This is a genomic window from Anaerofustis stercorihominis DSM 17244 (assembly GCF_000154825.1).
Lineage (GTDB): Bacteria > Bacillota > Clostridia > Eubacteriales > Anaerofustaceae > Anaerofustis > Anaerofustis stercorihominis.
The window spans coordinates 691460-749130 of record NZ_DS560019.1 but is presented as its reverse complement, the minus strand read 5'-3'; the positions used below and the strand labels follow the sequence as shown (position 1 = coordinate 749130).

The following is a 57671-nucleotide window of genomic DNA, read 5'->3' as shown; positions in this document are numbered from 1 at the left end:
AGAAATCGATAGAGCAAGGGGTGTCATAACTACATAAAAACCAAGGCTCCACATATGTCTGAACTTTTTACCTTTGATATCAGATAAATCTTTAATACTCTCTACTCTATCGTTATTTATATAAGACTTATAAATATTGGCAAATTCTTCGTAATACCTATAATTACATATACTGATAGGTACACTGACAAATAAACAAAAATATGAAAATATCAATGCGATAATGCAAAACCAATTAGGGATTAAAAAATACAATGGTAAAAATAGTATAAGAGCTAAAGCTACGAATATATAGAATTTTATATTCATTTTTCCATCTGTAAAAAACTGATAATAAAACTTCGATGATATTCTATAAAATATTAAAACAAATAATAAAGAAATGGTTAATATTATAGGTAATGTCATTAAATAAAAATGATTTTTAATAAATAACATACATAAGATATTGCTTATCCCTAAAAATATACTCGATACAAGCATACTTGCCATGATCTTAGATCTAAATCCAAATAAACTATTTGTCATATCTTTTTTATATTTATAAAAAGTAACAGCATACACGATATATAAAAGTAAGGATATAAAAAACAGTATCCAAGGGAAAACACCAAAATATAATTTACATATAAAAGTTAATATTATCTGCATTAAAAAAAATAATAAAAAAAGCAATCATATTACCGATAAAAGAAATCTCTTCCAATGATTTGAAGTTTTTTCCGTCACAGTCATTTATAAAATCTTTTATATTTGACGAATTGTATCTGCATAACTCGTCTATATTAAAAACAGGAAACAAAAACTCTTTCAATTAATTCTCCTTATACTTATTTAATTTATTATATAATCTTTATAAGTTTTTATCAAATAAATAAGATTGCCATAAATTAAAAATCTATGATATAATTCATTTATATAAAACAGAAAAGGTGGTGTCTGTTTGTTACCGATACTGTAAGGTTTTAATAGCTTATTAAGATAACCGTAGTTATTTTTGTTTTAATATCTTGCAAAAGTATCAAACGAATACCGAAATATTATTGATATGGACATGGTATTATCATGTCTTTTTTTGTAAGGTAATATGATTTAAGGTTAAATAAAGAAATGAAGAATAACATGAAAAAGAATTATATTATTAGAAAAGAAACCAAAGAAGATTATAAGGAAACAGAGTATATAACAAGAGAAGCATTTTTTAATGTATATCAGGAAGGGTGTTTTGAACATTATATATTAAACAAACTTCATTCAAGCAAGGATTATATAAAAGAACTTGCATTCGTAGTAGAAAAAAATAATAAACTCATAGGTCACATAGGATATACTCATTCCAAACTTATTTCATCAAATAATGATGAAAAAAACATAATAAGCTTTGGTCCGGTAAGTATAATCCCTGAATATAAAATGCAGGGTATCGGAAGCAAGCTAATAATTCACTCAATAGCTGAAGCTAAAAAACTTGCTCATAAAGCAATCGTAATATATGGAAATCCTAAACTGTACCAGCACTTTGGTTTTACTTTAGGTATAAAATATGGCATAAAAACCGCAGAAGGCAAAAATGCGGTTCCCCTTCTCGCTATGGAATTAGAAAAGGGGTATCTAAATGATGCGGATGGATATAGATTTATGGAAAGTCAAGATTTTGAAATAAATGAACAAGAATTCAATGAATACGATAAAAGCTTTCCATATAAGGAGAAAAAGAAAACCGAGTCCCAAACTGAATTTGAAATAATATCAAACCTAATGTGGTAGTAAAAATAAATAAGGGAGTAGATTATGAACATAAGCAATATAATTATGCAGATGATAGAATTGTTTTTAATAATGGGAGCAGGATATATATGTTATAAAGTAAAATATATAGATATAAGATCTGCAAAGAGAATGAATATATTGCTTTTAAACGTAACTACTCCTTGTCTTATTTTAGGCTCGGTATCATCCGGCGAAGTTCCATACAAAAACAGTACGATATTTACGATTTTATTGATAGCATTCCTTATGTATTTAATACTTCCCTTTATTGCTTTCATCCTCAATAAGGTACTAAAGGTAGAAAAAGAAAATTTTGGACTGTATTTATTTATGACAGTGTTTTCAAACATAGGATTTATGGGATATCCCGTTGTAAAAACCATATTCGGTGATAATGCAGTATTCTTATGCAGTCTGTTTAATATGGTATTCGGGTTATTTGCATATAGTCTCGGTATCTATTTATTCAATATGGATAAAGGAAAAAATCTGAAATTTGATATCAAAGAAATAATAAATCCTGCTATGATTGCAAGTATATTGGCTCTTTTAATATTTTTACTTAATGTTAAACTTCCGACGATCATAAGCAATACTTTTATATCTATAGGCAGTATCACTTCACCGCTGGCAATGATGTTAATAGGTTCGTCTCTTGCTACCATGCCTATAAAAGAAATATTTAAAGAATATAAATTATATCCGTATACACTTATAAAACAAATAATAATTCCTTTATTAGCACTTATCATATTAAAACCTATTTTGACAGATCCACTGATTTTGGGAATAACGATCGTAGTCCTTGCCATGCCTATAGGAAACATATCAAATATATTTGCCAATAGATTTGACGGGAATTATAAACTTGCTTCAAAGGGGATATTTATAACAACTATATGCTCATTCATTACCATACCTATATTATGTTATATATTATAAAAGACAGATAATCATCTGTCTTTTTTTAAATACCACTTTTTAAAATCATTTACCAGAGGCTCTTCCAAATAATTAAACTTTAGCTTAAATACTTTATCTTTATTATCTGTGACTTTAACTGTAAAAGTCTTATGATTTCCCAGCGTACCTTCTTTTTTTATTGCCGATATTTTACTTATATAATTCCTGTTAAAAGCTATAAACCCTGTACTACCTATACCTATAAACCAGTCGTCGGTTTTATAAATCAAATCTTTACCTAAATATTTATCCTTAAAATAATCATTGAAATTTATATTAAATTCTTTCTCCTGATTAATAATGTATATGATAGATTTAATTGAACGCAGAGAACAAAATAACATCAGACATAAAAACATAATAATTAAAATCAACCACATATATATAAAATCCATTAAGCCAAGTCCGGTTTTATTTAAGTTTATTACTCCAACGATAGTCATAAATATTAATATTGTTATAATAATAACTAAAAGAGCTAAAAATAAATCTTTAACAGAGTTTATAAAAAGCGAAGCTTTAGAAATAAATATAGGTTTACGATTATCATATTTTTTCTTATATTTTTTGTTTTTATCCTTTAATTTATCATTCCCGACAATAAATTCAGTATATGGGATATAACCTACAGCAGGTTCATCATCTATTGAAACAACTTCGATTTTTTCTTTAATATCAAGTAAATACTCCCCGTCGATAATACCATACTTTTTCAACTCTTCAAGTGAATTAAATTTTTTATCATCCAAATAAAAATCACATATTTCCCTTGTACTCCCGTTATCATCTCCGACCAAGGATAAAGTATGTTTATTATTATTATAAATAAATACTACCTCACATCCTATGAGTAACTTTAAACTTTCATATATAGGAATAAATAAATCCTCTATATTACATATAACTTTTCCCTTCATATTTTCTCTCCGTTTCTCAATATCACATTTTATATATAATAACATAACTTATAAGTATTATTTTTTAATAACTAAAAATATAACAATAAAATATTTAAGTAATATGACTTTCAACATAAAAATAAATATATGTTATAATATAATAAAAAACAGCAGGTGATATAAAATGAATATATGTATTTACGGTTCATACAGCAAAAATCAAGATGAGAAGTTATTAAACTTATCAACAAATATAGCAAAAGAACTTTGCATAAGAAATCATACGCTGGTTTACGGCGGAGGGAAAAACGGACTTCTAGGTCAATTAGCAAAAGAAGTTCATAACAATAATAAAAAAATCATTGGCGTTATTTTAGATGACTCCGATATGGAAAGTTATGTTTATAAAGAATGTACGGACTTGATTTCAAAGAAGAATATGAGTGAGAGAAAACACTATATGGAAGAAATATCCGATGGATTTATAATCCTTCCGGGAGGAATAGGTACATTGGATGAATTCTTTGAAATACTTGTTTTAGCAAGTAAAAATGTGTTAAATAAACCTATAGTACTTTTTAATACAGACGGATTTTTTAACGAAATTATATCATTCATGAAAATGCTTTTAAATAAGGGAATGATGGGAGAAAAAATATTTGATTTATTTTGTATAACGGATAATATCAAAGAAACATTCGATTACATAGAAAATAATAAATAGGAGAATTATAATGATAGATTATGCTGAAGGAAGCGGAAAACAATATCATATAGGAGTGGGAAAAGGAGAAGTCGGTAAGTATGTCCTTCTTCCCGGAGATCCAAAGAGATGTAAAGAAATAGCAAAATATTTTGACGATCCTAAGCTGATAGCCGATTCGAGAGAATTCGTCACTTACACAGGTTTTATTAACGGAGAAAAGGTATCCGTCACTTCTACGGGAATCGGCGGACCGTCTGCGGCAATAGCAATGGAAGAATTAGTTGCATGCGGAGCCGATACGTTCATAAGAGTAGGTACGTGCGGAGGTATGGATTTAAATGTAATAGGGGGAGATATGGTCATTGCAAGTTCTGCAATTAGATTTGAAGGAACGAGCAAAGAATATGCACCTATAGAATATCCTGCGGTTGCCGATTTTGAAATAATGACTGCCTTAAAGAATGCAGCAGATAAACTGGGTATGAGAAACCATATAGGTGTGGTTCAAAGTAAGGACGCATTTTACGGACAGCACAGACCGGAGACTCTCCCAAATAAAGATGAATTATTATCCAAATGGGAAGCTTGGTGCAAACTGGGATGTAAAGCAAGTGAAATGGAAGGAGCTGCATTATTTATAGTAGCAAGCTATCTTAAAGTAAGATGCGGCGCATGCTTTCTTGCAATAGCAAATCAGGAAAGAGAAAAAGCAGGACTGGAAAATATCCAAGTTCACGATACCGACGAAGTAATCAAAGTTGCTATAGAAGCGATAAAAGAACTCATTAAAAATGATAAGAAATAAAATGATGAATGATTTGTTTATAAGAGGAGTAAAAATAAAGTTTGATGACATAAAAGAAAGCTCATATGTAAAAGAAATACAATCTATAAAAAATACCAAAGAACTTACATTTAATAAAAATGTTACTTTTTTCTCGGGAGAAAACGGAAGCGGGAAATCAACTTTACTTGAAGCAATTGCAATCAATTACGGATTTAATCCTGAGGGAGGAAGCAAAAACTTTGCGTTTTCCATCAAAGAAACACACTCAGATTTAAATGAAAATATAACTCTTATAAAAGGTACACGACCGTCCAAAGACGGTTTTTTCCTAAGAGCGGAAAGTTTTTATAATGTAGCCAGTAAACTTGATGAATATGGAGCGATAAATAGCTACGGAGGAACTTCTCTTCATCAAAAGTCACACGGGGAAAGTTTTTTATCTTTGGTTGAGTATAGATTTTGGGGAAAAGGACTATATATACTAGATGAACCCGAAGCCGCATTATCCGTTGAAAGACAATTTACACTTTTGATTCACATCAACAGACTGGCAAAAGAAGGAGCTCAGTTTATAATCGGAACTCAATCCCCTATTTTGCTTGCTCTTCCAAGTTCAGAAATACTGTCTTTTGATAATGATGATATCAGCAAAATAACTTACGAAGAAACAAGCAGCTATCAGCTTATGAAGACATTCATAGAAAATAAAGATTATATGCTTAAGCTATTATTGGAATGATAATAGCTTATTTTTTTGCTTTTATTACACAGCTTGTATGATTTACTTTCTTATAATCTATATCTTTAAATCCAACTTCATTAAGCATTTTTATAAACTCTTTTTTTGAGTATATTTTTACATCTCCGTCTCTGCCGAACTTCATAAATACATTCATTATTTCCCTGGAAATAATCGGTTGATAACATTCTCCTATAAGCAAATATCCGCTGTCTTTTAACACCCTATGCATTTCACCGAGAACTTTTAAAGGGTTTGGGTAATGATGAAAGGAGTCATTACATAATATTAAATCAAATTTATTATTCTCATAAGGCAAATTTTCACTGTCCGATACGATAAGATCGACTTCATTACCGAGCTTATTTCCAGCTGCTTTTATCATATTCTCCGATAAATCTAAACCATAATATTCGGCTTTGTCATTTTTATTCTTTATAATATTTATAATTTCCCCTGTACCGCAGCCAACATCTAACATAGAATTAAAACTTATATTCTCAACTTCTTTTATGATATCTTTATATAATTTCTTTGCGTGATTACAGCAATTGGTATCATCATATCTTTCTGCATAATCATTAAACGCGTGTCTTGACTTTTCTTTGTAGATATTCATTATAAACCTCCATTGACTTTTGTTCATTCATATTTTAAAATGTAACCCCGATATATATCGGGGGTTAAGCTTTCAGTAAAATATCTATATAATTACGTATTTCTTTTACAACTTCTTCTATATTGTCATCTGTTTTGGAAAGAAGCCCCACCTGACCATACATGATAAAATCGACCAATATTTTAGGATTATTTACATTCAATTCTCCCAGCTCACATAATCTGTTTATTTCTTCTTCAAAATAAGGAGAAAGATATCGACACATCTTTATGGTAAGTCTTTCATGGAATTCTTCATTTCCTTTTTTATGAAAAAAGCTTTTATATTCAGAATTTTCTTCGGTTTCGATCATTAATGAACCAAGCAAATCCAGCCTTTTGTTTAAAGGTTTTGAGCGGTCTTTTATCAGGTTTATAAAAACTTCACTGCACTGTTTGACATACTCGTCCATAGCAGATTCAAATAATTTTTGTTTTGAATCAAAATATCTGTAACAAAGACCTTTTACCACATTCATTTCCTTTGCTATATCAGCCATGGTCGTTTCATTATATCCTTTTGTGGAAAACAATCTCATAGCAGTATCCAATATTTCCTGCTTTCTTTCTTCCGGTGCTTTAGAAATACGCATTTTTACTTCCTTTCAGCCTTATAATATCACATGAATGAACTTTAGTCAATGAACTATATTCACTTGATTTATTTATGCTCAAAATATCCTTTATACTGAACTTTATATTTACTGTTCGGGAAAAGATATTCATGCAAATCTATAAAATAATCATCCGTCATACTGGCTATATAATCGACAACTATATCATTGGGTTTCGTTTCTTCATATTTAAAATCTTTTGCGGTATAAAAATTATTGCTGTTTACATAATTGATATGATGTCTGTAGATGATTGAAGAAGAATCTTTTTTTTCTAAATCATAAAGTAGTTTTTCATATATCTCTTTCATCATAGGTTCGATTTTTTCGCTGTAGTCCGACCTTACTTTATCCGTACCATATATGATTTCATTATTTTCTACTTTACCCAGTTTCAAAGCATTATAAGCAACTTCATCCATTTGAAGATACTCTTTTCCATAGCTATGTTCCATTATGCTTACGCTTAAATTATTTATGATTTCAGCGTTGCTGCTGCCTATACCCTCATCACTGAAAACTTCAGTTCCTTTTAACATTTTTATTCTTTCGGCATCCTGCCTGTCTTTACCAAGATAAGCTATTATATCACTTACTCTGACTACACAGCCTTCCAAAGTTGAAGGAACCAAATGACCTATATTCGTTTTATCGATATAACATGCTTCGGCTTTTTTATCAAAATCATCAAAGTTATCGAGGGACATAGGTCTATATTCTTTCTGCTCAAGTTCCCCGTTATGACAAAGTATACCATCCAAAACCTGAAGGCTCATATTTCTCTTAATTATTTTATCAAGTACTCTTACGCTGTGAACATTATGATTAAAATACCTTCCTGTATGTTCAAAATATAACTTACTTAAGAAATCCTCTCCCGCATGCCCGAAAGGAGTATGACCGAGGTCATGTCCGAGAGCAATGGCTTCAATCAAATCTAAATTTAAATTTAAAACTCTTCCAATATTCCTTGCAATTCTCGATACGAGCTGAATATGAAGACCTCTTCGTGATATATCGTCATTTTTATACAGTGAAAACACCTGCGTCTTATCAAAATATCTGTTGTAGTAAGGAATATGTAAGATCTTTTCTACATCTCTTACAAAGGCAGGTCTCCACAAATTTGCCTTATCATGTTCCATGTCTCTTCTTATTATATTTTCATCTCTAAACGCATATGGATTTTCTTTATGTTTTTTTCTGTCTTCCAATATACGTTGTTGTAAATCTTTAGAAAGTGAATTATATTTAGGCATATTATTATCTCCTTTTTTTCATTGTAACACATTAATATTCTTTATTAATAAAAAAACTTTACCCATTTTGAGCAAAGTTTTATTTTATATATATGTACTTTCCACTTTGACTACCGCAAAGTGGTTTTTAAAATTTCTGCTGACCAGTTCTTTTATTTTATCCTCAACTTCTTTCTCACTCATTTTATATTTAGGCGGTATCACCGCATCGAAAATCACATTCGTATGGCTTGGTCCTTTTACCATTCTAAAATCATGAATCGAGATTATTTCATCTAATTCTTCTTTTATTTTTTTACTTACCAAATCTTTCATTCTCATAGTCTCTTCATCATCTGTATCTATCGGATCCAAATGTATAACAGCTTCACAGTGAAGTTTTTTGCTAAGTTCCATTTCCGCTCTGTCTATAGCATCATGAAGAACAAATATATCCCCGCTTCCCGGGACTTCCGCATGAAGAGAAATCATCAGTCTTCCCGGACCGTAATCATGAACTACTAAATCATGAATACCTACTATTTCATCATAATTCATTACAATCTGTTCAATGTTTTGAACGAGAGAATTATCGGGAAGCTGCCCCAAAAGCGGGCTTAAAGTTTCTTTTGCCGCATCATAACCTGCATAAAGAATGAAACAAGCAACAAGAACCCCGCTGTATCCGTCAATATTAAGTCCGGTAAGTTTAAGTATAAGCATAGAAATAAGTACAACGGTCGTAGCTATACAGTCGCTCTTACTATCAGTAGCAGTCGCCTTCATCGCAGATGAATTTATCTTTTTACCTATATTTGAGTTATATAAAGACATATATAATTTAACAAGGATTGATATAATTAAGATAACAATGGAAATCAAACTAGTATCGATTGCTTCAGGGTTGAAAATCTTGATTACAGACGATTTAAACAATTCCACACCCATTAATATAATAAGAACGGATACGATAAATCCCGCAATATACTCTATCCTGCCGTGTCCGAAAGGATGTTCATTATCCGGTTCCATTCCCGCAAACTTAAAACCGATCAACGTAATAAGAGATGAGCCTGCATCGGATAAATTATTAAAAGCATCTGCCATAATAGCAATTGAACCGCTTAATATCCCCGCAAAATATTTTATACCAAATAAAAACACATTAAATAAAATGCCTAATAAACTGCAAAGTATACCATATGCACTCCTGACATTTTCATTATCAACTTCATTATAATTTTTTATAAACTTTTTAGCCAATAAATTAACCATATAAATACCTACCTTTTACTTACAATATAATACAATAATTAACATAATTTTACAAAGTTTTTTTATTTTTTATACTTATCAAATCATAATATGTTTATTATTTCCAAATAAAAATATATACATTCAAATAATATTATGCTATAATTTGAGTAAATATACAAATTAAAGGAGAAATATATGAATAAAAAATCAAAAGGATATAACTATTTGACAATCTCGGCAATAATTGATGTAATTTTAGCACTAGCCAGCTTGATACTTGTAGTAATATTACAAAAAGAATCATCATCTGAATTATATCAATCCATAGGAATAAGTGCAAAAGAAGGATTGCTTGGATTAGTTGGTTTCTATATCCTATTAATACTTCATGCAATAAATGCGGCTGTAGCTTTTATGACAAGAAATAAACCGGAAGCATGGAAGACACCTTATATACTGGGAACAATAATGGTAGTATTGGTATTCTTAACAACAAATTGGTCTGTAATGAATATTATAAATGTCGTAATACCTCTTATACCACCTTGTTTGATGATATCAGGTGCAATTATGAATAAAAAACAAATGCAAGAACAATAATAATTAATAAAAAAAGGACTATATATAGTCCTTTTTTTATTAATGTTAACTTTGGTTGACAAATTTCAAAGTAAGGTTGATAGCTATTTTAATGACTTTAGTGTATATTTATATCAACGATATAAAGTAAGAGGTTAAATATGGATTTAGGAAATAAATTATATACACTAAGAAAGCAAAAAGGTATATCACAGGAAACGGCTGCGAATGAAATCGGTGTTTCCAGACAGACAATATCTAAATGGGAAACAAATTCCAGCTATCCGGAATTTGATAAACTTGTATTAATAAGTAAACTTTATGATATAAGTCTTGATGAGCTTGCAGGAATTACAAACATAAATAATAAAGAGATTAATTATATACCCATTAAAACTCACTACGAATATATAAGTAAAAGAAAAATAGGAAATATACCACTGATACACATAAATATAGGAAGAGGTTTCTACAAAGCCAAAGGAATTATAGCTATTGGAAATATAGCAAAAGGACTGCTATCCATAGGATTATTATCAATAGGTCTGATTTCTCTGGGACCGATAGCAATCGGATTATTATCGGCATTGGGCGGTCTTTGTATAGCAGGAGTGAGTATCGGCGGGTTATCCGTAGGTATAGTGGCAATAGGCGGATTTGCACTTGGGATATTCGCTATAGGAGGTTTTGCTATGGGCATATATTCTATTGGAGGAGCGGCTTTGGCAAGTAAGATAGCCGCAGGAGGATATGCAAATGCTCCGGTAGCAATAATGCAGGACACAGAAAATATTAAAACTTTAATACTAAATAAATTACCTAACACACCGAATTTTTAATAAATTTATTCAGCAGTATAAACATAAAATAATTTAATAATTTAAATGATAAAAAAGAAAGAGCATAGTACTCTTCTTTTTTATTTAATCCATATATATTCAAATTTTACGTTAATATATATTTTAGTATTTTAACCTAATTTAATAAGCCAGCTTGTTTATTTTTAAAATTATTATTAATAAAAATACCATTAAGATATAAAACTGCTTTACAAAATATTTACAAAAACTTAAGAGTAATTTGATAGAGAAAACTTTCCTTTTTATGTAAACTTTGATTTACCAAGAAAATAAAAAGGAGAATAACAATGCTTAAATTGCAAAATATAAAAAAATCATACGATGATAATGTAATTTTAGATAACATTAATCTCGAAATAAACGATGGAGAAATCGTATCAATTTTAGGACCTTCCGGCAGCGGAAAAACTACACTGTTAAATCTGATATTGGGTCTTACCGATGCAGACAGCGGCAAAATAGAATTTAACAATAAAGATTTAACAAATGTTCCAATGGAAAAAAGAGGATTTAATATAGTTTTTCAAGACTATGCCTTATTCCCGAATTTAAATGCATACGATAATATTACTTACGGACTAAAAAATAACCCGGACATATCCACAAAAGAAGAAGTAGATGAATTGATACATCTTTTAGGTTTGGAGCCTCATTTGGATAAAAAAATAGAAATGCTTTCCGGAGGACAAAAACAAAGAGTTGCATTAGCCAGAACTTTGGTTATGAAGCCTGATATTTTATTATTGGATGAACCTCTAAGTGCCTTGGACGGAGTTATAAAAGAATCCATTAAGGAAAAAATCAAAACCATAGCAAAAGAACTTCATCTTACGACAATAATCGTAACACATGACCCGGAAGAAGCTCTGACATTATCGGACAGGGTTCTGATTATAAACGAAGGAGAAATCTCTCAGTATGGTAAACCAGAAGAAATCATTCATAGACCAAATAATAATTTTGTAAAAGATTTTATATTAAACCAACTTGAAATAAAAAGAAATAATATTTTCAGTCTGTTTCAAGTCAATAATAATCTAAGCGGTGAACTTGCATGAAACAAAAAAAGGGCTTAGAAATTAAAATAATATATACATGTATTTTAATTATCTTTGCTTTTTTTCTGCTGGTGCCGCTACTGCATATACTTGGTAATGCATTTTTAAATGGCAGCAGTTTTACCACGGATTATATAAAAGAAGTACTCAGTGAGAGAAACTTTTCTACGGTACTTATAAACAGTTTTAAAGTATCTATAGTAAGTGCCGTAATAGCTACATTGATTGCTTTTTTTATGTCTTATACGATCCAATACACAAATGTAAATAAAAAAGTAAAGAAATTAATAAAGCTTAGCTGTACATTACCGATGCTTCTACCTACCATAACATATGGATTTGCGATTATATATTCATTCGGTAAACAGGGTCTACTTACAAAACTCTTCGGTAAGCAGCTTTTTGATATATATGGATTTAACGGAATGGTTCTGGGATTTGTTATATACACCCTCCCTATAGCATTTATGCTCATAAGCAATACAATGCTTTACATAGACAGGAAATTTATGATAGTTTCTAAAATAATGGGGGATAACGGATTTAAAACATTTAAAAACACCCTGTTAAAACCACTCCTCGGAACACTGGCAGCGTCGTTCATACAAGCATTTTTCTTGAGTTTTACGGATTTTGGTATACCTGCTTCAGTAGGGGGACAGTATTCAGTAGTTGCCTCAAGTTTATATAGTGAAATGCTGGGTTCTCTTCCAAACTTTAATACAGGTGCAGTAATAGCTATCATAATGTTAATTCCTTCCATCGTTAGTATCCTGCTGCTTACGTATTTGGAGAAATATAACATCAGATATCAAAAAATTTCTACGGTTGAAATTAAGAAAAGTACATCGAGAGACGTATTCTTCGGTGGTATATCATCTGTATTTTCACTTGGTGTACTGTCTCTATTCTTGGTAATATTTCTTATACCTTTTATCAAAGGCTGGCCTTATGACTTGACTTTTACTTTTGACAATATAAAAAATGCAATAACGGGACAAAATTTAGGTCAGGTATACTTAAATTCTATCTTTGTAGCAATTTTGACCGCAGTAATAGGTATGCTAGTCACTTACGGCGCAGCACTGGTAACAGCAAGAAGTAAACTTAATAAAAAACTTAAAAAAGTAATAGAAAATATATCCATTATTACAAATACAATACCGGGTATGGTATTAGGTATTGCATACTTGCTTATGTTTACGGGAACAAGTCTTCAAAATACTTTTCCATTGATCATTATATGTAATGTCATTCATTACTTTTCGACACCATACCTAATGTTTAAAAATTCTTTGGAAAAAATGAACAGTTCTTGGGAAACCACAGCTATGCTGATGGGAGACAACTGGGTAAAAACCATTATAAGAGTTGTTACTCCAAATGCAAAATCAACGATATTCGAAGTATTATCTTATTACTTCGTAAACGCAATGGTTACGATAAGTGCAATAGTATTCTTGGTCGGAACAAAAACAATGGTAATAACGACTAAAATAAAAGAATTACAGCACTTTGCAAAATTTAACGAAATATTTATATTATCTTTGATGATAATGCTGACAAATGTACTTATAAAAATAATTTTTGAAAAACTAGCAAATAAGAAGGGGAATAAAAAAGAAAATGAAAAAGTTAATTAGTTTATTATTATGTTTAATTTTAGGATTAGGAGTTTTCGCGGGATGCGGAAACAGTGATACGGGAAGCAGCTCAAGCTCGGATAAAGTGATAATATATTCAAATGCTGACGATGAAGCTATTGCAGCTATGTCTACGGCTTTAGATGTAAACGGATATAAAGATAAATATATGTTTCAAACATTCGGAACAAGTGAACTTGGCGGTAAGCTTATTGCAGAAGGTAAAAATATAGAAGCAGACATGGTAACAATGTCTTCATTCTACCTTGACAGTGCACAGGCTAAAAATACCATGTTTAAAGATTTAACATTTGACGCTAAAACAAAAGATGAATTTCCATCAATTTATGCACCTATAACATCTCAGGAAGGTGCGATAATAGTTAACACAGACGTACTTAAAGCAAATAATCTTCCTATGCCGAAATCAATAAAAGATTTAACAAAAGATATATACAAAGACAATATTTCCGTTACGGATATCAAATCATCTTCAACTGCTTGGTTACTTATTCAAGCGATCATCAGCGAATACGGAGAAGATGAAGGAGCAGAAGTACTTAAAAAACTTTATCAAAATGCAGGACCACATATTGAAGAATCAGGTTCGGGCCCTATCAAAAAAGTACGTTCGGGAGAAGTTGCAATAGGTTTTGGACTCAGACAACAAGCTGTTGCAGATAAAAAAGAAGGTCTTCCGATAGATTACGTTGACCCAACCGAAGGTAATTTCTCTTTAACGGAATCAGTTGCGGTAGTTGACAAAGGCGACAAAACCAATGCACTTTGCATGAAAATAGCACAATGTATAATTGAAAAAGGTAGAAGCGAATTAATCAAATATTATCCTAATGCAATATATGAAGGAGAAACCACAAATAAAGAAAATGCTTCAAAATACCCTAAAGTATTTAAAGAAAAATTAACTGCAGACCTACTAAAACAACATCAAGATTTCTCAGAAAACTGCAAATAGGAGGATTTATATAAAAAAAATGAAATATAAATTATTAACTCCCGGACCTCTTACAACCACTGACTCCGTCAAAGAACAAATGTTATTTGATCACTGTACATGGGATGAAGACTATAAAAAGATTACAAGAGATATAACAGACAAATTACTTGATTTAGCACATGTAAACAAAGAAAAATATGTATGCACTTTAATGCAGGGAAGCGGGACTTTCGGAGTTGAATCTGTGTTATCAAGTTCAATAGGCAAAGATGAGAAACTTCTCATCCTTGCAAACGGAGCTTACGGTGAAAGAATGACTGATATAGCTAAGCATAATAAAATAAATTATGTTATGTATACACAAGATTATAATAAAAGACATGATTTAAATAAAATAAAGGATATACTTGAAAATGATAAAGATATCACTCATGTGTCTATTGTGCATAGTGAAACTACTTCAGGCATATTAAATGATATAGAAGAAGTCGGTAAAATAATTAAAAACTATAATAAAATATTTATCGTTGATGCAATGAGCAGTTTCGGTGGTATAGATATCCCGGTAGAAAAATATGATATAGATTTCATCATAAGCAGTGCAAATAAATGTATACAAGGTGTACCGGGATTTTCATTTATTATAGCTAAAAAAGAAGAAATATTAAAATGTAAAAATAAAGCAAGAAGTCTTTCTCTCGATTTATATGCACAGTGGGAAACGATGAATAAAGACGGAAAATGGAGATTTACCTCACCTACTCATACAGTACTGGCATTTAATAAAGCATTGGATGAATTAATTGAAGAAGGCGGGATTGAAAAAAGATATGAAAGATATTTTAACAACAATCGTCTTTTAATAAATAAAATGGAAAAACTGGGATTTAAAACATATGTAGATTTAAAATATCAGTCACCTATTATAACATCTTTTATATATCCTGAAAATGTCGGATATACATTTAAAGAAATGTATAGTTATATAAAACAAAGAGGATATGCTATATATCCCGGTAAAATTGAAAATATTAATTCTTTCAGAATAGGAAACATAGGCGAAATATACGAAGAAGATATTATAAAGTTATGTGATATTATTGATGAATTTTTAAAAGGAGTTAATTAATGAGTAAAATTAAAGCAGTAATTTTTGATTGGGCGGGAACAACCGTTGATTACGGATGTTTCGCTCCGGTTCAAACTTTTATAGAAGTTTTTAACGCATACGGACTGAGTCCTACAATGGAAGAAACAAGAAAGCCAATGGGTATGCTTAAAATAGACCATATAAGAACTATGCTTAATATGGATAGATTAAGTGAAGAATTTATTAAAAAGCATAATAGAAAATTCAATGAAGATGATGTTAAGACAATGCATGACAGATTTTCTGATATGATATTAAAGGTTTTGAATAAACATTCCGATGTAAAACCTTATGTCTTGGAAACAGTGGAAGAACTTAAAAAAATGAATATTAAAATAGGCTCTACCACGGGTTATACAGATAAAATGATGAAAATAGTTACAGATACGGCAAAATCCCAAGGTTACGAACCTGACGCTTGGTTTAGTCCCGATTCTACCAACAAAATGGGAAGACCATATCCTTACATGATATTTAAGAATATGGAAGAATTAAACATAAAGTCTGTTGATGAAGTAATTAAAGTCGGAGATACTGTTTCTGATATTTTGGAAGGAAAAAATGCCGGTGTTATATCCGTAGGAATTATTGAAGGTAGTTCGGAAATGGGACTTACAATGGAAGAATACAATAATTTAAGTAAAGAAAATAAAGAAAAAGAAATTGAAAGAGTTAAGAAAACTTATAAAAATGCAGGAGCAGATTATATAATCAATGATATTAGAGGCATAATAGATATTATAAACGACCTTTAATATAAATAAATTACCCCGTACAAAAAAATAGATGACAATAATAATTGTCATCTATTTTAATTTATAGATATAATATAAAAACATAAAATAAATATAGTAAATAACCATAAATATTAATATAATAATAAAGATTTTATATATTTTGAAAGGACATTAAATGCAAAGTACTAAACTGGTTTCAAATATATTGGATATAGGTGAAATGCTTCTTGTATCGGGAGCTGAAGTAAGCAGAGTAGAAGATACTATGATACGTCTAGGAACTTCTTACGGCTTTAAAAAAGTAGATGTATTTACCATTACATCTACGATAATACTGACTATACACCTTCCAAATGACGAAATAATAACACAAACAAGAAGGATCAAAAAATATAACACAAATTTTGAAAAGGTTGAATACCTAAATCAATTATCAAGAGATATATGTTCAAAAAAAGTTAATATTTCAAAAGTTGAAAAGGAAATTAGAAATATAGATAAAACTAAAAATTATCCTAAAGTTTTACATTTATTCTCTTATATAGCCATTTCATTTGCTTTTTCAGTCTTTTTCGGAGGGATTTTTTCAGATGCTGTGGCTTCGGGAATAACAGGATCAATTTTATTTATTTTACTTGAGCTATTAAATAAAGTAAACATGAACAATATAGTCATAAGCCTTTTATCCTCTACATTAACTGCTTTAAGTGCCGTTACGCTATCTAATATAGGTATAGGAAGTAATATAGATAAAATCATAATAGGAAATATAATGCTTTTAATTCCCGGTATACCTCTTACAAATTCTTTAAGAGATTTAATCAACGGAGATATAATATCCGGTTTATTGGGACTGCTTGAATCTCTGCTTAAAGCTGCCGCAGTTGCTCTGGGGTTCTCTCTGATACTAATACCAATGGGAGGTTAACATGATAGAAAGTCTAATTCAAATACTGATGGCGTTAATAGGTTCTGTAGGATTTGCAATACTATTCAATATAAAAAAAGACAAAATTTCTATTATTGCTTTCGGAGGAGCAATGTCCTGGATTTGTTATTTGTTTTTTTACAGTTATAATGCAAATAAAGTAATAAGTTTATTTATATCAACTTTCATATTATCTATATTTGCAGAAATCATATCCAGAAAAATAAAAACTCCGGTAATAATTATTCTAATACCGATACTGGTTCCTTTGATACCCGGAGGAGATTTATACTATACAATGTATAATTTGGTCACCGACAATATGGATAATTTTATTTACTTTTTTAATTTGGTTATAAAAGAAGCAGCGGCGATTTCTTTTGGTATCATACTTGTTACTTCAATAATGCAGATAATTACAAAACTAAAAAAATATTATATAAGAAAAAGACCCTACTGATAGTTAAGGTCTTTTTTAGCGGGCACTACACCTGCTTCGCAGATTCCGCGCCCTAATAAATTCATTTATGATTTACTGTTTCTTTTCTATAAACTCCAAATTTTCCACACTCGGATCATTGATTATATTACCCATATAATCAAACCTCGAACCATGGCAAGGACAGTCCCATGATTTTTCATCGGGATTCCAAGATAGTTCACATCCTAAATGAGGACACTTTGTAGAAACTATATAGCACTTTCCGTCTTCATCTTTATACACTCCGACTTTCTTTCCATTATACTTAACGACTCCTCCGTGTCCCAAAAGCAGTTTATCAAGTTCGGTATTTGGTATATTGAGAAATTCCTTAGATAGTCCCTTTATGGAATAAGGACCTTCTTTAATAGCTGACTTTGCAACACCTTTGGTATCAAATCTGCTTGGACAAAAAATACTGTTTTTATTATCAAGACCATTCGATATCATATCGGCAATTATATCACTTCCGAACATCGAAGACGTCATTCCCCACTTATTAAATCCCGTAAGTACATAAATGTCTTTCAGTGAATCTGAAAATAAGCCGATATAAGGAACTTTATCTATACTCATACAGTCCTGAGTCGAATAATGACCGACTTCATTATAGTTTTTGTCAAAGGTTTTTAGTTTTTCTCTGAGTAAATTATATTTATAGCCCTCTTTATTTCCTCCCGTCCTATGCTTTTCTCCGCCGAATAGTAAATATTTGTCATAACTTCTGAAAGAATATCCTTTTTCATCTACATTTAAGTATATATTTTTAAGTTTCTTTTTATTTTCACATATTAAAAAATATGATCTTTCTTGGTGCATTCTTAAAAAATAATATCCGGGACTGTTTACAAAAGGGTAATGACAGGCAAATACTATTTTATCCGCTTTGACTTTATATCCTTTATCGGTAGTCAATAATTTATTTTGTTCATCAAATTCTTTGATAAAAGTATGATCATATATCTTTAAATCCTTTATTATATGTTTCACAAACTTTAAAGGATTAAATTTTCCTTGATTTTTATATTTTATTGCTCCCTTAATACCTTTTGGAAGCTCACTTTCTTCTAAATACTCACATTCCAAATTACATTTTTTAGCCGCTTTAAATTCTTCCTTTAAATTATAATCATATAAAGCGGAGTAAAGATAAGAAGAGCATTTTTCAAATTCACAATCAATATTTTCTTTATTTATCAATTCTTCATATTCGTTTATCGCTTTTTTATTACAGTCAGCATATTCTACTGCTTGTTCTAAAGAAAAGTTATCTATTAAATAATTATAAATAAGTCCATGTGCCAAAGATATTTTACCTGTCGTATACCCTGTTGTACCCGAACATATTTTATCTGCTTCAAAAATTACAGCATTAAGTCCCTTTTCCTTTAATTTATAAGCCGTTAGTATACCCGCAAGCCCTCCTCCGATTATAGCTATATCAACATTTATATTACTTTTCAAGCTTTCATAATCAGGTAAATCCGTAGTGTTTTTCCAAAGTGCATCCATAATAAATACCTCATAATATTTTTTTATAATTATTGACGCATATATTAAATTTATAACATTATAAATTAAAAAAGCAGTTATAATCACTGCTTTTAAAAATTATATTATTCTATAAAAAAATCATTATTCTTTCTGTTTTCACATACTTTCTTAAGCTTTTTTTTCGATGCAGCAAGCATGACCTTATTAACACTTCTTGCATTGTTCGGACATATTTCTATACATCGCATACAGGAAATACACTTTTCTTTATCCGTAAGTTTTGGATTATCTAAGGGTATTGCTCCAACAGGACATCTTTTGGCACAAAGCCCGCATTCACTGCATTTATCCGAAGCTTTTGGTTTGATGGGTACTCCGTTATATTCTTTATAAGGATAATTTCCGGGAATATTAACTTCTCCTTTGATTTCATCATTATCAGCTAAATAATCTTTAACTTTTTTAGAATATGTAATCAATTCTTTTTTATCATCTTCATCCGGACGTCCCTTACCATAAATATGCATAATTGAATGTTCTGCTACAGCCGCAATAGCGGAAAAGCATAAAAACCCATTATCGTTAAGAGTTTCTTTAAGTTCCAGTAAAGTATCATCATATGCTCGGTTACCGTAAGAAACTACGAGTAAAGCAGGAGTATGATCACCTTTTATCTTTGAGATATTATTCATTGCAGCATTTGGTACTCTCCCTCCAAAAGATGGAACAGTTATTATACATAGTTCGTTACTTCCAAATTCGTATTTTCCATAATCTTCATTATAAATGGAAATATCTATATTTTTAACCTTATCGTTTTCCCAAACTCCGGCAATTATCTTTGCAATTTTTTCACTCCCTCCGGTAGGACTGAAAAATAAATTATTTACCTTTGATATATTCATATTATTATCCTCTCTTATTTATTATAGTTTCGATATCTTAAAAATGATATAAATGTTTTATTGAAATGCTGTAGAAATTTAAATAATAATTTATATATTCTTTACTCATTTTATTATATTAATATCTTAAAGTACTTTTAAATCATAAAAAAACGCAGTCATTGATATATTTGTTTTTTGATAAATCCCCTACCCTAAAACAGAATTTACCTCAGTTGAATATCATATTAAATAAAATAATCTGAATTATTTTATCTTGAAATCTGATAAGACTATATCTGTTCTTATTAAAAGTTTTTAATATAGTTTCTTTTTATCAAATATCAAACATATAAAATCCTTTAATTAATATATTGACTATTATAGATTAAATAAATATCCTATTCAATATGTTAAAAAAACAGGATTTAATAAAAAAAGACAATTATATATTGCCTTTTTTATTTCTTTATTTTTTAACTCTATCAAAGAAAGGACTTTTTCCACTGACACTTATAGGAATTCCTTCCCATATAATATCTTCACCTTCAGCATAATTCATTTCTTCGGCGACTTTACCTATGGAAAACATAACTCTGCTGTCTACCCTGTTATCAGCGGCAATGGAAACAGCAGAACCAATGGCAATACCGAGATCGATAGTATTAAAAGCACATCTTCCACCCATTTTTTTATTTTCACCGCAGTTTTTAAATCCGCAGAAAGAACAATGAGGAAGTCCTGTATAAGCTCTTTTCACACCTATCAATACAACAGCTCCCGCTGTTCTTAAATTTCTGCCGTCTCTCACATAATGTCCTTCGGTTTCACCAAATTCTCTTAAATAAACTTCTTCCATTTTATCGGCAAGTTCATCTTTTTCTTTTCCTGTGAGCACAACAGTTACAATGTTATCCACACCTTTTGTCTTTGGTGAGGTCCTTGCAGCGGCACACATCTTAGCTGCAGTTTCCAAAACAGCTTTTTCTTCCATTTGTTTTTCATTGTAAATCATTTTTTATCTCCTTTTTATTTATATAAAATATATTTATATAATTTTTACAAGTATCATTGAGAGTCCAAGAACAGCAAGTACTATCCCTGTTATTCTGTTTAATTTTTCCGGAGTTGATTTATTAGCAAATAATGCTGCTACTCTGGCACCAACAAATGTAGCAATTATACATGTTATAAGTGCAGGGATATCCGGAGCTGAACTTATAGCGGTATGAGACAAGAAACCGGTAAATGCAGTAAAAGTCATAATAAACACGCTCGTACCCACAGCAGTTTTAAGTTCATATCCAAGAACACTGGTTAAAATAAGAAGCATCATCATACCTCCCCCGGCACCTATAAAACCGCATATAAAACCAATCAGTATTCCACAAATAACAGAACTTACAGCCATTGACTTTTTATCTTTTTTCTCCAAGTTTTCTTTGGTAGTCATAACGGGTTTTACTATAAATTTAATACCCAATAAAAATGTCATGAATACAGAAAAACTTCCCATTGTGGAATTTGGGACTATTGAAGCTATATAGCTTCCAACTACGGTAAATATCAAAACAGCAATAAGCATTATAACTCCGTTTTTGATATCTATATTTTTATTTTTATAATATATGTAAGCAGAAACTGCAGAAGCTAAAACATCTGAAGCCAACGCGATTGATACCGCTTCATACGCATTAAATCCCAAGAATGTAATGAGCATCGGAGAAATTACCGCTGCCGCAGAAAGACCTGCCAGCCCGGTTCCTATCCCTGCACCCAGACCTGATATAATATAAATCAAATAACTAAAAATCATAAAAACCTCACAATATAAATTTACTTAAATAAAATGCTGCGTAATATACTAATTATCAATATCTAATTTATTTAAACTATCGAAAGTTTTTAGTAAATTAGTAAAATTTTCTTTACCTATTTTATTTTCGATATCTTTCTGAGCTTCTTCCCATAATGGTATTGCTGAATTTAGAGTTTTTTTTCCTTTTTCGGTAAGTCTGACTTTTTTATTTCTCTCAAATTTTTCCGATATATCTTCTATTAATCGCTCTTTAAATAAAGACTTTAAATTTCTAACTACAGTAGTTCTTTCCAAACCTACTTTTACGGCAATCTCACTTACCGAAGCAGGTTCTATCTTGAGTATATTTTTAAGTAAAGAAAACTGATTTATGGTAAGACCCGCTTTTTTTAAATAATTATCATAATACTTTGTAATTGAATTTGCCGCTCTTCTAAAATTAATACAATAACAGCTATGTTTCTTCAAATTATCCATTTTTTAACCTTTCGTGTATATACACTATAACATCTGATGAAAATTTTGTCAATATCTTTAATCTATACTATATCTTCAAGTTTAAATTCTATAACTTTCTTCAAGTCATCTAAATTAACTTCGACTTGATATCCGACTTTACCGGCTGAAAATATAAAAGTATCAAAATCTTCTGCGGTTTTATTTATAACCGTAGTAAAAAACTTTTTCATACCTATAGGGGAACATCCTCCATGAACATAACCGGTAAGCGGTAAAAGCTCTTTTTCTTTTATCATACTAATAGACTTTTCTCCAACACATTTTGCTGCCTTCTTTAGATCAAGTTCCTTATTTACAGGAATGACAAATACATAATTTTCTTTTGATTTACCTATGGTAACAAGAGTCTTAAAAACCTGATTTTCATTTTGATTTAAATACTTAGCTACTTCTGTCCCGCTTATAGCACCTTTCTTTTTATATGAATAACTTTTATATTTAATTTTCTTTTTATCCAATATCCTCATCACATTAGTTTTTTCGCTCATAATTGACCTCTTTATCAGTAATTTAATATAAAGTTTAGCATATGAGTATTATTCTTTCAATTTTATTAAATAAAAAAACACCTTATTAAAATAAGGTGTTAAGTTTTATAAATCTACTTTTTTAAATTCTTTTACGGATTTTCTATATGTAAAGATATTAGATACACAAAATATCATTATACTAATAAATAATAATATTAATTTCCCAAATAAGAATATACTATCGGGAGTATCTATATAATTCATTACAAAGGGAACGATATGTGTAGATGATTCAATTATTATCATAAGTATAGTAGAAAATATCGAAGCTATAAAAAATGAATAACCTACTTTATTTACATTTTTATAATAATTTGTAAAAAATACATAATTGTATATACTATATATTAAAAATCCCATTGCCAATAAAGAAATATTTGCATCAAGTCCTGCCAAATTAGGTGAGTATATAAATATATTTTTTATTATTATAAAAGGAACAAGTAATAATATCTGAGCTGTTTCTATTAAAGAAACAAATAATATCCTTGATTTTACAAGTTCACTTCTATCTATAGGAAGAAGCATTGAATAATATATATCTTTAGTTTCTCTTCCGTTTAAAGATATAAAGAATACTCCAAGAATACTATAAAAAAATATGACCATATATGGATAATTTGGTATCAGTACCATTGATGACAGTAATAAAAATATATATGTACTGGGATGAATTGCAAGTTTAAATTCTTTATATAATATATTTTTCATCATTTTCGTCCCTTTCTAAGTGTATCATTATACTTTCTAAATCAGTATTCATTACCTCATAATAATCTTTTACATCATCGCTGCATCTTATTATTCCTTCATATCCGTATTTCGTTCTCTTTATACCAATAAGATTTTTATTATCCTCCTTGGTATAATAATCCTTTTTTATCCTTATACATTTAAATTCATTTATCAAATCATCATAGGTTTTGTTTAATATGATATTTCCGTTTTTTATATATATGATATTATCCGCACATCTTTCCAAATCCGATGTTATATGAGTTGAAAAAAATATAGTCACTTTTTCTTTTTCTGCCAAATCTAAAAATATATCCAAAAGTTCTTCTCTGGATACAGGATCCAAACCGCTTGTAGGTTCATCAAGTATCAATAATTTTGCATTGTGAGAAAGAGCAAGTATAAGAGAATATTTAACTTTCATTCCTTCGGATAATTCACTTGGTTTCTTATTTTCATCAATACCAAACTTTTTTATATAATACATATATGATTTATCGTCCCAGTTACTATAAAATCGTTTCGTAACGGAAGTTATAACTTTGATAGGTTCTAAAGAATAATAATCTATTCCTCCGCTTACAAAACCTATATATTTTTTTATTTTATTTATATTGTCTCTATTATACTTTTCAAAAAAAGTTACATTTCCGTTATCTATTTTAATAAAATTCATTATGGATTTTATTGTAGTCGTTTTTCCGGCTCCGTTCCTTCCTATAAATCCTATTATTTTTCCTTCATCAAGAGAAAATGATATATTTTTAAGCTCAAACTTTTCATACTTTTTATTTAAATTTTCTATATTCAATACTTTCATTTTTTATGTCCTTTTCTTATTAATCTTTTAATATTTCATCTGTTATAGGTTTAAATATTTCTGTCTTGGCAAGAGCCAATCCTTTATTTATATCACCTAAAAATATAAGATAATCACCGGGGTTGATATTAAAAATATTTCTTGCTTCTTTAGGTATAACTATTTGTCCTCTGTCTCCTACTTTTACAGTACCAAATAAATATTTTCCTTCATCATCATCGGATTTATCATCAACATCATCAAGTAAATACCTTACCAATGTATCGATTGTTATAGAGTAAACATTAGAAAGCTCCAGTATACTATATAAATCGGGTATACTTTCTCCTTTCTCCCACTTGCCTATAGCTTGTCTGCTGACACCGATTTTCTCCGATAACTGTTCTTGAGTTAAACCGTTATTTTTTCTTAAGTCTTTTAAATTTTTGTAAATCATAACTCTTCTCCTTAATTCAAAAGTATAAATTTAATATAGAAAATTTAAAACCAACTAATATTTACATTTATGTTATATTTAGTTGCAAAATATAATTTAAATATATCATTATTTATTGAATAATAATATTATTATTTCTATCTTAATGATTCTTATAAAATAAAAAAGACAGGTATTAACCTGTCTAAAAAATACTATATATTATTAATCCGATAATTTTTTTTGATTGTAAACAAATACGAATACAGTTGCCAGAACTACCAAATTGACCATCATAATGGAAATCCTTAGGAATGTAAAGTTATTTGCTATATCAAATATAATGGTCATCAACTGACCGCTGTATAATCCCATTGCTATTGTAGATAAAAATCCACTTCCAGTACCTGAAGCAATAAGAGGAACAAGTGCAAATAAAATAGTTATAGGTGTACTTGCAGCAGCTACATTAGAACCGGATTTAACTATAACACCGATAATAGCTCCAAGTATAGTTGAACATAATATACCAAGCATTACTACAAGTAAGAACTGAGGTATATATACAAGCTGTAAATTTAAAAGAGGTAAGAATAAACACGAAGTAACTATATTAAGTACAAATACAAAACTTCCCACCCCAAGTAAATACTGTAGCGGTTTTACATTTGAGAGTATCAAAACTCTTAAAGTTTGTTTATCTTTTTCCTCTGCTATAAGAGCAGCTGTTATCATTAAAGGTATCATAGATATATGCATTGTAAGGAAAATAAGAGGATTTGTTCCTGCATCTCCCTTCATCATTGCTGTAATCAAATACCCAAATACAGGAAAAAGTAAGAATAAAAATACTATCCTGTTGCTTCTGAGTGCATCTTTAATTTCTTTAACAAAAATTGCTTTTATTTTTCTAAGTGATGTTGACATTATATTAACTTCCTTCCTGTAAGCGAAATAAATACTGTTTCCAAATTAGGTTCAGAAGAGTGAATAGATACGACTTCATTTTTTCTGAAATGATCTGCTACTTTATCAGCACACTCACTGTTATTTAAATATCTTACTGTATTACCTGATTTAAGAAGTAACTCAACTTCATTTTTCTCATTATACTGTCTGCATAATTCTTCGGGAACACCATATTCTACTATGACACCTTCATTAAGTAAAGCTACATGATCGCAAAGTTTGGTAGCTTCTTCCATGTTATGAGTAGTCAAGAAGATAGTGGTTCCTTGTTCTCTAAGTTCAAATAATAATTTATGTACTTTTTGAGCTGTCAAAGGATCCAGACCGCTTGTAGGTTCATCCAAAAATATAAGTTCCGGTTTATGCAGTATAGCCCTTGCTATAACAAGCCTTTGTCTCATACCTTTCGATAAGTTACCGGCTTTTTCCCATTTTGCATCTGCCAAATCTACTTTATCAAATACATCGTGAACTTCCTGTCTTGATATATTATGTAAATCAGCAAAGAAAAGTATATTATCAAAACAAGTAAGTCTTTCATAAACTCCGCTGTCATCAAGAACCATACCAATTCTTTCATAATCCGCATCTTTAAGTCTTATACATTCTTTACCAAATACTTCCGCTATACCTAAATCTGAAGGTATCTGACCTGTAAGGATTTTTATTAAAGTAGTTTTACCTGCTCCCGAAGGACCGAGAAAACCTAAAATCTCACCTTTACTTACATTAAAAGTTACATCTTTTAATGCTTCTTTTTCACCGAACTTTTTATTTACATGTTCGAGCTTAATAATTATGTTTTTATCTTTCGCCATACAATACCTCGTACAATTTTACTTTATTATTAAAGTGATTTTTAAAACTTATATCCCATTATATATTGTTTAAAATCAGGAGTCAACAGTTTTGAAATTTACATTTTTTTTCAATTAAAAATAAGACTATAATACGGAATAGTCTTATTTTTTTATAATATGATTATTTATTATCGAATTTATATCTTTATACAAAAACTTTTTAAGTACTTCAAGTTTTACCGGTTCATTATATAAAATTACATTATAACAAGTTGAATTTACAAATTCCAAAATAGTATAAAGCATAAGTTCATGATTATCAAATTCATATCCCGAACTATTTATCAAATCATCAAAATAATTTTTAAATTTATTATCTTCCTCATTATCCTCTATGATTACTTTTTTGAATACGGCCCAGCTTAAGTTTTTAGCAATAAAACTCAACATAATAGGATTGTTATCCAAAAAATTAATTATGTAGTCTACTATAAATATTATTCTTTCATGGAATTCATTTATATTTTCTTTTTCCAATGCTAATTTAGCGGCATTAAAAATTTCCGTAGACTTATTGAATATAAGAGTATCATTGATATCATATTTATTTTTAAAATATAAATAAAAAGTTCCTTTGGCAACTTTAGCTTTTTTAGTTATATCCGATACAGATGTTTTCTCTATCCCTTTTGTTATAAATAAACTAAATGCAGAATCCAAAAGAGCATCTAATTTTAATTTTTTTTTATCTTCAATAATACCCATTTTTATCTCTCCTTATTTTAAATATTATTATAATAACTGCGGAAAGTCAATCTTTAAATAAACTTAATTGACCATTAGTCATTTTTTTTATATATTATTATTGACTAACGGTCATTTTAGTATTATAATCTTCTACAGTAATAAAATGACTATTAGTCATTATTTAATATATACCTTCATATATTAAATTTAAGGAGGAAATTATATGATAAAAATATCTGAAAAAATAGTAAAAAATAAAATACTTATTTTAATAATAAGTTTGCTTTTATTGATACCGTCAGTAATCGGATTTGTTACTACAAGGATAAACTATGATATATTATCATATCTGCCTAAAGACCTTGATACCATGAAAGGTCAGGATATACTTATGGATGAATTCGGTAAAGGCGGATTTGGCATGTATGTAGTCAAAGGAATGGAAGATAAAGACATATCAAACTTAAAAACAAAAATAGAAAGTGTAAAAGGTGTTGAATCCGTAATATGGTACGACGATATAATGGACACATCAGTACCTAAAGATATACTTCCGGATAATATATATAAAGAATTTAATAATAAAGAAAATAATGAAACATTAATGGCAATTTTCTTTAAAGGAAGTATGGGTTCGGATGAAACAATGAAAGCAGTAGAAGAAATAAGGAGTATATCCGATAAACAATGTTTCCTAAGCGGGATGTCATCTGTAATAACTGATATAAAACAAGTCGTCAATCAAGAAACTGTGATCTATGTAATAATAGCAGCAATCCTTACATCTATAATATTGGCTGTTTCAATGGATTCATTTATGATACCGGTATTCTTTTTATTAAGTATTGGAATGTCCATATTATATAACCTTGGAAGTAACTTCTTTCTCGGAGATGTATCTTTCATAACAAAAGCATTGACAGCAGTTCTTCAGTTAGCAGTAACAATGGACTATTCTATTTTTCTATATCACAGTTATCAGGAAGAACTTCAAAATTATGATACTAAAAATGAAGCAATGGCAAATGCCATAACGAATACATTTACTTCAATAGTAGGAAGTTCGGTAACTACTATAGCAGGATTTTTGGCTCTTTGTTTTATGACATTTACTCTTGGTCTTAATCTCGGAATAGTAATGGCAAAAGGTGTAGTAATAGGTATAATATCATGCGTTACGATATTACCTTCATTGATACTTACCTTTGAAAAGACTATCAATAAGACAAAACATAGAAACTTTATGCCAAATTTTGATAGGTTATGTAGTTTTATAGTTAAAAATTATAAAATATTCGCTTTACTATTCGTGGTAATATTAATACCTTCAATATACGGATATAAAAATACAAAGGTTTATTACAATCTTGCAGATACACTTCCTGCTACAACAGAAAGTATAGTTGCAAATAATGCATTAGTTAAAGATTTTGATATAGGTACAACACATATGATACTCACAGATAAAAATTTATCAAGAAAAGATACCTATAATATGATAAATGAAATAAAAAATATAAAAGGAATAAAAGATGTATTATCACTGGATTCTATAGTAGATCCTTCGATACCTGATGAAATGATACCAGGTAATGTAAAAGACTTATTGGAAAGCGATAAATATAAACTTATAATAATAAACTCATCTTATAAGACCGCATCAAATGAAGTTAATAATCAAATAACGAGTATAAACAATATAACAAATAAATATGATAAAAACTCTCTTGTAATAGGAGAAGCAGCATGTACAAAAGATTTAATAGATATAACGGACAGAGACTTTAAAGTCGTAAGTTATATATCAATAATAGCAATACTTATTATAATTGCATGCGTATTCAAATCTATATCACTTCCGGTTATACTGGTTTCAATTATAGAATTTGCCATATTCATAAATATGGGATTACCTTTTTATACAAATACGACAATACCATTTATAGCTTCAGTTGTTATAGGTACTATACAGCTGGGAGCTACGGTAGATTATGCAATTCTTATGACCACGAGATATAAAAGAGAAAGAACTAATGGACTTAGTAAAAAAGAATCTGTGACGATAGCACTTAAAACATCTATAAATTCAATCATAGTAAGTGCTTTAGGATTTTTCTTATCTACTCTCGGAGTTTCTGTTTATTCTAAGGTAGATATGATAAGTTCTCTATGTACACTTTTATCGAGAGGTGCGATCATAAGTATGTTTACTGTCATATTCATGCTTCCATCAGCATTAATGATATTTGATAAACTAATAATAAAAACAAGTTATAAATTCAATATAGGTAATAAAGGAGAAGTTTTAAATGAAAAATAAAAATAAAATAATTGCGGGAGCTTTATCTTCATTACTTGTAATTTCTGCATTTACTCCAAGTATATTTGCAAAAAGTTCAAAAGTAACTAAAGAAGAAAGCGTATATGTGATTGCAGATCAAAACGGTAATATAAATAAAAAAATAGTAAGCGACACTTTAAAAAATACAAATAAGGGTGAAAAAATAGAAGACAAATCAAGTTTAAGTGATATAAAAAATATAAAAGGAAATGAAACATTTAATAAAACTTTTTCTAAAGTAGTATGGAACAGTGAAGGAAAAGATATAACATACCAGGGTACTTCAAACAAAAAACTTCCTATAAGTGTAAAATTATCATATTATTTAAACGGAGAAAAAGTAAGTGCTGAAGATATAGCACATAAATCAGGAAAATTAAAAATAAGATTTGATTATAAAAATACGACATTTAATAACAGTCCTTTTATGATAGTTTCGGGAATGATTATGGATTCAAAGAAAGTAAGTAATGTAAAAGTTACAAACGGTAAAGCAGTTGATGAGGGTAACAATACATTGATTATGGGATACGGTTTTCCGGGAATGGATGAATCATTGAGTATGAAAGGAGTAGATATACCTTCATATTTAGAAGTAAGTGCTGATGTAAAAGACTTTACTTTTGACGGTAGTATGAGCTACGCTACAAATGAACTCTTTAACGATATAGACTTAACTGATGTAGACAGTTTAATGGATTTAACTAATTCTTTAAGTAAGCTTTCAAATGCTTCAAACAGCCTTGTAGAAGGTTCGGATGAATTATATAAAGGAATTACTACTTTAGTGGATAAATCAGGTACACTAACGACAGGAGTAGATAAATTAAATAAGGGTGCTAAAAAATTATCAGAAGGAAGTAAGCAATTAAAAACAGGAGCAACGGATTTAAAAAACGGAGCAAATACACTATCAAATAATATAAATAAATTGTCATCAAATGTAAAAACGGCAAAAGAAGGAAGTTCAACATTAAAAGACGGACTAAATACGGCGGGAAACTCTTTAAATCAAACTATATCTTATAATGAACAAGTAAAATCAGGTATTGATACTATGATAAGTCAATTAAAAAATGCAGATCCGTCAAATCCAATGATTACTAAGCTTGAAACAATGTCAGCTACACTGGATCAAACTATTAATGGACAAAAACAAATAGTTTATAATTTAACCACTTCAGATACAGTAAACGGGAAACCAACATTAATGAAAGGAACTTCAAATCTAGAAAGCGGATTATCACAAATATATGACGGAAGTAAATTATTAAAATCACAGGGTAGCGATAAAATAGCAGCCGGCGCAAATGATTTAATAAATAAAGGTATAAATCCATTGATAACAGGTAGCAGTGAATTAAGCGAAGGACTAAACACTCTTCAAAAAGGAAGCAGTCAATTGATCAGCGGTATTAATAAATTACAAAAAGGTTCTAAACAATTAAAAGAAGGTATGAACCAATTTGATAAAGAAGGTATAAGTAAACTTGTGGAAGCTGCAGGAAGTATAGATAATTTAAAAGCCAGACTTCATACAACTATAAATAAAGCTAATGCTTATAATAATTTTTCAGGAATATCAAATAATATGAATGGAAGCGTTAAATTTATATATAAAACGGAAGCTATAGAATAAAATTATTAAATTAATATATATGAATATTTTATAAAAAAAGGATTTATTATACTTAATAAATCCTTTTTATTTTTTTCTTATATTTATTTTATCGGTATCACTCACTTTAAAGCCATTATCAGCTTTTATTTAACACAAAACAAATTTTATAAGTAATTACATATATTTAGTTAAAAGTCCTTCAAAAGCTTTTAAATCTTCTTCATCAGGATGAGAAAGAGCATTATCAAAATTTTTGATCATTACTTTTATATTTTCGTCATCAGGATTTGTTTCCAAAGATTTTTCATATCTTTTTCTTATGCCAATCCCCATTTTACCTTGACACATAAAATAATCTATCACTTCACAGCTTTCATTGATATCTTCTTTTACATTATTTATGATTTTTTCATAGTATTCCTTGTCACTCATAAAACCTGCTGTACCGAACAATATGATTTTTTTATTTTCTATTTTACTTAATAGTTCTTTTATATTGTCTGTAGCACCGCCTTTATCGGTCCAAAATCCTACAATTATTATATCTTCATTATAGTCAATATAATTACCTTTATATTCTTCAAAATTAACTATGTCTTTTTTTAGTATTTCATAAGCTTTTTCGGCAAGTAACTTCGTATTTCCCGTTTTTGATTCATAATAAATACTATATTTCATTTTAATTCTCCTTATTAAAAAAGACCATAAGGTCTTTTTTAGTTTGATATTCTAACAGGCATTATTAAATAAGTAAACTTATTTGAGCTTACAGGTTTAATCAAGCATGGACTGTTAGAACTATTGAATTCAAGTATGACTTTTTCATCTTCAATAACTTTAAGTGCATCTATAACATATCTGCTGTTAAAAGATATATCCAAATCCTCACCGCTTAAATTTATATTTATATTTTCTTCAACATTGCCGTAAGCAGATTTGCTTGTAAGCAATAAATTATTATCGGTGAAATGAAGAGTTATTAAATGAGCTCTTCCTTCATCAGATATTATTGCAGCTCTTTCACAAGCCGATAATAACTCATTTTTATTCATTTTTACTATTGTTTTACTTTCTTTAGGAAGAAGATTGCCGTAATCGATAAATTGTCCCTGAAGCAGGCTGGATACCAATTGAGTTCTTCCTATATTCGCAACAAACTTTTTATCATTAATATTTAGGAATACATCGTCATCGTAATTAGTAAGTATTTTATTAAGTTCGTTCAATGTACTTGAAGGAACTACACACTTAATATTATTCATATATCTCTCTTTTGATTGTTCACTTCTTATAGCCATTCTAAATCCGTCAATTGCAACAAATTTAATATCTTCATCATTATTTTCTATTAGTATACCCGTAAGTATAGGAGAAACGGAATCGGAAGTTGCACATGCAAAAGATGTTTCTTTTATCATATTTCTTATGACATGGTTGTCCATTTTTATAAAATCATTTATATTATAAACTTCTTTATTTGGGAATGTTCTATGATCCATAGCTGTAATATTAAACTTTGAATTTAAACAAGTTAATTTAATATTATTATTTTCATCCGCATCTATTTCAACTTCACCGTTATCAAAACTTCTGACTATATCACTTAGTATCCTTGAATTTATTAAAAGTTTACCTTCTCTTATTACTTTAGCATCTATTATCGTTGATATCTGTATTTCTTTATTTGTTGCATATAAAGAAAGTACATCATCATAGCTTTCAAGTAGTATTCCTTCCAAAGATCCTACATTTCTAAGAGTCGTTGCTTTACTTACCGTTATAAGTGCTTTTAAAAATTCATTTCTATCAACTTTTATGTTCATTTATTAGTATCCTTTCTGTTATAGAATTAACTGTCATTTTATCTTTATAGAATTATTAATTATTAAAGAGTAATAGTATTAGTAGTGTTGATAATGTTGATAAGTCAAAAATCTATTTTTATCAGCTGATTTCGACTGTTTTTTACTGTTAATAATCAATAATTTTATTAGGATAACTATCTTAATAAGTTGTTATTTACTGTTTTTTATTTCAAGAGTTATCTTCTTTATCTCTTCTTCAAGTGTTCCGTTTGTCTTAAGTTCTTCCTTTATTTTATCATATCCGTGGATTACTGTCGAATGATCTCTTCCTCCGTAGTAATCACCTATTGCGGGAAGAGAACTATCTGTAAGTTCTCTGGATAAATACATGCTTATTTGTCTAGGAAAAGCTATATTTTTAGTTCTCCTTTTTGATAAAATATCGGCTTTACTTATATTATAATAATCACAAACCACCTTTGTAATCAAATCCATAGATATTTTTTTATCGCTTATATCAATTATATCTTTTAATTGTTTTTTTACAAGGTCTAATGTTAAAGGTTTGTTATAAAATTCATTGAGTGCCATTACTTTTAATAATAAGCCTTCGAGTTCTCTTATATTGGATTCTATATTTTCCGCTATATAATTAAGTATTTCGTTGCTTACCTGATAATTTTCTTCTTTTGCTTTCTTTCTGAGTATCGCAAGTCTTGTTTCAAAATCCGGCATAGATATATCACATATCAATCCAAGAGAAAATCTGGAACGAAGTCTGTCTTCAAGGTGAGGGATTTCTTTTGGAGGTTTATCTGATGTTAGTATTATTTGTTTATTTGAACCTTGGAGTGCATTGAATGTATGGAAAAATTCATTTTGTGTTTCATTTTTTCCTGCTATAAATTGAATATCATCAATCAATAATACATCTGCATTTCTGTATTTATTTCTAAACTGTACATTTGTTTTATTTTGTATAGCATCCAAGAATTCATTTAGGAATTGTTCACTTGATAATAAGACTACTTTTTTTGTAGGGTCTTTTCTAAGTATATGTTGTGCAATTGCGTGCATTAAATGGGTTTTTCCGAGTCCAACTCCCCCGTATATAAAAAGAGGATTGTACTTTTTAGCAGGAGCATCCGCAACAGCTAAAGAAGCTGCGTGAGCGAATCTGTTATTTGGACCTACCACAAAAGAATCAAATGTATATTTGGGATTGAATTGTATGTAAGAAGTATTATATACATTATATTCCACACTCGGTTTAGGTTCTGCCGCTGCAATTTCATCTATAGCCTCATTTTCGCTATAAACCATATCATTTGATGAAGCGACTACGAATTTAACTTTAATATATCTTTGAGTATAATATTTTAAAGCATTTTCAACCAATACTGCATATTGTCCTTCAAGTAGTATTTTATTTCCTTCGTCGGGAACTTGCAGAAAAAATGTATCATTTTCATAAGCTAAAGGTGTTATTGATGTTTCGAAATATTCTTTAAACACAAAATCAGATAATTCATCTTCTAAATATTCCAGTGCATTGTTCCATAATTCTGTTTTAAAAGACATTTTAACCTCCAAGTAGTAATATAAATATCAATAGTAAAAAAACATATACAAATGTAAAAAACTTATAATTCAACTTATAAATTTTATTAACATTTAAGTTATCAACATATAAACGATCTTTGAATTAGCATATTTTCCTAAAAAAGCAGAAAAAAAATAGGCTTATTAATAATTTACCCACAATAAATGTTAATAACTTCTATAATATATGTAGATAAGTGGTCTTTTTATCTATTATAACAAAAAATGCTAAATTATCAACATTTATTTTATGTGTTATAAACAGTGTAAATATACTATATTTCTACTATATATGCTATTATTTTTATGATTAAGTAATGCATTTTGTGTTTTATAAATATATTGGTTATAAAATAGGTTAAAAAAATATTATTAAAATTTATGTTAATAATAAATATACTTATTCAAATATTATTTATAAGTATACTAATAATAAAAGTTGAAATATAAATAAATTAATTTTTTATTCAATCTGATTAAATAAAACAAATTAAATAATTAAAAAAGTCCTGATTTAAATCAGGACTTTTTTATTAATTTTGATTTCTTCCGCAGCATTTTTTATATTTTTTTCCGCTTCCGCATGGACATGGGTCGTTTCTTCCGACTTTATTTTTATTTACTACCGGTTTCTTTTTAGCCGGTTCTTCTCCATCATTTACATACATTTCTTTAGGTGCTTCGTTTACGATTTCTTCAACTCTTTCCATATGAAACAAGTATTTAACCGTATCTTCTTTTATTACTTCATTCATTTCTTCAAACATACCAAAACCTTCTTTTGTATACGCTTGAACAGGGTCTACCTGTCCGTAAGCTCTAAGGTTGATACCTTGTTTTAATTGGTCCATATTATCTATATGTTCCATCCAGTTTGAATCCACTACTCTTAAAAGTACAAGTCTTTCAAGTTCTCTGAGTTCCTGAGTCGAAAATTCTTCTTCTTTTTTCTTATATAAAGAATATACTGCTTCTTTTATTATATCTTTTAATTTTTCTTTACTGTCTATGGAACTATCAAATTCCATTTTAATGTCAAAGATATTAAATATATTTTCTTTTATTTTATCGTAGTTCCAATTATCCGTAAAGTGTTCTTCTGTCGTAAAAGATTCAACTATATTATCGATAATGGAGTCTATCATTTCTCTTATTGCATCGGATACATCTTCACCTTTAAGTACTTTCTTCCTTTGATCATAAATAACTTTTCTTTGTTTATTCATTACATCATCGTATTGAAGTACATATTTTCTTATTCCGAAGTTTTTACCTTCTATTTGCTTTTGAGCATTTTCTATCGTTCTTGTAAGCATTCTGCTTTCTAAAGCTTCATCTTCTTCCAAGTTCGTTTTACTTGCAAAATTTTGTATTCTTTCTCCTCCGAAAAGTCTCATTAAATCATCTTCGAGGGAAATAAAGAATTGTGAAGAACCCGGATCTCCCTGTCTACCCGACCTACCACGAAGCTGATTATCAATTCTTCTGCTTTCGTGTCTTTCTGTACCTAGTATATGAAGACCGCCTAATTCTTTAACACCTTCTCCTAGAACTATATCGGTACCTCTACCTGCCATATTCGTTGAAATTGTAACTGTTCCCATCTGTCCGGCATTTGCTATGATTTCGGCTTCTTTTTCATGGAATTTAGCATTAAGTACACTATGTTTGATACCTTCTCTTTTGAGAAGTTTACTTAGTCTTTCACTGTCTTCTATAGCTATCGTACCGACCAAAATAGGCTGACCTTTATCATGTCTTTCTTTTATTTCATTGATGATTGCTTTTTCTTTACCTTTTTTTGTTGTAAAGACTGCATCTCTCATATCTTCTCTGATCAGAGGTTTATTTGTAGGAACTTGAAGAACGTTCATATTATATATTTCTTTAAATTCTTCTTCTTCCGTCTTAGCTGTACCTGTCATGCCGGCAAGTTTATTGTACATCCTGAAATAGTTCTGGAATGTAATAGTAGCAAGTGTAACACTTTCTCTTTCTACTTTAACTCCTTCTTTTGCTTCTATTGCCTGATGTAATCCTTCGGAATATCTTCTTCCTTCCATGATCCTTCCGGTAAATTCATCTACGATTAAAACTTCTCCGTCTCTTACAACATAATCTCTGTCTCTGAACATCAATGTATTAGCTCTTAAAGCTTGATTTATATGATGCTGAAGTTCCATATTGTTTATATCGGATAGATTTTCAATATTGAATGCTCTTTCGGCTTTTGCTATACCTTTTTCGGTTAAGTTACAAGTTTTTTCTTTTTCGTCAACCGCATAGTCCTCTTCTTTTTTAAGAGTTTTAATGAATGCATTTGCGTCATAATATCTTTTAGTGCTTTCATTTCCGCTTCCCGAAATGATAAGAGGAGTTCTGGCTTCATCTATCAAAATACTGTCCACTTCATCCACAATGGCATAATTCAGATCTCTTTGGACCATTTCATCCATTTCGGTAACCATGTTATCTCTTAGATAATCAAAACCGAATTCGTTATTTGTACCATAAGTTATATCCGCTGCATATGCTGCTTTCTTTTCTTCAAACTCTAGACCGTGAACAATAAGTCCAACGTTTAATCCCAGAAAATTAAACATTTTTCCGTTCCATTCACTGTCTCTTTTTGCCAAATAATCATTTACTGTTACTATATGAACACCTTTGCCATCAAGTGCATTTAAGTATGCTGGAAGTGTTGCCATCAACGTTTTACCTTCACCTGTTTTCATTTCGGCTATATTTCCCTGATGAAGAATGATACCCCCTATCAGCTGAACTTTAAAATGTCTGAGTCCGAGTATCCTTGTTGATGCTTCTCTTACCGTAGCAAAAGCTTCTACAAGCAAATCATCCAATGTTTCCCCATTGGATAATCTTTCTTTGAATTCTATAGTTTTATGTTGTAGATCCTCATCGCTTAAAGCAGAATATTCATCTGCCAATGCTTCTATTTTATCTGCAGTTTTTTCTAATTTTTTAATTTCTTTAGTATCTAAAGATTTTGCAACCGCTCCAAGTAATCCCATTTATAAATCCTCTCTTTTAACGATTTTCGTAAATTATATTGTATCATACTATAAGTTAAAAAATGTAAAATTTAAGCAAATTTTAATATAAATAAATGATTTATTAGTAAATTTTAAGTATTATAAGTTACTTATTTGTTGTCGTATCTTTTTAACACTTCTATATTCATTAAATAATAATTTGCAAAGTCAAAAAGGTCATCTTGAGATACATCCATTTCATATAAAATATCAAAATTAATGTCATCAAGATTTTCTATATTGGATTTTTCGGTTTTATTGATATTTCTTTTACCTTTTACTTTTTCTTCCGTAACCATATCGTAAGTTATTTCAGATAGATTTTTATTTTTTATAACGGCATATTGATCATAATTACTGTAATAAAAAATTACTATATAATTATTTTTATCTAAAGGATATTCATTAAAAGAATATTTTGTAACATTATTGTTTTCGGATAAATAAAATTTAAATATATATTTATTAAAATCTGTTGTGTAATATAAATTCAAAGCATTATTTTTAATTTCAAAATTATAATCAGAATTTTTTATTCTATTATAGATTTCTTTTCCATTATTACTGTCATATTTATAATTGAGTCCTAATGTAATCAAAATACCTATAATTATAATTATTAATAAAGGAACAATTAATAAAATAAACTTTTCTTTCTTGTATTTTTCCTATTTTTTATTTCCCTGATAATATATGTATATAAATATTATAGCATATAGGTAAATAAAACCTTAAAATAATACAATGTTTTTTATTCAAATATAATTGTTTATGTTATACTGTCTTTAATATATCTTGACTATAAATATTTATTGTATATGAGGTGTTAATAATGATATTATCAGGAAAAGAAATTGAAAAACATATAGGAAAAGAAATAATAATAGAACCGTATGATAAAAATAGAATAAATCCTAACAGTTATAACCTATCTTTATCCAATGAGCTGCTTGTTTATGATAATGATTTACTAGATATGAAAAAAGAAAACAAAGCTTCGAAAATCGTAATTCCGGAAGACGGACTTATATTGGAACCAAATAAACTATATCTCGGCAGGACAAATGAATTTACAAAGACGGATAAATTTGTTCCTATGTTGGAAGGGCGTTCTTCAACTGGTAGGTTAGGTTTATTTATTCATGTTACGGCAGGATTTGGTGATATTGGTTTTGCCGGATATTGGACACTTGAAATTTTTTGTGTTCAGCCTATCAAAATTTATCCTAACGTGGAAATATGCCAAATTTATTTTCATGATATCCATGGAGATTATGATTTATATTCAAGCGGTAAATATCAAAACAATACGGGGATACAGCCTAGCTTGATGTTTAAGGATTTTGAAAAGTAAAATTAAATACTGCTTATTTAATAAGCAGTATTTTTTATTATTCATTTTATATTTTCTATATTTAATTTTATAAGATAAAAAATTATTATATAAAAAGAAAAGCCAATTATGTAATTTAAAAATTAAATTCATTTTCCCAGTTAAAATCTGCCGATTCTTCAATGCTTTTTGGCCAGTGTTTACACCAGTAAGGTACTATGGGATTTTTAACCCTGTCTAGGCTTGGCGTATACGGTTTTATATCTAATATCGGACTATTATTATAAGCGTCTATATAATAAGTCTTTATTATTCCCTCATTTAAGTCTATATCCGCAATATCTATAACAGATAAGGCTATTGGATTTGGTCTGAACGGTGAACGTGTCGCAAATGTCCCCATTATTTCTGGAGAATTTTTATATGGACTTTCGACTTCTATTATATTTCTATATTCTTCTTTATCACTTTCACTGAACCACCAGATTATTTCTGCATGAGAAAAATCGCTTAGTTCTTTTAATCCCGAAATATATTCTTTATCCAGCCTGATATAAATGATATCATTATTTACTTCGATTTTACCTATAGGATTTACTGTTAAATTTTTATTCATTTTATTATACCTCCGTTTCCTATATTCGCAGTATAATCCTTCACACGGTGTGAGGGTCAAGAATTTTTTATAAGCGGGATTTGAAGTTCTGTTAAATATTTATCGGGCTCACTGTTATTAAACGGACCTATATGGCATATTTGTCTTGTAGGGTTTTTGATTTTATAATAATTATGATTTTCCAGCCACTTTGCAAAATTATAATAATACTTTCCTATATTACTAAAATCGCCGTAGACCATTATTGAAGCCATGTTTTTTATTTCTTCAGATTGTATGTATTTAAAATTACCGTCATTTTGATTTAATCTATTTACAGACACTCCTACCGCTGTATCTACATTATTATCTTTATGTTCCTCATCGTAAAAAAAGGTTATATATTTAGGATCTTTTTGTATTTTAATGTTATTTTTAGTTATATAATCGGTTAATTCTTTCCATAATTCACTTTCATGAAAATATGTTTTTATTTTCTTTCTGAGTATGAGCATATTATAACTTGGGATTTTCTTTATAATTATATTTGAATTTATATCAAATTTATTTTGATTTATATCTTTTAAAGCAGTATCAATTTTATTTATTTTTTCTTCAAGCTCATAAATTTCATCATATATATTTTTCTTTTTACTATTTAGTTCATCAATAAAAACCTGTTCATTCTCCTTATTTAAGATTTCTTTTATTTCTTTTACCGGGAAATTCATATCTCTTAACAGTAATATTTTTTGAAGTGTTTGTATTTGTTCTACAGAATATGATCTGTAGTTTGTAAATTTATCTACATTCATAGGTTTCAATAAACCTACTTCATCATAATATCTAAGCATTCTAACGGATACTTGTGTCAATTTAGAGAATTCTCCTATTTTAAACATTTTAAATCTCCTTAAAAAAATAATCCCACTATAGTGGGATTTAGTTTATTTGTAATAAATATCATTTTCAGTTAAATCTTTGATAACATCGTTATATTTTATTAATTCTTTCTTTGCTTCTTGTAAGTCGAGTTCTTTATAATTTCCGCATTCTATTTCCGACTGTCCCGGAATAGGGCCTTCATAATCGCTGAGATCACTTATTGTTTTTTTCACTAGGCCTATTACTTCTTTATGTGTAAGTCCCAAAGTTAAAAGATAAAACCCTGTTCTGCACCCCATAGGTCCGAAATATATTACATTTTCACTAAACTTTGAATTTCTTAAATAAGTCGCACATAAGTGCTCTATTGTATGAAGTGCTTTATTTGATAAAAAAGGAGGTGTATTTGGTTTTATAAACCTTAAATCATATGTTATAACTCCCCTGTCTTCTCTTGATAAATAAATACCGGGTTCCAATTTTGTATGATCAACCATAAAACTTGCTATCTTTTCCATTTTTCTCTCCTAATGTTCAGTTTGTATGTATATTTTAACATAGTATTACAAAAAACATTATAAAAGAATATAAATATTTATTTTTGTTATTATTCCTGTTTAATTAATGGTAATTTAATGTTAAAATTATAAATAAAATATAAAAAATAAGGGGGTGAAATCTATGAAGAAAGTTTATGATTTTCTTAAAAAATGCGAAACTTATTATCTGGCTACAGTGGAAGGAGATCAGCCAAGAGTCCGTCCTTTCGGTACAGTTAATATTTTTGAAGATAAACTTTATATTCAAACCGGTAAAGCGAAAAATGTTAAAAAACAAATCGATATAAATCCAAAAGTAGAAATATGTGCTGTTTATGAGGGAGAATGGCTTCGTATTGAAACTACTTTAGTTGAAGATGACAGGATAGAAGCTAAAAAAAGTCTTCTCGATAATTATCCACAACTTAAAAATATGTATTCTGCCGAAGATGAAAATACTGTGGTTTTTTATCTTAAAAATGCAGTCGCTACATTTTATTCGTTTACTGATGAACCTAAAGTGATTAGATTTTAGGTATAATATATTTACATAGATATTGGTATATCATCTATATAAATTAAAAATGGACAATCAAATTTTGCTAAGGGAATATTTATTAATTATCCATTTTATATATTGTTATACAACAACAATTATATGGTTATTATATCAATATAAGTTTGAAATTACAATGGTTTTTAAGTGATTACTTAATAATATTCGAGTATATGCTTAAATTATAACAAAAAATAATTTATTATGTAATAAAAATTTGATTAAAATAAAAAAATAATATATATTATTTATATATTTATTATTTGGAAAGGTATATTCATGAAAAAAGGATATATTACCAGTCAGCTTATATTGGAAAATACAATAGATTATGTTGCAAATTATGGTTTAGAAAATGTTACAACAAAAAAAGTAGCAAATGAAATGAAGATTTCGGAAGGTACTATTTTATATCATTTTAAAAATAAAAAGACTTTACTTAGAGAATGTTTATATTACGTTGATAATAAAATAGACAGTGCATTAAAAGAAGTATCTTTTTGGGGATTTAATTTACCTAAAGGTATAAAAGAACTGTGGTATAAATATTTTGAATATTTGATTTCTCATGGTAGTTATACTAAATTTTATCTTAATTACAGACAGTCATCTTACTATGATGAAGAAACAATGAAAGGTCAGATCAAGTCATTTAACTTTTTTACAAAGATTGTTAAAAAAGTAATGCCTAAACTGGGAGCGGATCCAGAAATATTCTGGGTATATTTGATTGAAACTACACTTAACTTTGCCGTTAGAGTATCAGATAATCAAATAGAAAACAATGAACAAAATATTGAAAAAATTTTTAAAATTATTTTTTATGGTGTTAATGGAATAACTCAAAAACATAAAATAGAAGATTTTAAATAATTAAACAAAAAAACATTTAATCAAAGGTTAAATGTTTTTTTGTTTAATTAAGGTTAAAAAGTATAAAATTTCTATTTTTAGCAAAACTAGTATTAATGAATTTTTATCAAAGGAGAGTTTAATGAAAGCAACTGGAATTGTTAGAAGAATAGATGATTTGGGTAGAGTTGTAATACCAAAAGAAATAAGAAGAACATTAAGGATCAGAGAGGGAGATCCTTTGGAAATATATACGGATTCACAAGGAGAAGTTATACTTAAAAAATACTCTATGGTAGGCGAACTGTCAAATTTTGCTCAGGAATATGTAGACAGCTTATCTCTTTCAGCTAAAGTTACGAGTGTTATATGTGACAGAGAAAATATCGTAGCGGCTTCAAGCGGAGATAAGAAAGAATTAATGGATAAAAGGATCAGTAAAGAACTGGACAGAGTTATATCCAAAAGACAGTTGGTAACATCTTTAAACGGAGATTACGACATTATAAGTGATAAAAAAAATGAACATGTATATGAGGTTATTTCTCCTATTGTGGCTAACGGAGATCCTATAGGAGCAATAGTATTACTTAGCAAAGATAAGCATGCACTTCCTATCGAACAAGGAAGTTTACTTGCAAAGACAGGTTCGATTTTCTTAGCTAAACAGCTTGAGCAATAATCAATGAATGATTATATAAAATAAAAAAGGACTTACTATTAAGTTCTTTTTTATTTTCTTTCACTTAAAAATAATCCTATCAATACTAATATGGTTCCTATAATGATACTCAATGTTATTTTTTCTTTAAGTACTATAAAAGAAGTTATTATAGTTATTACGGGAACTATGTAAATATATGCACTTGTCTTTATTGTACCGAGGATCTTTATCGCTGTGTTCTAAGTTACAAAACATATGGAACACGCTCCGAATCCCAAAAATAATATATTGAATATCACAGTGAAATTATTAAATAAAGATATATCGAATTTAAAATCAAAGAAAGGCAGCATTATTATCATAAATATCAAACCATAAAAGAAAATCCTTCGTGTACACTGAATTATATTGTATCCCAGTTCACTTATCTTTTTGCTCAGCAGTGAATAAACAGCCCAAATCATCGCTGCCAATAATGCCAGAATATCCCCCATAGGTGAAAGACTAACGTTTGCAGTATCTTTAAAGCTTATAAAAATAATACCGCTTATGGCGATTATAAATCCTATAAAAAAATTTTTATGAAGGCTTTCGCTTTTTATAAATAGATTTGATAAAATTGCGGTAAAGAAGGGAGCTACCGAAACGAGTACCCCTACATTAGATGCAGATGTATAAGTAAGTGCAGTGTTTTCAAATAAATAATATAGACTTACCCCGCTTAATCCTGCAAATATAAAGTATATCTCTTCTTTTTTATTCTCTAATTTTAATATTTTAGGATACATTAATATTAAAAATATGAACCCCAGTAAAAATCTATAGAATAATATTTCAATTGGCGTAAAAGTTTTAAGTAAAATTTAGTTGAGATAAAGGTTGTTCCCCAAATAAAAATCGTTATAAGTGCCAATATATGTCCTTTTGCTTTTTGCTCCATTTCTCCCCCATTATTTAAAAATATTTTTATATTCTCCGGGTGTCAAACCTGTAAGTTTTTTAAATGTCTTTGTAAAGTGGCTCTGGTCATTAAAACCTAATTTCAGCGCAACTTCTACAATGTCGTTATTGTATTTTAATAACTCTTTTGATTTATTTATCCTGATAGTTTCTATATATCTGTAAGGTGTTATTCCTTTTATTTTTGTGAAACTTCGTATTACTGCGTATTTATTCATTCCTGATATTTCACTTAATATATCAAGAGAAATTATTTTATCGTAGTTTTCTATAATATAATTTTCTATGGTTTGAATTTTATTATTTTCGTTATTTATTTCCAGGCTTTTGTATTTAGAATATTTATCTATTAATTCATCCATAAAAAGAATAAATAGTTCTTCTCTTTCCATTTCATTTTCATTTTCCATAATCATGTAATGAACTTTTTCAAACTGTTTTGCAAGTCCCATATCTTTTATAACGGGATATTTGAATTTTAAAGTATTTTTATCTTTTATCATATATGTTAAATATTCCATACTTTGTTTTGGTATATTTACGGCAATATATTTCAGTAATGAACCGTCTTGATTTCTGCAGTCATGATTGTCAAAAGGATTAAATAATATCATATCATCACTTTTTATGTAATATTTGGTTTCCCCGTAAGTTAGAGTCCTATTACCGTTGTTTATAAGCCCTATAACATAATGATCATGAAAATGATTTGGAAAATCTTGTGTACCGTCGCTGAAAATATAAGCTTCTATGTTTAATGTTTTATCGAATATAATTTTTCTATCATTCATTTTTTTCACCCAATTTAATTTATCATTTTAATTTTATATAGTATTGTACAATATTGACAAATCTATTTAATTATATATTGTTTATCATTAAAAATCATTGTATTTGAGCATTTATTATTTTTATATGGTTTCTATATATGAACACATGTAAGAATGAGCTAACGAATTTATTTTTATTGCCGAAATATATTGCATTTATGTGACATAAGTAATATTATAATGATAGCAATAAGTTGCTGAGAAGCAGAAGATTATATAGTAAAATGATAAAATTCTAAATATATGATCCATTATGTGTTAATAGCCAATTTCACTTCTGCTTCTCTAATGTAAAAATTTCCAAATATATCATTGTCATATATAGAAAAATTTGGTATAATAAATAAGCAAATTTTGTTTGAAAAGTTAATAAATCGGAATAAACAGGAATGTCTATTTAGGCATTTCTGTTTTTCTTTTATAAATAATTATAACGCAAAATAAACTTGAAATAAATTATGGCAGAGGTATATAATTTAGTTAATAAAAAATTAAGGAGAAATATTATGGATTATAGAATTTTTCTTGATACTGCAAATGTGAAAGAAATCGAAGAAGCTGTTGAAACTGGGATAGTTGCCGGAATTGCAACCAATCCGAACAAAATGGCAAATGTAGGAAGAAAGTACGAAGATGTAATTAAAGATATCCGTTCATTTTTTGACGGACCTATTGCCGTAGAGGCAATCCCTACAGAAACCGAAGAAATAATAGAAGAAGCAAAAAGATTAAATGATTTATCGGAAAATATCGTAATAAAAATACCTGCCAACAAAAAGGGTATAAAGGCTATAAACAAATTGGTTCCTATGGGTATAAAAACCAACGCTACGCTTATATGTAACCCAGGGCAGGCTCTTGCGGCGGGTCTTGCCGGCTCTCCTTTTATAAGTCCTTTTATAAGCAGAGTCGATTATATTGGTCATGACGGAATGGAGCTGTTCAGAAAGGTCAGAAAAATGTATGACTTTTATGATATAAAATCCGTTGTGATTGCAGCAAGTATCAAAAACTGCAATGACGCTATAGAATCTATTCTTGCCGGTGCGGATTCTCTTGCTCTCACATATGAAGTATTCAATCAATTATTCAATCATCCCGTTACGGAAGAAGGAATAAAAAAATTCACTAACGATTATAATTCTATTTATGGTAAATAAAATGGATATGTTTAGTATGTTTCTCGACTATATAAATAAAGAAAATATAGATAAGATAAAAATGTAAATTATATTTTACTTAATCGAAGCATTAGCGATATATTTGATTTAAAGAGTTAGTATTGAGCGTCAGTTTCTTAGAATAGGAAAAACAAACAAAGAACTTTTAGAAAAGATAACAGTTAAAAATTTTGGTACATAAAGAATTCTTTATAAATAAAGTTATCGGTTGTGCTTTGCAAAATTGCTTATAAACAAACAAATAGTTTGTTACTGAGTTTATGGAAAAATATAAAGATAAAATGGCTACGATTAGTATACGCTAAGCAAAAAAATACATATAAAAAGACCTCATAAGAGGTCTTTTATTTTATATTATTGCATCTACAAAGTTATCTACATCAAATTCTTCCAAATCATCAAGCCCTTCTCCGAGACCTATATACCACATTGGAGGTTTATTATCTCCGGCCAGTGATACTATGACCCCACCCTTGGCACTTCCGTCAAGTTTTGTCATTATGATACCGTCCACTTTTGCACTTTCGTTGAAGCTTTCTGCCTGTATCACACTATTTTGTCCTGCTCCGGCGTCAAGCACTAAGACTGTATATAGATTATAATCTCCTTTGAATTTATCACAAACTCTGTAAATTTTATTGAGTTCATCCATTAAGTTTTTCTTGTTTTGAAGTCTTCCGGCACTGTCCGCTAATATTATGTCCATATCTTTAGCCTTTGCTGAATCCAAACAGTCATAAATCACGCTAGCGGGATCCTGACCTTGTGAACTCTTTACTATAGGTACATTAAGTCTTTCTGCCCATGTAGCCAGCTGTTCGCTTGCGGCGGCTCTGAATGTATCTGCTGCCGCCAATATTACTTTTTTGTCCTCTTTTAAGAATTTATTTGCAAGTTTTGCTATGGTAGTCGTCTTTCCTGCTCCGTTTACTCCGATAAATAATATCAAAGCGGGTTTTTTGATTTCTTTATCCCATAAATTTAAATTAAGTCTGTTTCTGATTTCATCTTTTATCAAATCATATAATTTATTTATATCTTTAACGTCTTTTTTTGTTGCATTTTCCTTGACGTTTTCTATTATTTCTTCACTTACGTTAAAAGGGATATCGCTAAGTATCAATACTTCAATTAGCTCTTCATATAAATCATCGTCTATTTTGTTTGATGAAAAAACATCTTTTAACTTTGATAATAAACTTTTTTTAGTCTTATCCAGACCTTTGTTATATTTTTCATTAGGCATTTTTTATTTGACCTCCTTCGTGGATATCTTTTAGTTTGACACTTACGATCCTCGTGATACCTTCGCTTCCCATTGTAGCTCCGTATAAAACATCGGCAATACCCATTGTTATTTTTCTGTGTGTTACGATTATGAATTGATTGTCACCAATTATTGATTTTAAATAATTGCAGAACCTTGCAACATTTGCGTCATCAAGCGCTGCGTCGATTTCATCCAGAACGCAGAATGGTGCGGGCTTTAATTTAAGTATCGCAAAAATCAATGCTATAGCTGTCATAGACTTTTCTCCGCCGGAAAGGGAGGATATGTTTTTAAGTTTAGTTTTTGGCGGTTGTGCGACTATATCTATACCGCTTTCCATAATATCATCCGGATTTGTAAGTATAAGTTTTGCACTTCCTCCGTTGAATAATTTTTTAAATACATTATCGAATTCAACATTGATATGGTCGAATTCTTTTATAAATCTTTCTTCAATTTTAGAATTCATATCTTTGATAATATGTAATAACTCGTCTTTAGAATTTTCCAAGTCATTTTTTTGTTCACTTAAAAATTCAAATCTTTCCTTGACTTCTTTGTATTCTTCTATAGACTCTACATTTATATTACCCAGTTTTTTTATACTCGACTTTAAATCTCTCACTTTGGTTTCTATTTCAAGCATATTTTCTATAGGGGTTTTAAATTCTGCCGCCTGTGCATATGTAAGATTGTAATCTTCTATTATACCTCTTTGGAGATAATCAAATTCCAATGATAATTTATCTTTTTTATTTTCAAGTTTTTGTATTCTTTCGCTTAAATTAAATCGTTCTTCCTGAAGATTTTTAAGCTCTGTATTTACTCTGTCAAATTCTTCACCGCTGTCTTTCTTCTTTTCCATTAAAGCTTTATAATTATCATCCAAGTTTTGTTTTAGTCTGTCGTAGTCGTTATCTATTTCTTTTGCTTTTTCTATTAGTTCGTTTAATATCAAAATATTTTCTTCGTTTTCGTCTATTTCTTTTTTACTGTTTATTAAAGAACTTTCTATATCTCTGATATTTTTATTTAAATCATATATGGAAGAATTATAATTTCTCAGCTTTTCCTCTTCCTTATATAACTTAAGCTGTTCATTATTTAATTTTGTAGCCATTTCAAGATATTTATCTTTATAAAGTCCCAGAGAAATCTTTGATATTTCGTCTTTTTTATCTTCTATTTCTTTTGATAATTTATCAATTTCTTCTTTTGATTTCTCATTCATTTCATGAATTTTTTTATCAGCTTCTTTTAGATTTAAAATTTTCTTTTTATTATCTTCAAGAGTCTTTATGGCTGTTTCCAGTTCATCTTCTTTGTCTCTGTTTTTATCCTCTTCTTTACTTATTATCAATGTAAGATTATTGATTTTTTCAGCCATTACTTTGAGTTCTTCATCTTTTTGTTTTAATTGTTCATCAAATGAATCGCTCTTTTTAAGATATTCATTATAATCCTTAACGGCTTGTTTTATTTCTCTTTCTAATTTATCGATTTTGTTTTTTCTTGACAGTAAGCCTTCGTCGCCCCTTTTGTTCTGACCGCCGACCAATGCTCCGCCCGGGAATAATACCTCTCCGTCTAAAGTCGCTATTTTATATTTATGTCCGCTTTTTTTTGCAAAAGCATTTGCATTTGATAAATTATCAAAAATCAAAAGTGTACCCAGAGCATTTTTTATAATATTTTCATATTTTTTATCGTAGTTGACCAAATCACTCCCCACTCCCTCAAATCCTTTTGCGGAAGTAATGGAAGAATTTAGATTATAGATTTCTCTCGGTTTTATAATGCTGTGAGGCAGAAATGTTATCCTGCCCCATTTATTTTCTTTTAACGCTTTTATTGCTTTCGAAGCTGTGATTTCATTTTTCACTATTACGTGTTCTATTGTGGATGCAAGAGATTTTTGTATTGCATCCATATATTTTTCTTCTACCGAAATCAAATCCCCTAAAGTACCGTATACTTCGCCTTTTAAGTCATTGTTAGATTTAGCGTATTCGAATAGTTTTTTTATTGCAAATTTATAGCCTTCTTTGTTCTCTTCATATCCCAAAAGTATATCTTTTTGTCCTTTAAGAAGTTTGGCTTTATTGTATTTATCAAGTAATTCTTCTCTAAAGTCTGCTTTTGCTTCTTCGATTTTATATCTTTCTTCCAATAGCTTATTATTTTCGTCATCGAGTTTATCGAGTTTTTCTTCGTTTTCGGAATTATCTACATTTTCCAAAGAACTTTCCAATTCTTCTATGTTTTTTTCTAAATTGTAATTTTCTTCATCAAGTTTCGTTTTGATAAATTTATTGTTTTCTATTCTGTTTAAGCTATCGGATAAAAGACCCTCTTTATCCTTTAATAATCTTTCCTTTGTCTTTAAGTTAATATTTTCTCTTTGAATAGCATTTTCTGTTTCGTTAGAAATACCTTTTAATCTTTCGACTTCTACTTTTAGCTTGTTATATTCTTTCGTTAAATCATCAAATAAAGTTTCCTGCTCATTTAGTAATGCTTGCGTTTCTTCTTTTTTATCCTCTATATTTTCTTTTTCTTCTTCTAATCTTATGATACCTTCTTTTAGACTATCTATATTTCCCAGGTGAGTTTCTATTTTATTTTTATTAACTTCTACTTCCACTTTGGAATTTTCATATGTAGAAATAAAATCATGTATTTCTTTGTTTGCATTGTTTATCTGTTCGTCGAAAGAATTGATTTTTAATTTAAGGTCGCTGTATTTATCGTCTAAAATAGAGATACTTTCTTCTTGTTCTGTTAAAGTATCTTTCATTATCTTTTCATCTTCGTCTAGTTTGGATAATTCTTCTTTATATTTATCTGCTTTATGCACAAAAAGATTAAGTTCCAAACCTTTTAGTTCTTCACTAAGTTCTATATATTTTCTGGCTTTTTTTGAGTTTCTTTTTAAACTTGGAAGTCTGCTTTCGAGCTCGCTTATTATATCTAAAATCCTATATAAGTTACTTTGTGTTTTATCCAGTTTTCTTAAAGCTTCATTTTTTCTGGTCTTATATTTTACTATTCCTACGGCTTCTTCTATCATTAATTTTCTGTCTACCGCAGAATTGTTGACGATACTTTCTATCTTTCCTTGTGAAATTATAGAGTAACCTTCTCTGGAAAGCCCTGTATCCATGAATAATTCATGAACATCTTTAAGCCTTACAGCATTTTTATTTATATAATATTCGCTTTCTCCCGAGCGATAAAGCCTTCTTGATACGTTAACTTCACTGTATTCGCTTGGCAGTATCCCGGTCGTGTTATCTATAGTTATACTTACAAAAGCATATCCGAGGGCTCTTTTTTCTTCCGTTCCGGAAAAGATGACGTCTTCCATTTTTCCGCCTCTTAGTGTCTTTACTCTCTGTTCTCCCAGAACCCACCTGATAGCGTCAACGATATTGCTTTTACCGCTTCCGTTCGGTCCTACTATACCCGTTACTTTATTATCAAAAATTATTTCAACTTTTTGTCCGAAAGACTTAAAGCCATATATTTCAACTTTTTTTAAATACATTTACTACCGCCTAAATCAGTTTAAGTTTTTTTAGTGTGTTTAAAGCTGCATGCTGTTCCGATTCTTTTTTGTTTTTACCTTCGCCTTGTCCCATGTCTTTATTATTTATTATTACTTTTGAAGTAAATATCTGGTCGTGTTCAGGACCTTTTATTTGAACGAGTTCATAACTGAAATCTTTTATATTTTTTGAATGTATATATTCCTGAAGCAGTGTCTTATAATCATAAGTTAAATTTCCACTTATTGCTTTTTTTATTACATCCGATAATAAAGTAAGTGCGATGGTGCTAACTTTTTCATAATCGCTGTCTAAATAAATTGCTCCGAGCACGGCTTCGAAACAGTCCGCTATTATGTTTTTTTTGTATTTGCCTCCGCTGTGCATTTCACCTTTCCCTAACATTATAAACTCTCCCAGGTCTAATTTATCCGATGCGCTGAATAAAGAGTCTGCACAGACTATCAGTGCTCTGAGCTTTGTAAGAACGCCTTCTTTTTTACCCGGAAGGGTTTTATAAAGATATGCACCTACGCATAAATCAAGCACCGCATCTCCTAGAAATTCCAATCTTTCATTGTTTTGTAAAGTTTTATTTTCGTTGCTTTTTGATGAGTGAGTAAGAGCAACTTTTATCAGTTCTTTATCTTTAAATTCATATCCTAATTTTTGTTCTAATCTTTCAATCTCCATTTTTCTACCTCATAAACTATGTAAAAAATCACAGAAATCATTCCTTCAATTTTTTAAATAGTTTAAGGCTCCCTTATAAGGAGCCCTTTTTCTATTTTTATTTATTTTATAATGCTTCTAAATAATCAACTACATCTTTAACAGTCTTCATGTCTTCTAACTTATCTTCTTCGATTTCAATGCCGAATTCATCTTCAAAATCTGCGATTAGTTCGATCAGTGTAAGTGAATCAACATCTAAATCATCTGTAAAAGAAGTTTCCATTTTAACTATGTCTTCATTTACCTCTAACTGCTTAATGATAATATCTCTAACTCTTTCAAAAATCATTGATGATATTCCTCCATACGTATTTATAGATTATTATATATATACTTATATCATATATTCCTTATTTAGCATAGATATTTTTAATTTTTTCTAAAACTTCATTTTCTTCAAATTTTATGGCTTGTCCGATTGCATTTTTAAATGCCGTTTCATCAGAATTACCATGGGCTTTAATGATACCTCCGTTTACTCCGAGAAGAGGTGCTCCGCCGTATCTCTTGGATGATAATTTAGCCATTTCTTTGTTTAATACATTTTTTGTAAGGACATAACTTAGTTTTGTCTTTGTATTCGTATAGAAAACATCTTTTAGTATGTCCTTCATCAAGTTTCCCATACCTTCGATTGTTTTTAGGATAATATTTCCGGTAAATCCGTCACATACTATTACATCATTATCGCTGTTCATAATTTCTGTGCCTTCCATATTTCCTGCGAAATTTATATCTTCTGTTTCTTTTAATACTTGATGAGCTTCTTTGTATAATTTATTTCCTTTTTCTTCTTCGCTTCCTATATTTGCAAGGGCGACTTTTGGATTTTCAACTCCCATAACGTATTTCATATAAATACTTGACATTGAAGCAAACTGCTTTATATATTCGCTGGTACAATCTGCATTGGCTCCGCAGTCCATAAGGAGGATTGGCTTCTTTCTTGCAGGAAGGACAGCTCCGAGTGCCGGTCTTTTTACTCCTTTTATTCTTCCCGTAACGAGGACTCCTGCCGAAAGGACGGCTCCCGTACTTCCCGCCGTTACAAGAACGCTGTTACGGTCTTCTTTTATTAAATTTGCGGCAACTACCAGCGAAGATTGTTTTTTTCTTCTTATAGCCAACGCACTTTCATCATGACAGGTGATTTCTTCCGGTGCATGGATAATACTTATTTTATCCATACTTAGGTTATTTTTATCAAATACTTCTTTGATTTTTTCTTCATGACCTACCAATGTGATTTCTCTGTTAAATTCTTGAACTGCAAGTACAGCTCCTTTGACCATTGCGTCGGGAGCATAATCTCCCCCGAAGGCATCTACATATATCATATTTATACCTCTTTATATAATATTTTCACTTAAAGATTTAATTTTATTTAAATAATTTTAAATAAAATTAATATCTAAACCGGATTATATCATAATTATGGCTTGTTTTCCAGCTTTCCGACTTTACTTTATAGGATATTATGCGTAAAAAATAATATAATATGAAATAAATATTTTAATGAATTATATAATTAATAATTATAAAATCCTTATATGATATAATAAAAAATAATTATAAAATATATTGACTATATTTTATTTACTAAATTAATTTATTATGCGGAGATTATCATGTTGAATTTAAACGAATATAACAAGACTTATCACGATTCTCTAATAGGATTTTTATATAAATGTCTTCCTGAATCGGGAAGGACTTTAGATATTGACGGACGATATAAAATGTATAAAGATATAAATAGATATTTTGATTGTTTTTTATGTATGTTCGATAATAAGATGATAATAGGTACTGTCGGTATCAAAAAATTGAATAATAAAAAATGTGAATTAAAATCTCTATATATTTTTAAGGATTATTATGGTAAATCCATAGGGTTTGAATTATTATCAAAAGTAATAAAAATAGCTATAGATCTCGGCTATGACGAAATGTATCTGGATACATTATCTAACAGTAAAAGAGCGATATCGCTATATGAAAAAATAGGTTTTAAAGTCACAAAAAAATATAACAACAATGAATTTGCGGATATATTTATGGTTTTGGATCTAAAGAATCCGAGATTTATATTTGAAAAGTAATCAACTGTTGTATTTGATTACTTTTTTATTAAATTAACTATTCATTAATGAAATTTTAAGTTATGATTAACTTAAGTATTATATAAATATAAAATAAAGTTTAAGGAGAAGATAATGTCACGTATACTTGTAGTCGAAGACGATAATAAACTCAGAGGTGAATTAACATTATATTTGAAAAATAATGGCTATGAAGTCAGTGAGATTTTGGATTTTAAGCATAGTGTGGATATTATCCTGGCAGGTAATGCCGATCTTATCCTTCTTGATATAACGCTTCCGGGTATTGACGGTGAATATATTTGTAAAGAAGTCAGAAAATCTTCGGATATACCTATAATAATGCTTACGAGCAGAAATAATGAGATGGACGAGCTTTTAAGTATCAATTACGGAGCAGATGACTATGTTACAAAACCATATAATCCGAGGATTTTAATAGCAAGGATAGAAGCACTCTTAAAAAGAGTAAATAAAAATTTCAGTGATGTTATATTTTATAACGGACTTAAATTAAATATTTCAAAAAGTACTTTTTCATATAATGATAAAGAAATCGATTTAAGTAAAAATGAACTTAAAATATTACATTTTCTTCTAAAAAATAAGTCTAGAATAGTATCAAGAGACGAGCTTATGGATTATTTATGGGATAATAATGAATTTGTTGATGATAATACTCTAACCGTAAATATCAATAGGCTTAGAAAAAAGCTTGAAAGTGTGGAGCTTAAAAATTTTATTGAGACAAAAAGAGGACAGGGATACATAATATCATGAAGCTAAAAGATTTTTTAAGGGACAAGTTCGTAAATATAATGTTGTATGTAGGTTTATTTTTAATAAGCCTGTTTCTGCTTAATATATTTAAAGTCAACAGCTCGCTGAAAGTAAATATATTGGTTTTGACATTTGTAATCCCGGTTATTTCTTTCGGTTATGAATTTTACAGAAAAAGAGATTTTTATAACAGACTTGAGAAAAACTTGGCTAATTTGGATAAGAAATATTTAATAAGTGAATTTATCAGAAATCCTAATTTTATAGAGGGCAGGATTTTAAATGATACGATTTATGATATCGATAAATCAATGAATGAATATGTTAATTTATATAAAAGAAAAAATCATGACCTGGAAGATTACATAGAACTTTGGTGTCATGAAATAAAAACTCCAATCTCCACTTCTAAAATGATAATAGCAAATAATAATAATGAAGTAACGGATAGTATAGACGAAGAGTTAAATAAAATAGATAATCTCGTTGAACAGGTTTTATATTATGCGAGAAGTAAAAACGTTGAAAAAGATTATATAATAAAAAGAGTCAAGCTGGAAGATATAGTAAAGAAAGCGGTGCTTAGGAATAAAAAGGATTTTCTTAATAAGCATATAAGCTTATATATGAATGACCTTGATGTAGAGGTAAACAGCGATAGTAAATGGCTTGAGTTCATTATAAATCAAATAATAATAAATAGTATTAAATATTCAAAAGGTGAAAAACCTAAAATATGGATTTATTCCATAAAGAAGAAAGACGGGATAGAGCTTTATATAGAGGATAATGGGATAGGGATAAACAAAAGTGAGCTTGGTAAGGTATTTGAAAAAGGATTTACCGGAACCAACGGAAGAAAAACATATAAGTCTACGGGTATGGGGTTATATCTTTGTAAGACCCTTTGCGACAACTTATATCATAAAATAGATATACTTTCCCAGGAAAATGCTAAAACCGTGGTTATAATCACTTTTCCTTTGAGTTCTCTTATAGATGAGGTAAAATAAAACAGACATATGTCTGTTTTTTTATTTATATAATAGATCAATTTTTATACTGAATTTAAATCTTACAAAACTGTAAGGTTATGTAATATAAATCAATGGATGAAAAAAATATCTTCTTCTATAATTTGATTAAAAGGAGGGAGATAAAATGAAGAAAAAAGTTGCACTGGTACTTATTTGTTCGATTTCACTGTTATTGGTAGGCTGCAGCATAAATAAAGATAAAGTAATAAATAAGTACAATGATATTATTGAAACATTTGGAAAGAATGCTCTTACAAAAGATAATGACTTGGTTGGTAAGAGATTTTTGGGAAAAAATTACAACATAGGGACTTATGAATGTAATTATAATGATTTTCATAATACTGAAGTTTTATTTGGCTCTTGCAAAGTTAACAGACCAAAAGAGAAAATCAGTCTGATTTATAAAGTCAGTGTTGATAAAGGAAGAGGTAAATTAGTTTGTAAAAACAACGGAGAAGTTAAAACCATCAATTTATTTGAAGGTGCAGGCTTTGAAAGCGGGGAAATCAATATAACCGTATACGATGGGGATTTTTATATAGGATTTATAGGTGATCATTTTAGCGGCTCACTAAATCTAATATCAAAGGAAATTTAAAGGAGATTTATTATGGAAAGAGTATTAAAAGTTGAAAATATTGAAAAATATTATGGGAATAAGAGTAATTTAACAAAGGCTATAGAGGATATAAGTTTTGAAGTAGAAAAGGGTGAATTCGTTGCGATAATGGGTTCCAGCGGAAGCGGTAAAACAACGCTTTTAAATGTTATATCTACCATAGATAAAGTTACAAGCGGAGATATTTTTGTCGGTGATATCAATATTACTAATTTAAAAGGTAAACAGTTAAATGAATTCAGAAGAAACAGACTTGGTTTCATATTCCAGGACTTTAATTTGCTTGATACTTTGACTGCTTTTGAGAATATAGCCCTTGCTTTAACTATACAAAAGATCAAACCTAACGATATAGAGAGAAGAGTAAAAAATGTTGCAAAAGCACTCGGCATAACAGAAGTACTTAACAAATATCCTTATGAAATGTCAGGAGGACAAAAGCAAAGAGTTGCATGCGCAAGAGCAATAATTACCAATCCTAAATTGATCCTTGCGGATGAACCTACAGGGGCTCTCGATTCAAAATCCGCGAAGATGCTTTTGTCAAGTTTAGATTTACTGAATGAAAAATTAAGTGCTACTATTTTGATGGTAACACATGATGCCTTTACAGCATCACAAGCCAGAAGGATACTCTTTATTAAAGACGGCAAGATATTCAATGAAATTGTAAGAGGAGACAGCTCCAGAAAAGAGTTCTTTAATAAAATTATCGAAGTAGTTACGCTTCTTGGAGGTGAACTAAACGATGTTATTTAAATTATCGATTAAGAATATAAAGAAAAGTTTTAAGGATTATGCCATATATTTTATGACATTGATACTTGGGGTAGCTGTATTCTATATATTTAACTCTATGGATGCACAGGAACCTATGATGAATTTTTCAAAATCATCTTATGACGTAGTTAAACTCATGATCGATATGTTATCCGGATTATCGGTTTTTATATCCGTCATACTCGGGTTTTTGGTAATATATGCAAATAACTTCTTGATAAAAA

At 29.2% G+C, this 57671-nt stretch carries 62 protein-coding genes (2 of these 62 running past the window's edge); 27 read left to right on the top strand and 35 right to left on the bottom strand.

Going from position 1 to position 57671, the window contains the following annotated elements; translation table 11 throughout:
- Positions 1-309, bottom strand: the start of a protein-coding gene (locus ANASTE_RS08320) for a hypothetical protein (protein ID WP_148344974.1). 423 nt of this gene lie to the left of the window's left edge; only the first 309 of its 732 coding nucleotides appear in the window; its start codon is at positions 307-309; its stop codon lies off the left edge, out of view.
- Between the two features lie 313 nt (positions 310-622).
- A complete protein-coding gene (locus ANASTE_RS08315) occupies positions 623-814 on the bottom strand; it encodes a hypothetical protein (protein ID WP_007050560.1) in 192 nt (63 codons plus the stop codon).
- A gap of 308 nt (positions 815-1122) precedes the next feature.
- On the opposite strand from ANASTE_RS08315, the gene ANASTE_RS08310 reads away from it, so the two are divergent.
- Both ANASTE_RS08310 and ANASTE_RS08305 read left to right on the top strand, forming a co-directional pair.
- Positions 1123-1767: a GNAT family N-acetyltransferase gene (locus ANASTE_RS08310; protein ID WP_039945423.1), complete on the top strand. Its 645-nt coding sequence runs from the start codon at positions 1123-1125 to the stop codon at positions 1765-1767.
- A 24-nt stretch (positions 1768-1791) separates the two neighbouring features.
- Positions 1792-2712 carry an AEC family transporter gene (locus ANASTE_RS08305; protein WP_039945420.1) on the top strand — a complete coding sequence of 307 codons (921 nt, stop codon included), beginning with the start codon at positions 1792-1794 and terminating at the stop codon, positions 2710-2712.
- Positions 2713-2723: 11 nt separating this feature from the next.
- Here the strand turns inward: ANASTE_RS08305 and ANASTE_RS08300 are convergent, their stop codons facing one another.
- Positions 2724-3650 carry a hypothetical protein gene (locus ANASTE_RS08300; protein WP_039945417.1) on the bottom strand — a complete coding sequence of 309 codons (927 nt, stop codon included), beginning with the start codon at positions 3648-3650 and terminating at the stop codon, positions 2724-2726.
- A 166-nt stretch (positions 3651-3816) separates the two neighbouring features.
- Here ANASTE_RS08300 and ANASTE_RS08295 point away from each other — a divergent pair, with 166 nt between their 5' ends.
- Genes ANASTE_RS08295 through ANASTE_RS08285 form a run of 3 tightly spaced genes read left to right on the top strand, consistent with a single transcriptional unit; the run spans position 3817 to position 5864 of the window.
- Complete coding sequence (locus tag ANASTE_RS08295) at positions 3817-4356, top strand: LOG family protein (RefSeq protein ID WP_007050556.1); 540 nt, start codon at positions 3817-3819, stop codon at positions 4354-4356.
- 13 nt (positions 4357-4369) lie between these two features.
- Positions 4370-5143: a uridine phosphorylase gene (gene udp / locus ANASTE_RS08290; protein WP_341271239.1), complete on the top strand. Its 774-nt coding sequence runs from the start codon at positions 4370-4372 to the stop codon at positions 5141-5143.
- Positions 5130-5864, top strand: a complete 735-nt coding sequence (locus ANASTE_RS08285) for an AAA family ATPase (RefSeq protein ID WP_007050554.1) — start codon at positions 5130-5132, stop codon at positions 5862-5864. The genes udp and ANASTE_RS08285 overlap by 14 nt, the downstream gene beginning before the upstream one ends.
- 7 nt (positions 5865-5871) lie before the next feature.
- Here the strand turns inward: ANASTE_RS08285 and ANASTE_RS08280 are convergent, their stop codons facing one another.
- From ANASTE_RS08280 to ANASTE_RS08265, 4 genes are all read right to left on the bottom strand, one after another.
- Complete coding sequence (locus ANASTE_RS08280; RefSeq protein ID WP_039945414.1) at positions 5872-6483, bottom strand: class I SAM-dependent methyltransferase; 612 nt, start codon at positions 6481-6483, stop codon at positions 5872-5874.
- 64 nt (positions 6484-6547) lie between these two features.
- Positions 6548-7114, bottom strand: coding sequence for a TetR/AcrR family transcriptional regulator (locus tag ANASTE_RS08275; RefSeq protein ID WP_007050552.1), 567 nt, complete (start codon positions 7112-7114; stop codon positions 6548-6550).
- A 68-nt stretch (positions 7115-7182) separates the two neighbouring features.
- On the bottom strand, positions 7183-8394 hold the full coding sequence (locus tag ANASTE_RS08270) for a deoxyguanosinetriphosphate triphosphohydrolase family protein (protein ID WP_007050551.1): 1212 nt from the start codon (positions 8392-8394) through the stop codon (positions 7183-7185).
- 84 nt (positions 8395-8478) lie between these two features.
- Entirely contained in the window at positions 8479-9648 is a 1170-nt protein-coding gene (locus tag ANASTE_RS08265; RefSeq protein ID WP_007050550.1) for a cation diffusion facilitator family transporter, read from the bottom strand.
- Positions 9649-9825: 177 nt separating this feature from the next.
- On the opposite strand from ANASTE_RS08265, the gene ANASTE_RS08260 reads away from it, so the two are divergent.
- The 9 genes from ANASTE_RS08260 to ANASTE_RS08220 all read left to right on the top strand — a co-directional run bounded on the left by ANASTE_RS08260 (position 9826) and on the right by ANASTE_RS08220 (position 18003).
- A complete protein-coding gene (locus ANASTE_RS08260; protein ID WP_007050549.1) occupies positions 9826-10230 on the top strand; it encodes a hypothetical protein in 405 nt (134 codons plus the stop codon).
- A 140-nt stretch (positions 10231-10370) separates the two neighbouring features.
- Positions 10371-11048 (top strand): helix-turn-helix domain-containing protein, encoded by a 678-nt coding sequence (locus tag ANASTE_RS08255; protein WP_007050548.1) that lies wholly within the window; start codon positions 10371-10373, stop codon positions 11046-11048.
- A gap of 308 nt (positions 11049-11356) precedes the next feature.
- Entirely contained in the window at positions 11357-12127 is a 771-nt protein-coding gene (locus tag ANASTE_RS08250) for an ABC transporter ATP-binding protein (protein ID WP_007050546.1), read from the top strand.
- A complete protein-coding gene (locus ANASTE_RS08245; protein ID WP_007050545.1) occupies positions 12124-13770 on the top strand; it encodes an ABC transporter permease subunit in 1647 nt (548 codons plus the stop codon). The genes ANASTE_RS08250 and ANASTE_RS08245 overlap by 4 nt, the downstream gene beginning before the upstream one ends.
- The gene (locus tag ANASTE_RS08240; protein WP_007050544.1) at positions 13754-14746 is read left to right on the top strand and encodes an extracellular solute-binding protein; all 993 of its coding nucleotides are present in this window, start codon (positions 13754-13756) and stop codon (positions 14744-14746) included. The genes ANASTE_RS08245 and ANASTE_RS08240 overlap by 17 nt, the downstream gene beginning before the upstream one ends.
- Before the next feature lie 19 nt (positions 14747-14765).
- Positions 14766-15857 (top strand): 2-aminoethylphosphonate--pyruvate transaminase, encoded by a 1092-nt coding sequence (phnW, locus tag ANASTE_RS08235; protein ID WP_007050543.1) that lies wholly within the window; start codon positions 14766-14768, stop codon positions 15855-15857.
- Positions 15857-16633 (top strand): phosphonoacetaldehyde hydrolase, encoded by a 777-nt coding sequence (gene phnX, locus ANASTE_RS08230; RefSeq protein WP_007050542.1) that lies wholly within the window; start codon positions 15857-15859, stop codon positions 16631-16633. The genes phnW and phnX overlap by 1 nt, the downstream gene beginning before the upstream one ends.
- 157 nt (positions 16634-16790) lie before the next feature.
- Positions 16791-17543, top strand: coding sequence for a threonine/serine exporter family protein (locus tag ANASTE_RS08225; protein ID WP_007050541.1), 753 nt, complete (start codon positions 16791-16793; stop codon positions 17541-17543).
- A gap of 1 nt (position 17544) precedes the next feature.
- Positions 17545-18003, top strand: a complete 459-nt coding sequence (locus ANASTE_RS08220; RefSeq protein ID WP_007050540.1) for a threonine/serine exporter family protein — start codon at positions 17545-17547, stop codon at positions 18001-18003.
- Between the two features lie 72 nt (positions 18004-18075).
- Here the strand turns inward: ANASTE_RS08220 and ANASTE_RS08215 are convergent, their stop codons facing one another.
- From ANASTE_RS08215 to ANASTE_RS08160, 12 genes are all read right to left on the bottom strand, one after another.
- Positions 18076-19536 (bottom strand): FAD-dependent oxidoreductase, encoded by a 1461-nt coding sequence (locus tag ANASTE_RS08215; RefSeq protein WP_039945407.1) that lies wholly within the window; start codon positions 19534-19536, stop codon positions 18076-18078.
- Positions 19537-19640: 104 nt separating this feature from the next.
- Complete coding sequence (locus ANASTE_RS08210) at positions 19641-20423, bottom strand: EFR1 family ferrodoxin (protein ID WP_007050538.1); 783 nt, start codon at positions 20421-20423, stop codon at positions 19641-19643.
- A 448-nt stretch (positions 20424-20871) separates the two neighbouring features.
- Positions 20872-21417 (bottom strand): ferredoxin domain-containing protein, encoded by a 546-nt coding sequence (locus ANASTE_RS08205; protein WP_007050537.1) that lies wholly within the window; start codon positions 21415-21417, stop codon positions 20872-20874.
- Between the two features lie 33 nt (positions 21418-21450).
- A complete protein-coding gene (locus tag ANASTE_RS08200; protein ID WP_007050536.1) occupies positions 21451-22218 on the bottom strand; it encodes a sulfite exporter TauE/SafE family protein in 768 nt (255 codons plus the stop codon).
- 48 nt (positions 22219-22266) lie between these two features.
- Positions 22267-22698, bottom strand: a complete 432-nt coding sequence (locus tag ANASTE_RS08195; protein ID WP_007050535.1) for a MarR family winged helix-turn-helix transcriptional regulator — start codon at positions 22696-22698, stop codon at positions 22267-22269.
- A gap of 62 nt (positions 22699-22760) precedes the next feature.
- Positions 22761-23228 (bottom strand): Cys-tRNA(Pro) deacylase, encoded by a 468-nt coding sequence (ybaK, locus tag ANASTE_RS08190; RefSeq protein ID WP_007050534.1) that lies wholly within the window; start codon positions 23226-23228, stop codon positions 22761-22763.
- Positions 23229-23333: 105 nt separating this feature from the next.
- Complete coding sequence (locus ANASTE_RS08185; RefSeq protein WP_039945402.1) at positions 23334-23981, bottom strand: ABC-2 transporter permease; 648 nt, start codon at positions 23979-23981, stop codon at positions 23334-23336.
- Positions 23962-24825, bottom strand: a complete 864-nt coding sequence (locus tag ANASTE_RS08180; protein ID WP_007050532.1) for an ABC transporter ATP-binding protein — start codon at positions 24823-24825, stop codon at positions 23962-23964. Before ANASTE_RS08180 ends, ANASTE_RS08185 begins: the two co-directional genes overlap by 20 nt.
- Positions 24826-24844: 19 nt before the next feature.
- Positions 24845-25261: a helix-turn-helix transcriptional regulator gene (locus ANASTE_RS08175; protein WP_007050531.1), complete on the bottom strand. Its 417-nt coding sequence runs from the start codon at positions 25259-25261 to the stop codon at positions 24845-24847.
- A 204-nt stretch (positions 25262-25465) separates the two neighbouring features.
- Positions 25466-26167, bottom strand: coding sequence for an ABC transporter permease (locus ANASTE_RS08170; RefSeq protein WP_007050530.1), 702 nt, complete (start codon positions 26165-26167; stop codon positions 25466-25468).
- Positions 26167-27027, bottom strand: a complete 861-nt coding sequence (locus ANASTE_RS08165) for an ABC transporter ATP-binding protein (RefSeq protein ID WP_007050529.1) — start codon at positions 27025-27027, stop codon at positions 26167-26169. Before ANASTE_RS08165 ends, ANASTE_RS08170 begins: the two co-directional genes overlap by 1 nt.
- Before the next feature lie 144 nt (positions 27028-27171).
- A complete protein-coding gene (locus tag ANASTE_RS08160; RefSeq protein ID WP_007050528.1) occupies positions 27172-27774 on the bottom strand; it encodes a TetR/AcrR family transcriptional regulator in 603 nt (200 codons plus the stop codon).
- 205 nt (positions 27775-27979) lie between these two features.
- Between ANASTE_RS08160 and ANASTE_RS08155 the strand changes: the two genes are divergently transcribed.
- Both ANASTE_RS08155 and ANASTE_RS08150 read left to right on the top strand, forming a co-directional pair.
- Complete coding sequence (locus tag ANASTE_RS08155) at positions 27980-30076, top strand: efflux RND transporter permease subunit (RefSeq protein WP_007050527.1); 2097 nt, start codon at positions 27980-27982, stop codon at positions 30074-30076.
- Positions 30066-31736 carry a hypothetical protein gene (locus ANASTE_RS08150; protein WP_007050526.1) on the top strand — a complete coding sequence of 557 codons (1671 nt, stop codon included), beginning with the start codon at positions 30066-30068 and terminating at the stop codon, positions 31734-31736. The genes ANASTE_RS08155 and ANASTE_RS08150 overlap by 11 nt, the downstream gene beginning before the upstream one ends.
- Before the next feature lie 156 nt (positions 31737-31892).
- Here ANASTE_RS08150 and bilS read toward each other — a convergent pair whose 3' ends face one another.
- The 5 genes from bilS to ANASTE_RS08125 all read right to left on the bottom strand — a co-directional run bounded on the left by bilS (position 31893) and on the right by ANASTE_RS08125 (position 38777).
- Complete coding sequence (bilS, locus tag ANASTE_RS08145) at positions 31893-32396, bottom strand: flavodoxin family protein BilS (RefSeq protein ID WP_007050525.1); 504 nt, start codon at positions 32394-32396, stop codon at positions 31893-31895.
- A gap of 38 nt (positions 32397-32434) precedes the next feature.
- On the bottom strand, positions 32435-33541 hold the full coding sequence (dnaN, locus tag ANASTE_RS08140) for a DNA polymerase III subunit beta (protein WP_007050524.1): 1107 nt from the start codon (positions 33539-33541) through the stop codon (positions 32435-32437).
- 192 nt (positions 33542-33733) lie between these two features.
- Entirely contained in the window at positions 33734-35104 is a 1371-nt protein-coding gene (gene dnaA / locus ANASTE_RS08135; protein WP_007050523.1) for a chromosomal replication initiator protein DnaA, read from the bottom strand.
- A 554-nt stretch (positions 35105-35658) separates the two neighbouring features.
- A complete protein-coding gene (gene secA / locus ANASTE_RS08130) occupies positions 35659-38157 on the bottom strand; it encodes a preprotein translocase subunit SecA (protein WP_007050522.1) in 2499 nt (832 codons plus the stop codon).
- Positions 38158-38288: 131 nt separating this feature from the next.
- On the bottom strand, positions 38289-38777 hold the full coding sequence (locus tag ANASTE_RS08125; RefSeq protein ID WP_007050521.1) for a hypothetical protein: 489 nt from the start codon (positions 38775-38777) through the stop codon (positions 38289-38291).
- Positions 38778-39010: 233 nt separating this feature from the next.
- Between ANASTE_RS08125 and dcd the strand changes: the two genes are divergently transcribed.
- Entirely contained in the window at positions 39011-39532 is a 522-nt protein-coding gene (dcd, locus tag ANASTE_RS08120) for a dCTP deaminase (RefSeq protein ID WP_007050520.1), read from the top strand.
- A gap of 115 nt (positions 39533-39647) precedes the next feature.
- Here the strand turns inward: dcd and ANASTE_RS08115 are convergent, their stop codons facing one another.
- Genes ANASTE_RS08115 through ANASTE_RS08105 form a run of 3 tightly spaced genes read right to left on the bottom strand, consistent with a single transcriptional unit; the run spans position 39648 to position 41509 of the window.
- Positions 39648-40127: an SAM-dependent methyltransferase gene (locus ANASTE_RS08115; RefSeq protein WP_007050519.1), complete on the bottom strand. Its 480-nt coding sequence runs from the start codon at positions 40125-40127 to the stop codon at positions 39648-39650.
- Positions 40128-40183: 56 nt separating this feature from the next.
- A complete protein-coding gene (locus ANASTE_RS08110) occupies positions 40184-41008 on the bottom strand; it encodes a MerR family transcriptional regulator (protein ID WP_007050518.1) in 825 nt (274 codons plus the stop codon).
- A gap of 45 nt (positions 41009-41053) precedes the next feature.
- Complete coding sequence (locus ANASTE_RS08105) at positions 41054-41509, bottom strand: S-ribosylhomocysteine lyase (protein ID WP_007050517.1); 456 nt, start codon at positions 41507-41509, stop codon at positions 41054-41056.
- A gap of 163 nt (positions 41510-41672) precedes the next feature.
- Between ANASTE_RS08105 and ANASTE_RS08100 the strand changes: the two genes are divergently transcribed.
- The 3 genes from ANASTE_RS08100 to ANASTE_RS08090 all read left to right on the top strand — a co-directional run bounded on the left by ANASTE_RS08100 (position 41673) and on the right by ANASTE_RS08090 (position 43620).
- Positions 41673-42065 carry a pyridoxamine 5'-phosphate oxidase family protein gene (locus tag ANASTE_RS08100; protein ID WP_007050516.1) on the top strand — a complete coding sequence of 131 codons (393 nt, stop codon included), beginning with the start codon at positions 41673-41675 and terminating at the stop codon, positions 42063-42065.
- Between the two features lie 300 nt (positions 42066-42365).
- Complete coding sequence (locus ANASTE_RS08095; RefSeq protein ID WP_007050515.1) at positions 42366-42959, top strand: TetR/AcrR family transcriptional regulator; 594 nt, start codon at positions 42366-42368, stop codon at positions 42957-42959.
- A 121-nt stretch (positions 42960-43080) separates the two neighbouring features.
- Positions 43081-43620, top strand: coding sequence for a stage V sporulation T C-terminal domain-containing protein (locus ANASTE_RS08090; RefSeq protein ID WP_039945395.1), 540 nt, complete (start codon positions 43081-43083; stop codon positions 43618-43620).
- Between the two features lie 50 nt (positions 43621-43670).
- On the opposite strand, the gene ANASTE_RS12355 is transcribed toward ANASTE_RS08090, so the two are convergent.
- From ANASTE_RS12355 to ANASTE_RS08080, 3 genes are all read right to left on the bottom strand, one after another.
- Positions 43671-43778: a hypothetical protein gene (locus ANASTE_RS12355; protein WP_341271238.1), complete on the bottom strand. Its 108-nt coding sequence runs from the start codon at positions 43776-43778 to the stop codon at positions 43671-43673.
- Positions 43779-43841: 63 nt separating this feature from the next.
- On the bottom strand, positions 43842-44405 hold the full coding sequence (locus ANASTE_RS12350; RefSeq protein ID WP_341271237.1) for a DMT family transporter: 564 nt from the start codon (positions 44403-44405) through the stop codon (positions 43842-43844).
- A gap of 147 nt (positions 44406-44552) precedes the next feature.
- A complete protein-coding gene (locus ANASTE_RS08080; RefSeq protein ID WP_039945392.1) occupies positions 44553-45353 on the bottom strand; it encodes an AraC family transcriptional regulator in 801 nt (266 codons plus the stop codon).
- Between the two features lie 545 nt (positions 45354-45898).
- Between ANASTE_RS08080 and ANASTE_RS08075 the strand changes: the two genes are divergently transcribed.
- Entirely contained in the window at positions 45899-46552 is a 654-nt protein-coding gene (locus ANASTE_RS08075; RefSeq protein WP_039945389.1) for a transaldolase family protein, read from the top strand.
- 370 nt (positions 46553-46922) lie between these two features.
- Here the strand turns inward: ANASTE_RS08075 and ftsY are convergent, their stop codons facing one another.
- From ftsY to plsX, 5 genes are all read right to left on the bottom strand, one after another.
- Positions 46923-47819 carry a signal recognition particle-docking protein FtsY gene (ftsY, locus tag ANASTE_RS08070; protein ID WP_007050510.1) on the bottom strand — a complete coding sequence of 299 codons (897 nt, stop codon included), beginning with the start codon at positions 47817-47819 and terminating at the stop codon, positions 46923-46925.
- A complete protein-coding gene (gene smc, locus ANASTE_RS08065) occupies positions 47812-51390 on the bottom strand; it encodes a chromosome segregation protein SMC (RefSeq protein WP_007050509.1) in 3579 nt (1192 codons plus the stop codon). Before smc ends, ftsY begins: the two co-directional genes overlap by 8 nt.
- A gap of 10 nt (positions 51391-51400) precedes the next feature.
- The gene (gene rnc, locus ANASTE_RS08060) at positions 51401-52084 is read right to left on the bottom strand and encodes a ribonuclease III (protein WP_007050508.1); all 684 of its coding nucleotides are present in this window, start codon (positions 52082-52084) and stop codon (positions 51401-51403) included.
- A gap of 106 nt (positions 52085-52190) precedes the next feature.
- Positions 52191-52415 carry an acyl carrier protein gene (acpP, locus tag ANASTE_RS08055; RefSeq protein WP_007050507.1) on the bottom strand — a complete coding sequence of 75 codons (225 nt, stop codon included), beginning with the start codon at positions 52413-52415 and terminating at the stop codon, positions 52191-52193.
- Positions 52416-52476: 61 nt separating this feature from the next.
- The gene (gene plsX / locus ANASTE_RS08050; protein WP_007050506.1) at positions 52477-53463 is read right to left on the bottom strand and encodes a phosphate acyltransferase PlsX; all 987 of its coding nucleotides are present in this window, start codon (positions 53461-53463) and stop codon (positions 52477-52479) included.
- A 291-nt stretch (positions 53464-53754) separates the two neighbouring features.
- On the opposite strand from plsX, the gene ANASTE_RS08045 reads away from it, so the two are divergent.
- The 6 genes from ANASTE_RS08045 to ANASTE_RS08020 all read left to right on the top strand — a co-directional run.
- Positions 53755-54228 carry a GNAT family N-acetyltransferase gene (locus tag ANASTE_RS08045; protein WP_007050505.1) on the top strand — a complete coding sequence of 158 codons (474 nt, stop codon included), beginning with the start codon at positions 53755-53757 and terminating at the stop codon, positions 54226-54228.
- 114 nt (positions 54229-54342) lie between these two features.
- Positions 54343-55008 (top strand): response regulator transcription factor, encoded by a 666-nt coding sequence (locus tag ANASTE_RS08040; RefSeq protein WP_007050504.1) that lies wholly within the window; start codon positions 54343-54345, stop codon positions 55006-55008.
- Positions 55005-56021 (top strand): sensor histidine kinase, encoded by a 1017-nt coding sequence (locus ANASTE_RS08035; protein WP_007050503.1) that lies wholly within the window; start codon positions 55005-55007, stop codon positions 56019-56021. Before ANASTE_RS08040 ends, ANASTE_RS08035 begins: the two co-directional genes overlap by 4 nt.
- A 148-nt stretch (positions 56022-56169) precedes the next feature.
- Complete coding sequence (locus ANASTE_RS08030) at positions 56170-56646, top strand: hypothetical protein (RefSeq protein WP_007050502.1); 477 nt, start codon at positions 56170-56172, stop codon at positions 56644-56646.
- A 12-nt stretch (positions 56647-56658) separates the two neighbouring features.
- Entirely contained in the window at positions 56659-57426 is a 768-nt protein-coding gene (locus tag ANASTE_RS08025) for an ABC transporter ATP-binding protein (protein WP_007050501.1), read from the top strand.
- Positions 57416-57671 carry the beginning of an ABC transporter permease gene (locus ANASTE_RS08020; protein ID WP_007050500.1) on the top strand. 1811 nt of this gene lie beyond the right edge of the window, so the window shows 256 of its 2067 coding nt (coding positions 1-256); its start codon is at positions 57416-57418; its stop codon lies off the right edge, out of view. Before ANASTE_RS08025 ends, ANASTE_RS08020 begins: the two co-directional genes overlap by 11 nt.

Excerpts from the sequence above, each read along its gene's own strand:
- ANASTE_RS08150 (WP_007050526.1), top strand. The coding sequence starts at position 30,066 with ATGAAAAATAAAAATAAAATAATTGCGGGAGCTTTATCTTCATTACTT.
- ANASTE_RS08240 (WP_007050544.1), top strand. The coding sequence starts at position 13,754 with ATGAAAAAGTTAATTAGTTTATTATTATGTTTAATTTTAGGATTAGGA.
- dnaA (WP_007050523.1), bottom strand. The coding sequence starts at position 35,104 with ATGTCTTTTAAAACAGAATTATGGAACAATGCACTGGAATATTTAGAA.
- ANASTE_RS08080 (WP_039945392.1), bottom strand. The coding sequence starts at position 45,353 with ATGAATGATAGAAAAATTATATTCGATAAAACATTAAACATAGAAGCT.
- ANASTE_RS08205 (WP_007050537.1), bottom strand. The coding sequence starts at position 21,417 with ATGATTTACAATGAAAAACAAATGGAAGAAAAAGCTGTTTTGGAAACT.
- ANASTE_RS08245 (WP_007050545.1), top strand. The coding sequence starts at position 12,124 with ATGAAACAAAAAAAGGGCTTAGAAATTAAAATAATATATACATGTATT.
- ANASTE_RS08210 (WP_007050538.1), bottom strand. The coding sequence starts at position 20,423 with ATGAATATATCAAAGGTAAATAATTTATTTTTCAGTCCTACCGGAGGG.
- plsX (WP_007050506.1), bottom strand. The coding sequence starts at position 53,463 with ATGATATATGTAGATGCCTTCGGGGGAGATTATGCTCCCGACGCAATG.
- bilS (WP_007050525.1), bottom strand. The coding sequence starts at position 32,396 with ATGAAATATAGTATTTATTATGAATCAAAAACGGGAAATACGAAGTTA.
- ANASTE_RS08090 (WP_039945395.1), top strand. The coding sequence starts at position 43,081 with ATGAAAGCAACTGGAATTGTTAGAAGAATAGATGATTTGGGTAGAGTT.
- ftsY (WP_007050510.1), bottom strand. The coding sequence starts at position 47,819 with ATGCCTAATGAAAAATATAACAAAGGTCTGGATAAGACTAAAAAAAGT.
- ANASTE_RS08030 (WP_007050502.1), top strand. The coding sequence starts at position 56,170 with ATGAAGAAAAAAGTTGCACTGGTACTTATTTGTTCGATTTCACTGTTA.
- ANASTE_RS08310 (WP_039945423.1), top strand. The coding sequence starts at position 1,123 with ATGAAAAAGAATTATATTATTAGAAAAGAAACCAAAGAAGATTATAAG.
- ANASTE_RS08165 (WP_007050529.1), bottom strand. The coding sequence starts at position 27,027 with ATGGCGAAAGATAAAAACATAATTATTAAGCTCGAACATGTAAATAAA.
- ANASTE_RS08215 (WP_039945407.1), bottom strand. The coding sequence starts at position 19,536 with ATGGATGCACTTTGGAAAAACACTACGGATTTACCTGATTATGAAAGC.
- ANASTE_RS08040 (WP_007050504.1), top strand. The coding sequence starts at position 54,343 with ATGTCACGTATACTTGTAGTCGAAGACGATAATAAACTCAGAGGTGAA.
- ANASTE_RS08185 (WP_039945402.1), bottom strand. The coding sequence starts at position 23,981 with ATGAAAAATATATTATATAAAGAATTTAAACTTGCAATTCATCCCAGT.
- ANASTE_RS08225 (WP_007050541.1), top strand. The coding sequence starts at position 16,791 with ATGCAAAGTACTAAACTGGTTTCAAATATATTGGATATAGGTGAAATG.
- rnc (WP_007050508.1), bottom strand. The coding sequence starts at position 52,084 with ATGGAGATTGAAAGATTAGAACAAAAATTAGGATATGAATTTAAAGAT.
- secA (WP_007050522.1), bottom strand. The coding sequence starts at position 38,157 with ATGGGATTACTTGGAGCGGTTGCAAAATCTTTAGATACTAAAGAAATT.
- ANASTE_RS08280 (WP_039945414.1), bottom strand. The coding sequence starts at position 6,483 with ATGAATATCTACAAAGAAAAGTCAAGACACGCGTTTAATGATTATGCA.
- ANASTE_RS08285 (WP_007050554.1), top strand. The coding sequence starts at position 5,130 with ATGATAAGAAATAAAATGATGAATGATTTGTTTATAAGAGGAGTAAAA.
- ybaK (WP_007050534.1), bottom strand. The coding sequence starts at position 23,228 with ATGAGCGAAAAAACTAATGTGATGAGGATATTGGATAAAAAGAAAATT.
- dnaN (WP_007050524.1), bottom strand. The coding sequence starts at position 33,541 with ATGAACATAAAAGTTGATAGAAATGAATTTTTAAAAGCACTTATAACG.
- ANASTE_RS08105 (WP_007050517.1), bottom strand. The coding sequence starts at position 41,509 with ATGGAAAAGATAGCAAGTTTTATGGTTGATCATACAAAATTGGAACCC.
- ANASTE_RS08170 (WP_007050530.1), bottom strand. The coding sequence starts at position 26,167 with ATGTCAACATCACTTAGAAAAATAAAAGCAATTTTTGTTAAAGAAATT.
- ANASTE_RS08200 (WP_007050536.1), bottom strand. The coding sequence starts at position 22,218 with ATGATTTTTAGTTATTTGATTTATATTATATCAGGTCTGGGTGCAGGG.
- ANASTE_RS08265 (WP_007050550.1), bottom strand. The coding sequence starts at position 9,648 with ATGGTTAATTTATTGGCTAAAAAGTTTATAAAAAATTATAATGAAGTT.
- dcd (WP_007050520.1), top strand. The coding sequence starts at position 39,011 with ATGATATTATCAGGAAAAGAAATTGAAAAACATATAGGAAAAGAAATA.
- ANASTE_RS08095 (WP_007050515.1), top strand. The coding sequence starts at position 42,366 with ATGAAAAAAGGATATATTACCAGTCAGCTTATATTGGAAAATACAATA.
- ANASTE_RS08250 (WP_007050546.1), top strand. The coding sequence starts at position 11,357 with ATGCTTAAATTGCAAAATATAAAAAAATCATACGATGATAATGTAATT.
- ANASTE_RS08260 (WP_007050549.1), top strand. The coding sequence starts at position 9,826 with ATGAATAAAAAATCAAAAGGATATAACTATTTGACAATCTCGGCAATA.
- ANASTE_RS08110 (WP_007050518.1), bottom strand. The coding sequence starts at position 41,008 with ATGTTTAAAATAGGAGAATTCTCTAAATTGACACAAGTATCCGTTAGA.
- acpP (WP_007050507.1), bottom strand. The coding sequence starts at position 52,415 with ATGATTTTTGAAAGAGTTAGAGATATTATCATTAAGCAGTTAGAGGTA.
- phnX (WP_007050542.1), top strand. The coding sequence starts at position 15,857 with ATGAGTAAAATTAAAGCAGTAATTTTTGATTGGGCGGGAACAACCGTT.
- ANASTE_RS08025 (WP_007050501.1), top strand. The coding sequence starts at position 56,659 with ATGGAAAGAGTATTAAAAGTTGAAAATATTGAAAAATATTATGGGAAT.
- ANASTE_RS08175 (WP_007050531.1), bottom strand. The coding sequence starts at position 25,261 with ATGATTTACAAAAATTTAAAAGACTTAAGAAAAAATAACGGTTTAACT.
- ANASTE_RS08075 (WP_039945389.1), top strand. The coding sequence starts at position 45,899 with ATGGATTATAGAATTTTTCTTGATACTGCAAATGTGAAAGAAATCGAA.
- ANASTE_RS08195 (WP_007050535.1), bottom strand. The coding sequence starts at position 22,698 with ATGGATAATTTGAAGAAACATAGCTGTTATTGTATTAATTTTAGAAGA.
- ANASTE_RS08180 (WP_007050532.1), bottom strand. The coding sequence starts at position 24,825 with ATGAAAGTATTGAATATAGAAAATTTAAATAAAAAGTATGAAAAGTTT.
- phnW (WP_007050543.1), top strand. The coding sequence starts at position 14,766 with ATGAAATATAAATTATTAACTCCCGGACCTCTTACAACCACTGACTCC.
- ANASTE_RS08035 (WP_007050503.1), top strand. The coding sequence starts at position 55,005 with ATGAAGCTAAAAGATTTTTTAAGGGACAAGTTCGTAAATATAATGTTG.
- ANASTE_RS08305 (WP_039945420.1), top strand. The coding sequence starts at position 1,792 with ATGAACATAAGCAATATAATTATGCAGATGATAGAATTGTTTTTAATA.
- ANASTE_RS08220 (WP_007050540.1), top strand. The coding sequence starts at position 17,545 with ATGATAGAAAGTCTAATTCAAATACTGATGGCGTTAATAGGTTCTGTA.
- ANASTE_RS08300 (WP_039945417.1), bottom strand. The coding sequence starts at position 3,650 with ATGAAGGGAAAAGTTATATGTAATATAGAGGATTTATTTATTCCTATA.
- ANASTE_RS08295 (WP_007050556.1), top strand. The coding sequence starts at position 3,817 with ATGAATATATGTATTTACGGTTCATACAGCAAAAATCAAGATGAGAAG.
- ANASTE_RS08100 (WP_007050516.1), top strand. The coding sequence starts at position 41,673 with ATGAAGAAAGTTTATGATTTTCTTAAAAAATGCGAAACTTATTATCTG.
- ANASTE_RS08115 (WP_007050519.1), bottom strand. The coding sequence starts at position 40,127 with ATGAATAAAAATTTAACAGTAAATCCTATAGGTAAAATCGAAGTAAAT.
- smc (WP_007050509.1), bottom strand. The coding sequence starts at position 51,390 with ATGTATTTAAAAAAAGTTGAAATATATGGCTTTAAGTCTTTCGGACAA.
- ANASTE_RS08270 (WP_007050551.1), bottom strand. The coding sequence starts at position 8,394 with ATGCCTAAATATAATTCACTTTCTAAAGATTTACAACAACGTATATTG.
- ANASTE_RS08160 (WP_007050528.1), bottom strand. The coding sequence starts at position 27,774 with ATGGGTATTATTGAAGATAAAAAAAAATTAAAATTAGATGCTCTTTTG.
- ANASTE_RS08045 (WP_007050505.1), top strand. The coding sequence starts at position 53,755 with ATGTTGAATTTAAACGAATATAACAAGACTTATCACGATTCTCTAATA.
- ANASTE_RS08155 (WP_007050527.1), top strand. The coding sequence starts at position 27,980 with ATGATAAAAATATCTGAAAAAATAGTAAAAAATAAAATACTTATTTTA.
- ANASTE_RS08255 (WP_007050548.1), top strand. The coding sequence starts at position 10,371 with ATGGATTTAGGAAATAAATTATATACACTAAGAAAGCAAAAAGGTATA.
- ANASTE_RS08275 (WP_007050552.1), bottom strand. The coding sequence starts at position 7,114 with ATGCGTATTTCTAAAGCACCGGAAGAAAGAAAGCAGGAAATATTGGAT.